Annotated in this window: 53 protein-coding genes (2 of these 53 running past the window's edge); 24 read left to right on the top strand and 29 right to left on the bottom strand. The window is 68.9% G+C overall.

Features of this window, described 5'->3' with window-relative positions; translation table 11 throughout:
- The 5 genes from ACWEVR_RS05475 to ACWEVR_RS05455 form a co-directional block, all read right to left on the bottom strand.
- A protein-coding gene (locus ACWEVR_RS05475) for a YbaB/EbfC family nucleoid-associated protein (protein ID WP_452465945.1) crosses the window boundary here: on the bottom strand, positions 1–349 show its 5' portion. The gene continues 188 nt to the left of window position 1, outside the view; 349 of the gene's 537 nt are visible here — the first part of the coding sequence; the start codon lies at positions 347–349; the stop codon falls past the left edge of the window.
- Positions 350–464: 115 nt separating this feature from the next.
- Entirely contained in the window at positions 465–2,186 is a 1,722-nt protein-coding gene (locus ACWEVR_RS05470; protein WP_452465944.1) for an urease subunit alpha, read from the bottom strand.
- 51 nt (positions 2,187–2,237) lie between these two features.
- Complete coding sequence (locus ACWEVR_RS05465; RefSeq protein ID WP_452465943.1) at positions 2,238–2,549, bottom strand: urease subunit beta; 312 nt, start codon at positions 2,547–2,549, stop codon at positions 2,238–2,240.
- 4 nt (positions 2,550–2,553) lie between these two features.
- Positions 2,554–2,856, bottom strand: a complete 303-nt coding sequence (locus tag ACWEVR_RS05460) for an urease subunit gamma (RefSeq protein WP_067491980.1) — start codon at positions 2,854–2,856, stop codon at positions 2,554–2,556.
- A gap of 191 nt (positions 2,857–3,047) precedes the next feature.
- Positions 3,048–3,431, bottom strand: coding sequence for a PaaI family thioesterase (locus ACWEVR_RS05455; protein WP_452466159.1), 384 nt, complete (start codon positions 3,429–3,431; stop codon positions 3,048–3,050).
- Positions 3,432–3,826: 395 nt separating this feature from the next.
- Between ACWEVR_RS05455 and ACWEVR_RS05450 the strand changes: the two genes are divergently transcribed.
- The gene (locus ACWEVR_RS05450) at positions 3,827–4,339 is read left to right on the top strand and encodes a L,D-transpeptidase (RefSeq protein ID WP_452465942.1); all 513 of its coding nucleotides are present in this window, start codon (positions 3,827–3,829) and stop codon (positions 4,337–4,339) included.
- A 60-nt stretch (positions 4,340–4,399) separates the two neighbouring features.
- Here the strand turns inward: ACWEVR_RS05450 and ACWEVR_RS05445 are convergent, their stop codons facing one another.
- Positions 4,400–5,296 (bottom strand): MerR family transcriptional regulator, encoded by an 897-nt coding sequence (locus tag ACWEVR_RS05445; protein ID WP_452465941.1) that lies wholly within the window; start codon positions 5,294–5,296, stop codon positions 4,400–4,402.
- Positions 5,297–5,362: 66 nt separating this feature from the next.
- On the opposite strand from ACWEVR_RS05445, the gene ACWEVR_RS05440 reads away from it, so the two are divergent.
- The 3 genes from ACWEVR_RS05440 to ACWEVR_RS05430 all read left to right on the top strand — a co-directional run bounded on the left by ACWEVR_RS05440 (position 5,363) and on the right by ACWEVR_RS05430 (position 9,880).
- Positions 5,363–6,016 (top strand): maleylpyruvate isomerase family mycothiol-dependent enzyme, encoded by a 654-nt coding sequence (locus ACWEVR_RS05440; protein WP_452465940.1) that lies wholly within the window; start codon positions 5,363–5,365, stop codon positions 6,014–6,016.
- A gap of 1,450 nt (positions 6,017–7,466) precedes the next feature.
- Entirely contained in the window at positions 7,467–8,504 is a 1,038-nt protein-coding gene (locus ACWEVR_RS05435) for an alpha/beta hydrolase (protein ID WP_452465939.1), read from the top strand.
- On the top strand, positions 8,501–9,880 hold the full coding sequence (locus ACWEVR_RS05430; RefSeq protein WP_452465938.1) for a wax ester/triacylglycerol synthase family O-acyltransferase: 1,380 nt from the start codon (positions 8,501–8,503) through the stop codon (positions 9,878–9,880). The genes ACWEVR_RS05435 and ACWEVR_RS05430 overlap by 4 nt, the downstream gene beginning before the upstream one ends.
- Here ACWEVR_RS05430 and ACWEVR_RS05425 read toward each other — a convergent pair.
- Positions 9,877–11,370: an APC family permease gene (locus tag ACWEVR_RS05425; protein ID WP_452465937.1), complete on the bottom strand. Its 1,494-nt coding sequence runs from the start codon at positions 11,368–11,370 to the stop codon at positions 9,877–9,879. The genes ACWEVR_RS05430 and ACWEVR_RS05425 overlap by 4 nt on opposite strands.
- Positions 11,371–11,415: 45 nt before the next feature.
- Positions 11,416–12,123 (bottom strand): hypothetical protein, encoded by a 708-nt coding sequence (locus tag ACWEVR_RS05420; protein WP_439262370.1) that lies wholly within the window; start codon positions 12,121–12,123, stop codon positions 11,416–11,418.
- Positions 12,124–12,234: 111 nt separating this feature from the next.
- On the opposite strand from ACWEVR_RS05420, the gene ACWEVR_RS05415 reads away from it, so the two are divergent.
- The 10 genes from ACWEVR_RS05415 (at position 12,235) to ACWEVR_RS05370 (ending at position 23,070) form a co-directional block, all read left to right on the top strand.
- Complete coding sequence (locus ACWEVR_RS05415; RefSeq protein ID WP_452465936.1) at positions 12,235–13,281, top strand: FecCD family ABC transporter permease; 1,047 nt, start codon at positions 12,235–12,237, stop codon at positions 13,279–13,281.
- 86 nt (positions 13,282–13,367) lie between these two features.
- Positions 13,368–14,381, top strand: coding sequence for a FecCD family ABC transporter permease (locus ACWEVR_RS05410; protein WP_245655234.1), 1,014 nt, complete (start codon positions 13,368–13,370; stop codon positions 14,379–14,381).
- The gene (locus ACWEVR_RS05405) at positions 14,378–15,202 is read left to right on the top strand and encodes an ATP-binding cassette domain-containing protein (protein ID WP_439262366.1); all 825 of its coding nucleotides are present in this window, start codon (positions 14,378–14,380) and stop codon (positions 15,200–15,202) included. Before ACWEVR_RS05410 ends, ACWEVR_RS05405 begins: the two co-directional genes overlap by 4 nt.
- A gap of 63 nt (positions 15,203–15,265) precedes the next feature.
- Entirely contained in the window at positions 15,266–15,655 is a 390-nt protein-coding gene (locus ACWEVR_RS05400) for a BlaI/MecI/CopY family transcriptional regulator (protein WP_279537543.1), read from the top strand.
- Positions 15,656–15,719: 64 nt separating this feature from the next.
- A complete protein-coding gene (locus tag ACWEVR_RS05395) occupies positions 15,720–16,658 on the top strand; it encodes a M56 family metallopeptidase (RefSeq protein ID WP_067491898.1) in 939 nt (312 codons plus the stop codon).
- A gap of 243 nt (positions 16,659–16,901) precedes the next feature.
- Positions 16,902–18,380 (top strand): DEAD/DEAH box helicase, encoded by a 1,479-nt coding sequence (locus ACWEVR_RS05390; RefSeq protein WP_452465935.1) that lies wholly within the window; start codon positions 16,902–16,904, stop codon positions 18,378–18,380.
- A 125-nt stretch (positions 18,381–18,505) separates the two neighbouring features.
- Complete coding sequence (locus ACWEVR_RS05385; RefSeq protein WP_452465934.1) at positions 18,506–19,942, top strand: GuaB1 family IMP dehydrogenase-related protein; 1,437 nt, start codon at positions 18,506–18,508, stop codon at positions 19,940–19,942.
- A 262-nt stretch (positions 19,943–20,204) separates the two neighbouring features.
- Positions 20,205–21,560: a hemolysin family protein gene (locus ACWEVR_RS05380; protein WP_452465933.1), complete on the top strand. Its 1,356-nt coding sequence runs from the start codon at positions 20,205–20,207 to the stop codon at positions 21,558–21,560.
- Positions 21,553–22,617 carry a hemolysin family protein gene (locus ACWEVR_RS05375; RefSeq protein ID WP_067493807.1) on the top strand — a complete coding sequence of 355 codons (1,065 nt, stop codon included), beginning with the start codon at positions 21,553–21,555 and terminating at the stop codon, positions 22,615–22,617. The genes ACWEVR_RS05380 and ACWEVR_RS05375 overlap by 8 nt, the downstream gene beginning before the upstream one ends.
- Before the next feature lie 138 nt (positions 22,618–22,755).
- Complete coding sequence (locus ACWEVR_RS05370) at positions 22,756–23,070, top strand: hypothetical protein (protein WP_452465932.1); 315 nt, start codon at positions 22,756–22,758, stop codon at positions 23,068–23,070.
- A gap of 108 nt (positions 23,071–23,178) precedes the next feature.
- On the opposite strand, the gene ACWEVR_RS05365 is transcribed toward ACWEVR_RS05370, so the two are convergent.
- Positions 23,179–24,360: an AI-2E family transporter gene (locus tag ACWEVR_RS05365; protein ID WP_452466158.1), complete on the bottom strand. Its 1,182-nt coding sequence runs from the start codon at positions 24,358–24,360 to the stop codon at positions 23,179–23,181.
- A gap of 194 nt (positions 24,361–24,554) precedes the next feature.
- Here ACWEVR_RS05365 and ACWEVR_RS05360 point away from each other — a divergent pair, with 194 nt between their 5' ends.
- Positions 24,555–25,286 (top strand): Crp/Fnr family transcriptional regulator, encoded by a 732-nt coding sequence (locus ACWEVR_RS05360; RefSeq protein ID WP_452465931.1) that lies wholly within the window; start codon positions 24,555–24,557, stop codon positions 25,284–25,286.
- 23 nt (positions 25,287–25,309) lie between these two features.
- On the opposite strand, the gene ACWEVR_RS05355 is transcribed toward ACWEVR_RS05360, so the two are convergent.
- Positions 25,310–27,775, bottom strand: coding sequence for an MFS transporter (locus ACWEVR_RS05355; protein ID WP_452465930.1), 2,466 nt, complete (start codon positions 27,773–27,775; stop codon positions 25,310–25,312).
- On the bottom strand, positions 27,768–28,259 hold the full coding sequence (locus tag ACWEVR_RS05350; protein WP_452465929.1) for a MarR family winged helix-turn-helix transcriptional regulator: 492 nt from the start codon (positions 28,257–28,259) through the stop codon (positions 27,768–27,770). Before ACWEVR_RS05350 ends, ACWEVR_RS05355 begins: the two co-directional genes overlap by 8 nt.
- Before the next feature lie 203 nt (positions 28,260–28,462).
- Between ACWEVR_RS05350 and ACWEVR_RS05345 the strand changes: the two genes are divergently transcribed.
- Positions 28,463–29,335 carry a 3-methyladenine DNA glycosylase gene (locus ACWEVR_RS05345; RefSeq protein ID WP_452466157.1) on the top strand — a complete coding sequence of 291 codons (873 nt, stop codon included), beginning with the start codon at positions 28,463–28,465 and terminating at the stop codon, positions 29,333–29,335.
- On the opposite strand, the gene ACWEVR_RS05340 is transcribed toward ACWEVR_RS05345, so the two are convergent.
- Genes ACWEVR_RS05340 through ACWEVR_RS05320 form a run of 5 tightly spaced genes read right to left on the bottom strand, consistent with a single transcriptional unit; the run spans position 29,332 to position 35,204 of the window.
- Positions 29,332–30,540, bottom strand: coding sequence for an MFS transporter (locus ACWEVR_RS05340; RefSeq protein ID WP_452465928.1), 1,209 nt, complete (start codon positions 30,538–30,540; stop codon positions 29,332–29,334). The genes ACWEVR_RS05345 and ACWEVR_RS05340 overlap by 4 nt on opposite strands.
- 6 nt (positions 30,541–30,546) lie before the next feature.
- Positions 30,547–31,332: an ABC transporter ATP-binding protein gene (locus ACWEVR_RS05335; protein ID WP_452465927.1), complete on the bottom strand. Its 786-nt coding sequence runs from the start codon at positions 31,330–31,332 to the stop codon at positions 30,547–30,549.
- The gene (locus tag ACWEVR_RS05330; RefSeq protein ID WP_452466156.1) at positions 31,329–32,336 is read right to left on the bottom strand and encodes a FecCD family ABC transporter permease; all 1,008 of its coding nucleotides are present in this window, start codon (positions 32,334–32,336) and stop codon (positions 31,329–31,331) included. Before ACWEVR_RS05330 ends, ACWEVR_RS05335 begins: the two co-directional genes overlap by 4 nt.
- Positions 32,337–32,392: 56 nt before the next feature.
- On the bottom strand, positions 32,393–33,442 hold the full coding sequence (locus ACWEVR_RS05325) for an ABC transporter substrate-binding protein (RefSeq protein WP_452465926.1): 1,050 nt from the start codon (positions 33,440–33,442) through the stop codon (positions 32,393–32,395).
- 28 nt (positions 33,443–33,470) lie between these two features.
- Positions 33,471–35,204 carry a BCCT family transporter gene (locus tag ACWEVR_RS05320; protein ID WP_452465925.1) on the bottom strand — a complete coding sequence of 578 codons (1,734 nt, stop codon included), beginning with the start codon at positions 35,202–35,204 and terminating at the stop codon, positions 33,471–33,473.
- A gap of 221 nt (positions 35,205–35,425) precedes the next feature.
- Between ACWEVR_RS05320 and ACWEVR_RS05315 the strand changes: the two genes are divergently transcribed.
- Both ACWEVR_RS05315 and ACWEVR_RS05310 read left to right on the top strand, forming a co-directional pair.
- A complete protein-coding gene (locus ACWEVR_RS05315) occupies positions 35,426–36,988 on the top strand; it encodes an LVIVD repeat-containing protein (protein WP_452465924.1) in 1,563 nt (520 codons plus the stop codon).
- On the top strand, positions 36,985–37,611 hold the full coding sequence (locus tag ACWEVR_RS05310) for a DUF305 domain-containing protein (RefSeq protein WP_452465923.1): 627 nt from the start codon (positions 36,985–36,987) through the stop codon (positions 37,609–37,611). Before ACWEVR_RS05315 ends, ACWEVR_RS05310 begins: the two co-directional genes overlap by 4 nt.
- A gap of 1 nt (position 37,612) precedes the next feature.
- Here the strand turns inward: ACWEVR_RS05310 and ACWEVR_RS05305 are convergent, their stop codons facing one another.
- The gene (locus tag ACWEVR_RS05305) at positions 37,613–38,473 is read right to left on the bottom strand and encodes an isocitrate lyase/PEP mutase family protein (protein WP_452465922.1); all 861 of its coding nucleotides are present in this window, start codon (positions 38,471–38,473) and stop codon (positions 37,613–37,615) included.
- Positions 38,474–38,615: 142 nt separating this feature from the next.
- Between ACWEVR_RS05305 and ACWEVR_RS05300 the strand changes: the two genes are divergently transcribed.
- Positions 38,616–39,860, top strand: coding sequence for a molybdopterin-binding protein (locus tag ACWEVR_RS05300; protein ID WP_452465921.1), 1,245 nt, complete (start codon positions 38,616–38,618; stop codon positions 39,858–39,860).
- A 76-nt stretch (positions 39,861–39,936) separates the two neighbouring features.
- Here ACWEVR_RS05300 and ACWEVR_RS05295 read toward each other — a convergent pair whose 3' ends face one another.
- Both ACWEVR_RS05295 and ACWEVR_RS05290 read right to left on the bottom strand, forming a co-directional pair.
- Positions 39,937–41,166, bottom strand: a complete 1,230-nt coding sequence (locus tag ACWEVR_RS05295; protein WP_452465920.1) for an SPFH domain-containing protein — start codon at positions 41,164–41,166, stop codon at positions 39,937–39,939.
- Positions 41,167–41,171: 5 nt separating this feature from the next.
- Positions 41,172–41,603, bottom strand: coding sequence for an NfeD family protein (locus ACWEVR_RS05290; protein ID WP_452465919.1), 432 nt, complete (start codon positions 41,601–41,603; stop codon positions 41,172–41,174).
- A 142-nt stretch (positions 41,604–41,745) separates the two neighbouring features.
- Between ACWEVR_RS05290 and ACWEVR_RS05285 the strand changes: the two genes are divergently transcribed.
- Both ACWEVR_RS05285 and ACWEVR_RS05280 read left to right on the top strand, forming a co-directional pair.
- Positions 41,746–42,558: a DUF3097 domain-containing protein gene (locus ACWEVR_RS05285; protein ID WP_452466155.1), complete on the top strand. Its 813-nt coding sequence runs from the start codon at positions 41,746–41,748 to the stop codon at positions 42,556–42,558.
- 58 nt (positions 42,559–42,616) lie between these two features.
- Positions 42,617–43,432 (top strand): hypothetical protein, encoded by an 816-nt coding sequence (locus tag ACWEVR_RS05280; RefSeq protein WP_452465918.1) that lies wholly within the window; start codon positions 42,617–42,619, stop codon positions 43,430–43,432.
- A gap of 109 nt (positions 43,433–43,541) precedes the next feature.
- Here ACWEVR_RS05280 and ACWEVR_RS05275 read toward each other — a convergent pair whose 3' ends face one another.
- The 8 genes from ACWEVR_RS05275 to moxR1 form a co-directional block, all read right to left on the bottom strand.
- The gene (locus ACWEVR_RS05275; RefSeq protein ID WP_452465917.1) at positions 43,542–43,943 is read right to left on the bottom strand and encodes a hypothetical protein; all 402 of its coding nucleotides are present in this window, start codon (positions 43,941–43,943) and stop codon (positions 43,542–43,544) included.
- A gap of 90 nt (positions 43,944–44,033) precedes the next feature.
- Positions 44,034–44,426: a hypothetical protein gene (locus ACWEVR_RS05270; protein WP_452465916.1), complete on the bottom strand. Its 393-nt coding sequence runs from the start codon at positions 44,424–44,426 to the stop codon at positions 44,034–44,036.
- An 85-nt stretch (positions 44,427–44,511) separates the two neighbouring features.
- Positions 44,512–45,561: a ferrochelatase gene (locus tag ACWEVR_RS05265; protein WP_452465915.1), complete on the bottom strand. Its 1,050-nt coding sequence runs from the start codon at positions 45,559–45,561 to the stop codon at positions 44,512–44,514.
- Positions 45,561–46,397, bottom strand: a complete 837-nt coding sequence (gene inhA / locus ACWEVR_RS05260) for an NADH-dependent enoyl-ACP reductase InhA (RefSeq protein WP_067635958.1) — start codon at positions 46,395–46,397, stop codon at positions 45,561–45,563. Before inhA ends, ACWEVR_RS05265 begins: the two co-directional genes overlap by 1 nt.
- A 71-nt stretch (positions 46,398–46,468) precedes the next feature.
- Positions 46,469–47,185, bottom strand: coding sequence for a 3-oxoacyl-ACP reductase FabG1 (gene fabG1 / locus ACWEVR_RS05255; RefSeq protein ID WP_067493761.1), 717 nt, complete (start codon positions 47,183–47,185; stop codon positions 46,469–46,471).
- A gap of 84 nt (positions 47,186–47,269) precedes the next feature.
- Positions 47,270–48,274, bottom strand: a complete 1,005-nt coding sequence (locus tag ACWEVR_RS05250) for a VWA domain-containing protein (protein ID WP_067493759.1) — start codon at positions 48,272–48,274, stop codon at positions 47,270–47,272.
- A complete protein-coding gene (locus tag ACWEVR_RS05245; protein WP_067493757.1) occupies positions 48,271–49,227 on the bottom strand; it encodes a DUF58 domain-containing protein in 957 nt (318 codons plus the stop codon). Before ACWEVR_RS05245 ends, ACWEVR_RS05250 begins: the two co-directional genes overlap by 4 nt.
- 23 nt (positions 49,228–49,250) lie before the next feature.
- On the bottom strand, positions 49,251–50,417 hold the full coding sequence (gene moxR1 / locus ACWEVR_RS05240) for a chaperone MoxR1 (RefSeq protein ID WP_452465914.1): 1,167 nt from the start codon (positions 50,415–50,417) through the stop codon (positions 49,251–49,253).
- 440 nt (positions 50,418–50,857) lie between these two features.
- On the opposite strand from moxR1, the gene ACWEVR_RS05235 reads away from it, so the two are divergent.
- Entirely contained in the window at positions 50,858–52,387 is a 1,530-nt protein-coding gene (locus tag ACWEVR_RS05235; protein WP_452465913.1) for a hypothetical protein, read from the top strand.
- Positions 52,384–53,049, top strand: coding sequence for a class F sortase (locus ACWEVR_RS05230; protein ID WP_452465912.1), 666 nt, complete (start codon positions 52,384–52,386; stop codon positions 53,047–53,049). Before ACWEVR_RS05235 ends, ACWEVR_RS05230 begins: the two co-directional genes overlap by 4 nt.
- Positions 53,050–53,095: 46 nt before the next feature.
- On the opposite strand, the gene ACWEVR_RS05225 is transcribed toward ACWEVR_RS05230, so the two are convergent.
- Both ACWEVR_RS05225 and ACWEVR_RS05220 read right to left on the bottom strand, forming a co-directional pair.
- Positions 53,096–54,520, bottom strand: a complete 1,425-nt coding sequence (locus tag ACWEVR_RS05225) for an NlpC/P60 family protein (RefSeq protein WP_452465911.1) — start codon at positions 54,518–54,520, stop codon at positions 53,096–53,098.
- 265 nt (positions 54,521–54,785) lie between these two features.
- Positions 54,786–55,337 (bottom strand): Rv1476 family membrane protein, encoded by a 552-nt coding sequence (locus ACWEVR_RS05220; protein ID WP_452465910.1) that lies wholly within the window; start codon positions 55,335–55,337, stop codon positions 54,786–54,788.
- 302 nt (positions 55,338–55,639) lie between these two features.
- Between ACWEVR_RS05220 and acnA the strand changes: the two genes are divergently transcribed.
- Positions 55,640–57,016 carry the beginning of an aconitate hydratase AcnA gene (gene acnA, locus ACWEVR_RS05215; protein ID WP_452465909.1) on the top strand. Its footprint extends 1,419 nt past the window's final position, so 1,377 of the gene's 2,796 nt are visible here — the first part of the coding sequence; it begins with the start codon at positions 55,640–55,642; its stop codon lies beyond the right edge, outside the window.

Raw genomic sequence — 57,016 nt, 5'->3', positions numbered from 1 at the left:
ACCGTTCGGTGTACTGGCCGACGATCGCTGCCCCGGCCTCGTCGGCGCCGACCACGTCGTGCACCAATCCGGAGACACGGTCACGCAGCCGGGCTTGGGCGCGCCGTGTGCAGGCCATCAGTTCGGCGGCGACGGCCGAGGGGTCCATGCCACGCACGCCGGCGGCCAGAGTGACGGCGGTGGTACACCCGTTCGCATCGACCGTCACGGCGATGCGCCCGTCGGCCGAGGTGTCGGTGACACTCACTTCGGCCATCTTGGTGTGCAGTTCCTGATACCGCTGCGACTTGCGCTCGAGATCCTGCGCCCAGCGCGCCAGATCGTCGGCGGCATTGGTCAGATCGTCCACGACAACAGCCCCCTCCCGCCGGTTCGCCCCGGCACGTGACACGAGGCGACCGATACCCGCCCCGCTCGGATCGCGCCGAGACTACCCCAGGCCACCGACACCCGGCGGCGGGTCCTCAGAACAGGAAGTAGCGCTGGGCCATGGGGAGTTCGGTTGCGGGGGCCTCGGTCCAGACCTCGCCGTCGACGCGGACGGTGAAGGTGTCGGGGTCTACTTCGATGCGTGGCATGGCGTCGTTGTGGGGCATGTCGGCCTTGGTGACGCGGCGGACGTTCTTGACAGGCACCAGTTTTCGGCGGATGTCGAGGCGGTCGGCGAGACGGTCGTCGATGGCCTGCTCGGAGACGAAGTGCAGGGAGGTGGCGGCCGCGGCGGGGGCGGCGGCACCGAACATCGGGCGCGGCAGGACCGGTTGGGGGGTGGGGATGGAGGCGTTGGCGTCGCCCATCGCGGCCCAGGCGATCATGCCGCCCTTGAGGACCGCGTGCGGTCGGACGCCGAAGAACGCCGGTTCCCACAGCACCAGATCGGCCAGTTTGCCGACTTTCACCGAACCGATCTCGTCGTCGAGTCCGTGCGAAACAGCGGGGCAGATGGTGTATTTCGCGATGTAGCGCTGGACGCGGGCATTGTCGGCGGCGCCGTCGCCCGGCAGCGCACCGCGACGGCCTTTCATCACGTGCGCCGTCTGCCAGGTGCGCAGCACCACCTCACCGATGCGGCCCATTGCCTGGGAATCCGAGCCGATCATGGAGATGGCGCCCAGGTCGTGCAGCAGGTCTTCGGCGGCGATCGTCGAGGGCCGGATGCGGGATTCGGCGAAGGCCAGGTCCTCGGGGATCGACGGGCTCAGGTGGTGGCACACCATCAGCATGTCGAGGTGTTCGTCGAGGGTGTTGACGGTGTGCGGGCGGGTGGGGTTGGTCGAACTGGGCAGCACGTTGAGATGCGAAGCGACCGTGATGATGTCGGGCGCGTGACCGCCGCCCGCACCTTCGGTGTGATAGGCGTGGATGCCACGACCCGCGATGGCGGCGAGGGTGTCCTCGACGAAGCCCGCCTCGTTCAGGGTGTCGGAGTGCAGCGCCACCTGCACGCCCGCCGCGTCGGCGACGGTGAGGCAGGCGTCGATGGCGGCCGGGGTGGAACCCCAGTCCTCGTGCAGCTTGAAACCCGATGCGCCGCCACGCAATTGCTCCCACATGGATTCCTGGCTCACCGTATTGCCCTTGCCGAGCAGCACGATGTTCATGGGCCAGTGGTCGAGCGATTCCAGCATCCGGGCCAGGTGCCAGGAGCCGGGGGTGACGGTGGTGGCCTTGGAGCCCTCGGCCGGGCCGGTGCCGCCGCCGATGAGGGTGGTGATGCCGCCGCCGAGGGCCTCCTCCATCAGCTGCGGGCAGATGAAGTGCACATGGCAGTCGATGGCGCCCGCGGTGAGGATGCGGCCGTTGCCCGCGATGATCTCCGTCGCCGGGCCGACGACGAGGTCGGGGTGCACGCCCGACATGGTGTCGGGGTTGCCCGCCTTGCCGATTCCGCAGATCCGGCCGTCGCGGATGCCGACGTCGGCCTTGATGATGCCCCAGTGGTCGATGATCACCACCCCGGTGATGACCGTGTCGGGTGCGCCGTCGGCGCGGGTGGCGCGCGACTGCCCCATCGACTCGCGCAGCACCTTGCCGCCGCCGAAGACCGCTTCCTCGCCCGCCAGTCCCGGTCCGCCGCAACGGTCTTCGGTGATCTCGACGATCAGGTCGGTGTCGGCCAGGCGGATCCGGTCGCCGGTGGTCGGGCCGAACAGTTCGGCGTAGCGGGCGCGGCTGAGTTCGGTCATCGGCTCTCTCCCGGAAGCTGCGGCGAAACGGCGTGCGGTGTTCGGTTGCGCTCAGCCATCGAGACGGCCGGGTGCGTCGGCGTTGATGCCGTAGACCTCGCGGGTACCACCGAGCGGAACGAGCGAAATCCGTTGCGGCAGGCCTGGTTCGAAGCGAACAGCCGTGCCCGCCGGAATATCGAGGCGGTGCCCGCGGGCGGCGGATCGGTCGAAGTCGAGCGCGGCGTTGGCTTGCGGGAAGTGGACGTGACTGCCTACCTGCACGGGACGGTCGCCGGTATTGACCACGTCCAGTTCCACGCGCGTCGCGCCCGCGTTCAGTTCGATCGTGCCCTCGGCACACAGGTATTCACCGGGAATCATGGTCTCATCCGATCGGGTGGTGCACGGTGACGAGTTTGGTCCCGTCCGGGAAGGTCGCCTCGACCTGAACGTCGTGGATCATCTCCGGCACGCCGACCATCACGTCGTCCCTGGTGAGCACCTGGCGCCCCGAGGACATCAGTTCCGCGACGGTCCGCCCGTCCCGCGCGCCCTCGAGCACGTGGTCGGTGATGAGCGCGACCGCCTCGGGATGGTTGAGCTTGAGCCCCCTGGCCTGCCTGCGCCGCGCCAGCTCGGCCGCGTAACTCAGCAGCAGCCGTTCCTGCTCGTGCGGCGACAGTCGCATCGGGGTTCTCCTCGGCGGATCGTGGTCGGTGAGCGACATTCTGGCACGTGCGTGCCTCCACGGGTCGCCCACCGACGCCGTGACCTGGGACGAACCCCGCTCGATTAACGAGAAGTTAACGAAGCGCCGGCATCGGCGCTCTCGCCGCCGACGCGCTCGACCCGGCAGCGGATCATCGCGGGGAATGGAGATCAGGCCACCAGGTTCTGCAGGCGCACCTGGCCGCGAGCGACCATGCGACCCTCGGCGTCGGTGATCACCACGACCCACAACTGCTGGCTGCGACCGCGGTGGATCGGGGTGGCCTCGGCGGTGAGGGTGCCCTCGCGCACGGCGCGCAGGAAGTCGGTGTTGTTGTTGACGCCGACCACCTGACCGCGCTCACCGAACCAGACACTGCCGCCGACGCTGGCGAGGGTTTCGATCACCGTGCAGTACACGCCGCCGTTCTGGATGCCCGCGGGCTGGTGCAACTGGGGACGCACCTCCCATTCGCCGCGCACGCGGTCGGCGGAGACCTCGGTGAAGCGCATGCCGATGAGGTCGGTGAAGGTGCCTTCGCTCATCTTGGTCATCAGCTCGGGCGTGATATCAGCCCATGACAGGGGATTTTCGCTCATACCGTCCGGTTTACACCATCAGAAATCCGGCGGCGCCACCGGGAAAACGAAGCGGCGGACCCCGTTACGAGAACGGAGCCCGCCGCGGCAGGAACGAGGGGGTCGACCGCAGCCCTCGGGACCACCGGCTCATCCATACGCCACGATGAGCATAGGTCAGGCTTACCTAAGTGGTCAAGTGGCTGCCGGAATGCGACGCGCCGGTAGCGATATCCAGGGCTTGCTCAACACAATCGCAATACTCCATGATCGTTCACACCTCTATGTTCCGAGGCTTGTGTCGATGGTGAAAGCTCATGTTCTGGGCGTACGACGACCAGGGGTGGGCGCGGCGAGAGAGGCAAGATTTCGTGAGTAGTAGTCGTATTCCCCGATGGGCCGCGGGCGCGGCGATGTGTGCGGCGGTGGTCGGTACCGCGCTCGCCGCACCCGTGCAGGCCGAACCACTGTGGCCGGGTGGGCCCGATATCCCCGGCGTGCCCGCCATCGTTCCCGCGCCCGAACCGGAACCGGTGGTGGCACCGTGCAGCGAGAAGGCCCGCGCGTGCCTGCAGCTGTCCACCAACAACGCGTGGCTGATGGACAACGGCAAGGTGACCTACGGTCCCACCCCGATGTCGCACGGCCGCCCCGGCTACGAAACCCCACCGGGCACGTTCAAAGTGGCGTTCAAGAAGCCGTTCCACTGGAGCACCCTGCACAACGCACCCATGGAATACGCGATCTTCTTCAACGGCGACATCGCCTACCACATCGGACCCACCGAGGAGCAGTCCCACGGCTGCATCCGCCTGACCCCCGACGGCGCCAAGGCGCACTACGAATGGCTCGAACCCGGCGACATCGTCGAAGTGGTTCCCTGATCGTCCCCCTAGGGGAGGCCACCCTGGTGGCCTCCCCTCGTTCGTTCCTGGCGGTTCAGCTCACGATTGCGTGACCGAGACGGTCAGCGCGTCATAGAGCCACAGGTGCGCGGCGCCGGAGGTGACCGGTTCCCCCGTCAGGGCGGTGGTGAGATGCCAGTAGCGGCGGACGCGCTGGTCGGCGGCGCCGAGGGCCAATCGCTGACGGAATTCCGGGGTGTCCCGCTCGGCGCGAGCGGTGGCATGGGCGTGGACGTAATGATCGAGTTCGGCACCGGGCCGAGGTCGTTCGCCGATCGCGACAAGCGGGGCCGCCGACAGACACGCCTGCGCGACGGACAGCAGCAGGACTTTTTCGTCACGCACTCCAGGAACGGCGCTGTGCCGGACGATGTCGAACATCGCCGCCTCGAGCCGTGGATCGCGCACCGCCGCCACGAGTTCGGCGTAGGTCAGCAGGAACTCCGGGTCGGCATCGACCGGCGGGCCCGGCAGATTCATATCGATGAAGTCGTGCAGCACGGGTGCGGGCAACGGGGCGAGCTGATGCCGCCAGAAACCGACGAGCACGTCGTGCGCGGTACCCGGATCAGCAACGGCAGCAACCAGATTCACCCCGCACCCGACCTCACCGGCGGTCACCGCGGTCAGCAACGCCTCGCGTCGCCGCAGTGCGGCGAGTTCGCCGGCAACAGCTTCGCGTTCGGCGGCGATCACCTCCGCCAGGGCGCGGGTACCCGCCAGGACGTCGGCGATGGCGGCCAAGCCGATTCCCAGCGCACGCAGGCGGCGCAGCAGGTTCAACCGGTCGACCGCGTCCGGGCCGAATGTCCGATGGCCGGTCGACGTGCGCTCGGCAGCCAGCAACCCTTCGTCGCAGTAGTAGCGGATGGTGCGCACTGCGACGCCGGTTCTCGCGGCGAGTTCACCGATCGTCAGACGTGTGTTATGGGTCACAGTCGCTGGCACCTCCACCTCGGTGGAGTTCCTACGGTACCGACGACATCGACCGAAGGAGACATGATGACAGTCGAACGACCGAGCGCGGACAGCGTCTGGCGGCGCGTGGCCGAGGAGCGCACCACACTGGTCGAGCTGCTGGCCGGGCTCGACGAATCCGAGTGGGACACAGCATCGTTGTGCGCGGGATGGCGCATTCGCGACGTGGTTGCCCATCTGGTGCTCGCGACCCGGTTCACGCTCGGGACGATCGTGGTGGAGCTGGTGCGGGCGCGGGGAAACATCGATCGGCTCATCCACGACAGTGCCGTTCGGTACGCCGACCGGACGACCACCACGGGACTGCTCGCACAGCTACGGGAAACGATCGGGTCGCGCGCGACGCCGATCGGCACGACGCCGCTCGACCGGCTGATGGACCTGCTCGTCCACGGGCAGGACATCGCCGTGCCGCTCGGCATCGAGCGGGTCGCGCCGACGGAGCCCGCACAGTGGTCGCTGGAGCGGGTATGGGCGATGGGTGCGCCGTTCCACGCGCCCGAGCGGCTCGCCGGATACCAGCTGCGCGCGACCGACACCGGGTGGACAGCGGGATCGGGGACGGCGGTCACGGGCACTGCTGTGGAGTTGCTGATGCTCGTCACCGGCCGCGCCGAATGCCCGGCCACCGGCGGACGGGTGCTGCTGCCCGCCCCCGGTGTCGGACAGGGGGATTGACGCGGCTCGCCGACGGAAGGGCGACGCGTGACAAGCCTTGTGCGTCGCCACAGGTCACGGCATCAGCGGTAGTGACGTTCGCCAATCCGGCGAGATACTTTCCGTCGGAAAGAATTCGGGACGAATTGTCCGGATCCGCCAAAAATCGGATGACGGGAAATGGGCAGCGGCTACGTTACCGGCATCACGACGGGTGACCGCCGCTGATGCAGATCCGAAAATGCCGCAAGGAGAACTGATATGGGTTCACTCACCGAATTGATGATGGCAGGAATTGCGGGACTGGGTTCCGCCGCCGAAGGAGACGGTTTGCTCGCCGTGTTCCTCGGCTCCGTCGAAGCCTTCTTCCCGTAATCGATCGCCTATTCCTGAAAGGAGAACACCATGGGATCTCTCTACGAACTGCTGCAGACCGGCGCGGCCAGCCTCAGCGAAGGCGCGCTGCCCTTCGTCCAGGCACTGATCACGGCCAGCGGCGGCACGCCGTCACCGGGCAAGTAGCGATCAGGCGAGCGGGTCGGGAGCGGGCCGACGAGCCCCCTCCTGCCCGTTCACAACACCAGCGCGAGTTACCTTGCAATAGCTGAAAGACATAACGACTCAACGGCCGGAGAACGCCGCCGGGAGCGATCGCGCCGAGGCATAACCCTGAAAGCAGGGGCTTGCGCGTCCACCTGGCAACATCCGTTCGACGCACCCGCACCGCACTTCACCCGGGCCCGACAGGACATCCAGCACCGCACACCCCGACCGGCAACGCCCACAGGCGCCACACCGAAGCTCAGCGAACCACCGCAGTTCACAGCAGAAAAAAGCCCCCTTGACGCCCTTTCCGCGTACATCAGTGTTCACCGCGAAACGGTCGATGACTGTGCCAGACAGTGGCAGTAACCACAGGTCACACCTAGTACCGGCGCACCCCGTCGGCAATCCACAAGTTGATTCCGCACGGAAGAAAAATATGAACAGTTCGAGCGGAGTGAAACATCGGGTTGCCACACCTGGAGTAGCGGGTTACGTTACCGGCGTCACATCGAAGCCTGGTGTGGCCACAACGCAAGGAGAGATACATGGGCTCGTTGAGTGAGCTTCTGACCGCGGCCATCGCGGGACTCGGTTCGGCTGCCGAAGGCGACGGTCTGCTGGCCGTCTTCCTCGGATCGGTGGAAGCCTTCTTCCCGTAATCCGGCCGTCCGGTCACCCGGCTCGCCCGTGACGCGAGCCTGATTCACCCATCATCACCAGGAGAAACACATGGGGTCCCTCTACGAACTGCTGGAGACCGGCGCCGGCAGCCTCAGCAATGCGGCGTTGCCCTTCGTGCAGGCGCTCATCTCGGCGAGCGGTGGCACGCCGACGCCCGGCAAGTAGCCCTCAGCTTTGTCACGGGGGCCGGCCCATCGGTCGGCCCCCGGTCGCTCTTCGAGAAGTCAGCAGGCTCGTACCACCGATGAACACACCCGCATTCCGCACCCTCCTCGCCGCGGCCTGTGCCGCCGCCCTGGCCACCGCGCCCGCGCTCGCCGACGGCCCGCGGGCGACCGCCGCGCCCGGCGCCCACCTGGTGAGCCGCGGTCAGTCCGGCCAGACCGCCGAGATCAGCGTCTATTCGCCGTCGATGGATCGCACCATCGCGCTGCGCGTGCTCCGCCCCGCCGACACCGCGACTCCCGCCCCGACGCTGTACCTGCTCAACGGTGCGGGCGGTGGCGAGGATTCGGCCAACTGGGCAGGTCAGACGAATGCGGCCGAGTTCTTCGCCGGTAAACACGTCAATGTCGTGATGCCGATGGAAGGCGCGTTCAGCTACTACACCGACTGGCACCAGCCCGATCCCGGACTGGCGAAGAACCTGAAGAACAACGGCGTCAACAAGTGGACGACCTTCCTCACCCAGGAGTTGCCGCCCGTGATCGACGCGGCCTTCGGTACCACGGGCGTGAACTCGCTGGCGGGCATCTCGATGGCAGGCAGTTCGGTGCTCGACCTGGCCATCCAGGCCCCGCAGCTCTACCGGAGCGTCGCCTCCTACAGCGGCTGCGCGATGACGAGCGACCCGGTCGGCCGTGAGTTCGTCTCGCTGGTGGTCCGCCTCGGCGGCGGCAAGGTGGAGAACATGTGGGGGCCGGCGGGCGATGCCGCCTGGCGCGAGCACGACCCGTATGTGCAAGCGCATCGGCTGCCCGATATCCCGATCTATATCGCCGCCGGAAGCGGATTGCCGGGCGTGCACGACACCCTCGCGAATCCGCGAGTACATGTCGAAGGAAAAAACCCCGCGTCCATTCTGCAGAATCAAATGCTCGTCGGCGGCGGAATCGAAGCGGCGACCATGTATTGCACCGCGCAAATGGCCCAGCGGACACGCGAACTCGGTCGTACGAATATCACCTACAATATGCGCGCGACCGGAACTCATTCATGGGGATATTGGGAAGACGATCTGCACGCTTCCTGGCCGATGATGGCGACGGCACTCGGCCTGTGAACACCCTGCGGGTACGCCCCGGGCGGTTGGCACCGCGCGACGCGGTCTTCGTCTACGACGAGACCGACCGGCACCTCTCCCACATCGTCGCGGTCTACTGCTTCGCCGACGACGGCACCGCGCCCCTGACCACGCGCGAGGTTCGCGAGTGGGCGCGGGCTCGCCTCGGCCACTCCCCCTTGTTCCACCGCCGCCTGCGCCGCACCCCTTTCGATCTCGATCTGCCGTACTGGGTGCCCGCTCCGGTGGCGAATACGGCCGATCACGTCTTCCTCGACGCGCCGGGTAACTGGTCTGCCGCCCAGCGGCGGATCGCCGAACTCGCCTCGGCGAGAATGGATCTCGTCAAGCCCCCGTGGGAGTTCCACGTCCTGGACCGGGTACGCGAGGTGCCGGGGCTCGGGACGGCGACGGTGGTGGTGCTCAAACTCCACCACAGCGTCTGCGACGGCGTCGCGACCCGCGAGCTCGAGGCGAAACTCTTCGGCGACGCGCCTGCCCCCGAGGTCGAACTCGGGGGCGACGACCTGATCGGCGCGGCCGTGCGGACCGCCGCCACTGTGCTCACCGCTCCCGCACGATTCGCCCTCGGCATGGTCCGGACGCGGGCACCCGGCGACGCCGGCGCGGTGACCCAGCAACCCGTGACCCGCTTCAACCGCGATATCCACGCACCGCTGACCATGCACGTCGTCACCCTGCCGATGGCCGAGGTCCGCGCCGTACAGGCCGCGTGCCCGGTCCGGGTCACCGTCAACGACCTGATGCTGACCACCGTGTCGGGCGCGCTCGCGGCGTATCTGGCCGAGCACGACGAGACACCCGAGGCCTCCCTCGCGGCCATGGTGCCGATGTCGATGCGCGGTGTGGCGCAGTGGGATTCGGTGAATCAGCTCACCCAGGTGTTCGTCGATCTGCACACCGACATCGACGACCCGGTGCGGCGACTGCTCGCGATCGGGGAATCGGCGAAGCGGGCCAAGGCCACCGCGGCCGACCCGGCCACCCTGCGCACCGAGTCGCGCGTGGAGACCGCGCCCGCACTGCTGCTGCGAGCCGCGGGCTGGGCACGCACCCTGCGCCGGTTCGACGAGGTGACCTCGGTGCCGTTGAGCAACACCACGATCAGCAATGTGCCACCGGTCCGCGACGACCTGCGGTTCGCCGGACGGCCGCTGGTGCGCGTGCTCGGTGCGCTGCCGATCCACGACGGCGACGGCCTGCGCCATCTCATCACCTCGCAGGGCGCGGAGCTCGCCATCACGGTCACCACCAACGCGGCGATGATGCCGGATCCCGACCACTACGGCGACCTGCTGCTGAACTCGTTCCGCGGGCTCGCCGACGCCGTGACCGCCCGGGGTGCCGTCGGCTAGTCCGGCGGTTCCTGCGCACCCTCGTCGGTCTCGGCGACATCGGGGGCGACTTCGCGGGTGGCCATGCCACCGTCCTTGCCCTCGTCCCTGGGGCCAGGTCGTCCACCTTTCGGTTCGGCGGTGTCGTCGTCGCGGTCGCGTGGTGTGGTCATGAGCTTCCTCCTCTGCGGGTCCTCGGCTGGCTCTACCCGTTTTTCCGCATCCACACCACCGCGGGCACGAACGGCGTTCACCACGGCCAGCACCGCGCCGAGACCGACGAGGATCAGCCCGCGCGCCCAGACCTCACCGTCGATGCGGGTGAACAGGAACAGACACGACGCCAGACCGAGCAGGGGCACGATCGTCGGAATCCGGAAGTGGCCCGGTTCACCCGGTTCGCGGCGCAACACCAGCACCGCCGCGTCGACGGAACCGAAGACGAACAGCAGCAACAGCACCAATGTCGCTGCCAGCGAATCGACTTCGCCGGTCAGTGCCAGCAGCAACGACACCGACGATGTCGCCAGGATCGCCACCCAGGGTGTGCGCCTGCCGGGCAGGATCCGGGCGAGCGTGGACGGCAGGAGACCGTCGCGGGCCATGCCGTACGCCAGCCGCGAGGACATGATGCCGGTGAGCAGGGCCCCGTTGGCGACCGCGACCAGCGCGATCACGCTGAACAACCAGTCGGGCACCTCCCCGGCCACCCGCACCACCTCCAGCAGCGGTCCGCTCGACTCCGCCAGCTTCTCGGTGGGCACCGCGGCACTGGCGACCACACCGATCAGCGCGTACACCACCCCTGCGGTGAGCAGCGCGCCGAACAGCGCCGTGGGGTAGGACCGGCGTGGATCCTTGACCTCTTCGGCCAGATTCACGGAGGTCTCGAAGCCCACGAACGAATAGAACGCCAGCACCGAGCCCGCGAGCACCGCCCCGACCGCACCCTGTTCGGCGGTGCCGACCTGGGTGAGGCGGCTCAGGTCGGCGTCGCCGCGCAGCATCACCCACAGGCCGAGTCCGATGATGAGCAGCAACCCGCCGACCTCGACCAGCGTGGCGGCCACGTTGGCGCCCAACGACTCCCGGATGCCGCGAATGTTGAGTGCCGCGAGCAGCGCGAGAAACACCACGACCACCACGACCACCGGCACCGAGACCAGCGCCTGCAGATAGTCCCCCGCGAACGCCCTGGCCAGCGCACCCACCGACACCACACCGGCGGCGAGCATGCAGAAACCGACGAACGACCCGGCCGCGGGCCCGAACGCCCGGGTGACATAGTGCGCCGACCCACCCGCCCTCGGGAACTTCGTCGCCAGTTCCGCATACGAACCCGCGGTGAGCGTGGCCAGCACCAGCGCGATGACGAGCGGCAACCACACGGCGCCACCGGACTCGCGGGCCACCGAACCGACCAGCACGTACACGCCGGCGCCCAGAATGTCGCCGAGGATGAAGAAGTACAGCAGCGGCGTGGTGACGGCCCGCTTCAGGACAACGGTCATGCGGAACCTATACCCGCGACCGCGCCGGTGAAGCGCGCGACGCGCTCAGCGTTGCAGCACGCTGCTGCGCCGCACGGGCAGACCACGCTCCTCGAAGGCGGTGAGCAGCAGCTGGCCACGACGCGCCGCGGCGGCGGGATCGGTGCGTGCCAGATCGGGCACGTAGGTGGCCGCACCGACGACGGATTCACCGACCAGCGGCCAGAACCGGCGCGCGGGCAGACCCGAGCAGCGGGTGAGCACCGACTGCAACGGGATCAGCGACGACGCGCTGCGCTGCACCAGCCACACCGCCATCGCCGCTTCGCAGGGCAGTGCGACGGTGCCGGGTTCGGCGGCCTGCGGGTCACCGTCGACGACGCGAATCGTGGTGTCGGACAAGCCCGCCCAGTCGATACCGCCGTCGTTGTCGTGGTGGATCCAGAGGTTGTCGCGCCCGGGATCCCAGGCCTGCGCCGACATCACGAACAGCGCGGTGACCCGGCCGACGACGGCGTGGATGAGCGCGGTCGCCACCACCTCGGCGGCGATCTCGTCGTTGATCATCTCCGCGGCGTGCCTGCGGTACATCAGTTCGACGCGGCCCTCGGACAACCCGTTCGGGACATGCCACCATCGCCGTTTCCCCTGTCCGGCCATCGCCGCCACGGCATAGACCCGCGGATGCTCCGGTTGCAGCGCTTGCAACCGCGCACAGGCGCGATCGAACGCGAGGGTGGTGCGGGTCGTGGTGGTGGTGACGGGCTCGGGCATCGAACCTCCTCGAACGGTTGGTTCCCGTGACGATGATGTCTCGGAACATAGGTTAGGCTTACCAGACTTCACAAGTCGTGTCCGGTTTCGAGGCAGGAGAAGTTCGTCGCCGTGATCCACCCTGGCACCGTCAGACGCCGTCGTCTGACCGGGCTTGCCCTGCTCGCTGTACTGCTCACCGTGGCAGTGATCGCCAGCATCGCCGTCGGCACCCGCTCGCTCGCACCGTCCACGGTGTTCGACGCCGTCACCCACGCTCTCGGCTGCGACGGCGGCCCGTTCCGATGCCCGGCCCGCTCCACCGCCGAGGAAATCGTGCGTGAGCTGCGTCTCCCGCGCACCGCGTTGGCCCTCATCGCCGGAATGGCGCTGGGGGTCGCGGGCGCGCTCATCCAGGGGTATACCCGGAATCCGCTAGCTGATGCCGGATTGTTAGGACTGAATGCGGGCGCCGGCTTCCTGGCGGCGCTCAGCATCTATCTGTTCGGCTTCACCGCGCCGGGTCAGTACATCTGGTTCGCCTTCGCCGGGTCGGCGATCGCGGGACTGATCGTGTTCGGCGTCTCCTCGATCGGCGGCGGCAAGGCCAGCCCGTTGAGCCTGGTGCTCGCCGGTGCGGCGGTCACCGCGTTCCTGCAGGCGATGACCAACGCCGTCGTCGTGCTCGACAACGCGGCGCTCGACACCTACCGGTTCTGGGTGGTCGGCACGGTCAACGGCCGCGAGGCCGACGTGTTCTGGCAGGTCCTGCCGTTCCTCGTGATCGGCCTCGGTATGGCCCTGGCCGCCGCGCCCGCCCTGAACTTGCTCGGTCTCGGCGACGAGGTGGCACGCGGCCTCGGTGTCGACATCGGCCGGGCGCGCGCCTTCGGACTGGTCGCGGTGGTGCTGCTCAGCGGTGCGGCCACCGCAGCGGTCGGGCCGATCGCGTTCCTCGGGCTGGTGGTCCCGCATATCGCTCGCATCGTCACCGGACCCGACAACCGGTGGCTGATCCCCTACTCGGCCCTGCTGGGCGGACTGTTGCTGCTCGCGGCCGATATCACCGGCCGCGTCGTCGCCCGGCCGGGTGAACTGCAGGTCGGCGTGATGCTGGCGGCGCTGGGCGCACCGTTCTTCATCGCCCTCGTGCGCCGCAAGAAGCTGGTGACGCTGTGAGCGCCGGCATCGATACGACCGCCGATCTGCGCAAGGTGCGTCCGGCCTTACGAGTGGGTCCGCTGTCGCTGGTGCTGCGCCCGGTGATGTTCGGATTCGTCGTCGCACTGGCCGTGACCGTGTTCGTGCTGTTCTGCGTCGATATCGCCGTCGGCGACACCTATGTCCCGCTGAGCCGGGTGCTCGATGTCCTCGGCGGGGGTGGATCCCGATCGCAGCGGTTCATCGTGCTCGAATCGCGACTGCCCCGGGCACTCACCGCCGTGGTGGTCGGTGCCGCCCTCGGTCTCGCGGGTGCGCTGATGCAGTCGATCCTGCACAACCCGCTGGCGGGGCCGGACGTGCTCGGTATCACCACCGGTGCGAGCGTGGGCGCGGTCGCCGTGCTGGTCGGAAGTGGCGGGGCGACAACGGGTCTCGTCGCGACGGTCGGTGCTCCCCTGGCGGCGCTGGCCGGCGGCCTGCTCACCGCCGTCGTCATCTATCTGCTCGCGTGGGGCCGCGGTGGTGGCGGGGAACGCGGTGTCACCGGTTTCCGGCTCGTGCTCATCGGTATCGGCGTGAACGCGGTACTCATGTCGGCGATCAGCTGGCTGCTCACCCGCGCCAGCCTCACCGACGCCGCCCGCGCCCAGGTCTGGCTCAACGGCTCGCTCGACGCGGCCGACATGTCAAGTGTCGTGCCCGCCGCGATCGCGCTCACCGTGGTCACCGTCGTCGCGCTCGTCTCGGCGCGCACGCTGGCCGCGCTGCGCCTCGGCGAGGAATCGACCCGGGTGCTCGGTGTGCGGATCCAGTCCCAGCAGGCGCTGCTGATCGGTGCGTCCGTGGTCGCCGCCTCGGTGGCGACCGCGGCGGTCGGGCCCGTCGGGTTCGTCGCGCTGGCCGCACCGCAGATCGCCCGCATGGCGTTGCGCACGCCCGGCGAACCGCTGATCGCCTCGGCGCTCACCGGCGCCGCGCTGGTGGCGGGGGCCGATATCATCTCGCGCGCACTGCTGCCCGTCGACCTGCCGGTCGGTATCGTCACCGCCGCGCTCGGCGGGCCGTTCCTGCTCTACCTGCTCGTCCGCATGAACCGGAAGGCCACGCTCTCATGACCAGCCCCGCCCATCGCCTCGCCGCCGACACCGTTTCCCTCGGCTACGGCGAGCGGGTGATCGTCGACGGGCTCAGTCTCGACATCGCCCCCGGCGTGGTCACCACGGTGATCGGGCCGAACGGGTGTGGCAAGTCGACGCTGCTCAAGTCGCTCGGCCGGTTGCTTCGTCCGCGCGAAGGTCAGGTGGTGCTCGACGGCAAGGCGATCTCGACGATGAAGACCAAGGACGTCGCGCGGGTGATCGGCATGCTGCCGCAGACCCCCGTCGCGCCGGAAGGGCTCACCGTCGCCGATCTCGTCGCGCGCGGCCGTCACCCGCATCAGTCCTGGCTGCGCCAGTGGTCGGCCGACGACGAGACCGAGGTCGCCGCCGCCCTGGCCCAGACCGGCATCGCCGACCTGGCCGACCGCACGCTCGACGAACTGTCGGGCGGCCAGCGGCAACGCGCCTGGATCTCGATGGCGCTGGCCCAGGGCACCGACATCCTGCTGCTCGACGAACCGACCACCTACCTCGACCTCGCGCACTCGCTGGAAGTCCTCGACCTGGTCGACCGCTTGCACGCCGAATTCGGGCGCACCGTGGTGATGGTGCTGCACGATCTCAACCTCGCCATCCGCTACAGCGACGAACTGGTGGTGATGGCGGCGGGCCGCATCGTCGCGCAGGGAAAACCGGCCGACATCATCACAGCGGAACTGCTCGCCGAGGTGTTCGGACTCGACGCGAAGGTGCTCACCGATCCGGTCTCGGGGCGCCCGATGGTCGTGCCGATCGGCACCCGTCACGTGCACGGCGCGGCCGGGTATGACGAATGACACACCAGCAAACACCCCGTTACGACAATCTGTAGTACGCATCTTTGTCGTTGAGTCCGTAAAATCGGAGGGATGGCAGGTCTCGGCGAACTCGAAAAAGCGGTGATGGACCAGTTGTGGTCCGCCGACGAACCGCTCACGGTGCGGCAGGTACACGAAGCACTGGCGGCTCGTCGCGAGCTCGCGTACACCACGGTCATGACCGTGCTGCAGCGGCTGGCGAAAAAGGATTTGGTTGTGCAGCGTCGCGACGATCGCGCGCATCGGTACGCCCCGGTACACAGCCGCGACGAACTGGTCGCGAGCCTGATGGTCGACGCGTTGCAGCAGGCCGACGCGGCGGGCAGCCGCGCCGCGGCGCTGGTGCACTTCGTGGAACAGGTCGGCAAGGACGAGGCCGACGCCCTGCGCGAGGCACTGGCCAAGCTCGAATCCGACGAAAACAGCGGCTAGACTCCCTGGCGGCTCTCACAACGACGTGAGCGCCCCTGGCCCCACAACGCAGTGAGCAGAGTCGATGAACGCAACCGCGGCAGTCTTCGCAGGTCTCGCCTTGCTACTCGCAGGGCCGGTTCCCGCGCTGCTCAGCCGTGCTACCTGGCCGCATCGCAGCCCGCGGGCAGCGGTCGTGTTGTGGCAGGCCATCGCGCTGGCCGCCGTGCTCAGCGCCTTCGGTTCCGGGCTGGCCATCGCCAGCATGCTGCTCGTTCCCGGCCCCGACGGTAGGCCGACCACCTCCCCCACCAAGGAGATCGACGCGCTCGGGCTGCCGCTGTGGCTCGTCTACGTCACCGTGTTCGCGCTGACACTGATGATCGGCGCGCGCCTGATGTTCTCCATCGTGCGCGTCGGCGTGCACACCCGGCGCCGCCGGTCCCGGCACCGCATGCTGGTCGATCTGCTCGATCAGAGCGGTCCCGTGCGCCGCGCCGCCGACATCCGGGTGCTCGCCGCGACCGAACCCATCGCCTACTGCCTGCCCGGGCTCCGCCAGCGCGTTGTACTCAGCGAAGGCACCCTGACCAGCCTCGACGACGCCGAGGTCACCGCAATCGTGAGCCATGAGCGCTCGCACCTGCGAGCCCGCCACGACCTGGTGCTCGAGGCGTTCACCGCCGTCCACGAGGCGTTCCCCCGGGTGGTCCGCAGCAAGGCCGCGCTCGGTTCGGTGAAACTGCTCATCGAACTGCTCGCCGACGACTCCGCGGTGAAGGTCACCGGCCCCAAACCGCTCGCCCGCGCCCTGGTGGCGTGCGCGAAATCGACCGCACCGCAAGGTGCGCTCGCCGCGGGCGGTCCGAGCACCCTCATCCGTATCCAGCGCCTCGCGGGCGCCAACGGCGACGTGAGAATCGCCACCGCCGCCTACCTCGGATCCGCCGCGATTCTGGTGGTTCCCACCCTCGCCGTGGCGGTGCCGTGGCTGCAGGAACTGAGCCGGTTGTTCCACGGCTGACCTGCCGATCACCCACCCCGAACCGGGCGCGACGCACGTACCCCGGCCCCTGCTGATCACTGCTGGCCGTACCGGCGCTCGCCGTTACCGCTGACCAGGTTGTTTACCCACGCGAACGCAATCACGCCTATCCTGGGAGATCGGTCCTTCCTGCTGGGCCGCACCCCGTACGCCGTTCGCGTGTTTCGGGTAATCGGCGCCGGTGATCTTCCAGCGCGATTCGCAGCCCAACGAAAGGCCATTTTGTCCACCTCTGCTGTCTCCGACGCGACCGAACCGACCTTCGCCGAACTAGGCCTGCCCGTAGCGCTGGTTCAGGCACTGCGCAACTCCGGCATCGACAAGCCCTTCCCCATCCAGGCCGCCACCATCGGCGACGCGCTCGCCGGGCGTGACGTGCTGGGTCGCGGCCCCACCGGCTCGGGCAAGACCCTCGCCTTCGGCCTGCCGATCCTCACCCGTCTGGCCGAGGGCCCGCCGTCCAAGCCGGGCCGCCCGCGCGGCCTGGTGCTCGTGCCGACCCGTGAGCTGGCCACCCAGATCGAGAAGGCGCTCGAAGAGGCCGCCCGCTCGCTGGGTCTGCGCGTCGCCTCCGTCGTCGGTGGTGCCCCGATCAAGCGTCAGGCCGACCGGCTCGCGCGCGGTGTCGACCTGCTGATCGCCACCCCCGGCCGTCTCGACGACCTCATCAAGCAGCGCAACGCCGACCTGTCCGACGTGGCGATCACCGCCCTCGACGAGGCCGACCACATGGCCGACATGGGCTTCCTGCCCCAGGTCACCCGCCTGCTCGACCGCACCCCGAAGCAGGGTCAGCGCCTGCTGTTCTCGGCCACCCTCGACGGTGACGTGGACAAGCTCGTGAAGCGCTACCTGAACAACCCGGTCACCCACTCCACCGCGCCCGCCGAGGCGTCGGTGAGCACCATGACCCACCACCTGCTCTTCGTGCGCGACAAGAACATCAAGCGCACCGTCGCCACCGAGATCGCCGCCCGCGACGGCCTCACCATCATGTTCGTGCGCACCAAGCACGGCGCCGACCGCCTGGCCAAGCAGCTGCGCGGCGCCGGTGTCGACGCCGGCTCGCTGCACGGTGGCAAGGCACAGAACAACCGTGTGCGCACGCTCGCGGCCTTCGCCGACGGGTCGGTGCCGGTGCTGGTCACCACCGACGTGGCCGCGCGCGGTATCCACATCGACGGTGTATCGCTGGTCGTGCACTTCGACCCGCCCGCCGAGCACAAGGCCTACCTGCACCGCGCCGGTCGCACCGCGCGCGCCGGGGAGGACGGCGTGGTCGTCACCCTCGTCACCGACGAGGAGCGCAAGGACGTGGCCGCGATGACCCGCAAGGCGGGCGTGCGGACCGACGGCATCGAGGTCCGCCCCGGCGACCGGAAGCTGGTGGACATCACCGGTGCCCGCAAGCCCAGCGGCATCGCGCTCGCCGCCCCCGCCGCACCGGCACAGCCGACGCGGACCTCGAACGGTGCGGGTCGTCCGCGTCGCGCAAGGCCCGGTGGCGCAACCGCTTCCGAGGGCGGGCACAGCCGGGGTTCGGGCGCGCCGCGCCGGGACCGTCCGACCGGCGAGTCCCGTTCCCGCAAGCCCGCGGGCGCCGGCGGACACGCCCGGAGCGGCGACACGCCGACGAATTCGCGGCGGCGCGCCGGTCGTCCGGCGGCTCCGGCGGGCAACCGCAACCGTTCCGCAAACTGATCGACCCTGAATCACCGCGTGGCCGAACCGATTACGGTTCGGCCACGCGCCGTTTCCGGCCCCACGTTCCCAGCGCGCAACGCGCATCCGCCCGCCGGACCGCTCACACGGCTATCATCGGCACAGTGCGATTTCTTCCTGGCCCACCGCCGCCGTACGACCTGACCTACGACGATCTGTTCCTCGTCCCGAACCGGACGGATGTCGCGTCCCGCTTCGATGTGGACCTGGCCAGCGTCGACGGCTCGGGTACCACCATCCCCCTCGTCGTCGCGAACATGACCGCGGTGGCCGGTAAGCGGATGGCCGAGACCGTCGCCCGGCGCGGCGGACTGGTCGTCCTGCCGCAGGATCTCCCGATCCCGGCGGCCGCCGACACCATCGCGTTCGTCAAGAGCCGCTCGCTCACCGCCGACACCCCGGTCACCCTCGACCCCGACGCGGCGGTGTCCGACGCGCTGGCGCTCATGCACAAGCGCGCGCACGGCGCGGTGGTCGTCGTCGAGGACGGCAAACCCGTCGGTGTGGTCACCGAGGCGGCCTGCGCCGACGTCGACCGGTTCGCGCGGCTGCGCGAGATCGCCCAGACCGATTTCGTGCAGGCCCCCGTCGACGCCTCGCCCCGCGACATCTTCGACCGGCTCGCCGGATCACACACCCAGCTCGCCGTGCTCACCCACCCCGACGGCACCCTGGCGGGCGTGATGACCCGCACCGGCGCCATCCGCGCGGGCATCTACACCCCGGCCGTCGACGCCGAGGGCAAACTGCGCGTCGCCGCCGCCGTCGGCATCAACGGTGACGTGGCCGCCAAGGCGAAGGCACTGGCCGACGCGGGCGCCGACGTCCTCGTCCTCGACACCGCCCACGGCCACCAGACCAAGATGCTCGAATCCCTGCGCACCGTCGCCGATCTCGGCCTCGGGCTGCCGCTGGTCGCGGGCAACGTGGTCTCCGCCGAGGGCACCCGCGACCTGGCCGAAGCCGGCGCGACCATCATCAAGGTCGGTGTCGGGCCCGGCGCCATGTGTACCACCCGCATGATGACCGGTGTCGGTCGCCCCCAGTTCTCCGCGGTGGCCGAATGTGCCGCCGCCGCACAGGAACTCGGCGTGCACGTGTGGGCCGACGGTGGTGTCCGGCACCCCCGCGACGTGGCACTCGCGCTGGCCGCGGGCGCGTCGAACGTGATGATCGGCTCCTGGTTCGCCGGCACCTACGAATCCCCCGGCGACCTGCGCGTCGACCGCGACGGCAACGCCTACAAGGAAAGCTTCGGCATGGCGTCCAAGCGTGCCGTCGCCGCCCGCACCGCCGCCGACAGCGGTTTCGACCGGGCCCGCAAGGCACTGTTCGAGGAGGGCATCTCCAGTTCGCGGATGCGCCTGGACCCCGAGCGGCCGGGCGTGGAGGATCTGATCGACCACATCTGCTCGGGTGTGCGCAGCTCCTGCACCTACGCGGGCGCCCGCACCCTGCCCGAGTTCCACGAGCGCGCGGTGCTCGGTGTGCAGTCCGCCGCCGGGTTCGCCGAGGGCAGGCCGCTGCCGAGCGGCTGGTGACCGACCGGCCGACCGGACGCCCCACGAGCGCCGGTCGGCCGCGCCGCTGACACATCAACCGAGGCGACGGATTACTATGGAGTTGCCGATCTCGGCACAGCTTCTTTTCCCACCTCGAAAGGATCCAGTTGTCACCCGCGTCCAAGGGCGCCACACAGGAGGGCTCCTCTACGGAGCCGGGTGACAAACCCGGCGTCCTCCCTTCCGCAGCGTCCGTCCGATCCACTGGTCTCGCCCCCGCACCGCATGGGTGGTGCTGAGGATGTCCACCGTGCTGACAGTGCTCAGCCTGCTCGGTTTCGCCGCATTGACCCTCGGTACCGCCCTGTTCGTGGCCGCCGAGTTCTCCCTCACCGCCCTGGAACGCAGCGCCGTCGAATCGGCCGCGCGCTCGGGTGACACCCGGTCACGGCTGGTCAAACAGGCGCACAACACCCTGTCGTTCCAGCTCTCGGGCGCCCAGCTCGGCATCACCATCACCACCCTGATCACCGGCTTCATCGCCGAGCCCGTGCTGGCACGGCTGCTGGCGCCGCTGCTCGACGGCATCGGCCTGAGCGAGGCCGCAGCGACCGGGGTCGCGCTCGCCCTGGCGCTGATCCTGGCGACCTCGCTGTCGATGATCTACGGCGAGCTGGTACCCAAGAACATCGCCATCGCCAAGCCGATGGCGACGGCCCGGCTCACCGCGGGCCCGATGGTCGGGTTCTCCGTGTTCTTCAAATGGCTGATCCGATTCCTGAACAACGCCGCCAACTGGCTGGTCCGCAGGCTCGGCATCGAACCGGCCGAGGAACTGCGGTCGGCCAGGTCGCCGCAGGAACTCGGGTCGCTGGTTCGCACCTCTGCCCAGCGCGGCGCGATGGATCAGCGCACCGCCCAGTTGATGGATCGCTCGCTGGAGTTCGGTGAACGCAGCGCCGAGGAGCTGATGACCCCCCGGGTGAAGGTGGAGTCGCTCGACCGCGACGACACCATCGCCGACCTCATCGCCGCCTCGGCACGCACCGGGTACTCCCGGTTCCCGGTGATCGACGGCGACCTCGACAACACCCTCGGCGTCGTCCACGTCAAACACGCCTTCACCCATCCGGCGCACCTGCGCAAGCAGATCCCGCTCGGCAAACTCGCCGTCGCGGTACCTATCGTGCCCGCCAGTCTCGACGGCGACGAGGTGCTCGAACGGGTCCGCGCCGACGGCATGCAGGTGGCGCTCGTCGTCGACGAGTACGGCGGCACCGCGGGCATGGTCACCATGGAAGACCTGATCGAGGAGATCCTCGGCGACGTGCGCGACGAGCACGACGAGGAGGAGCGCGACGTGCGCCGGGTGAGCGACGGCTGGGACTGCTCGGGTCTGCTGCGCATCGACGAGGTGTCGCGCGCGACCGGCTACGACGCACCCGAGGGCGAATACGAAACCCTCGGCGGACTCGTCCTCACCCAGCTGGGCCGCATTCCGATGGGCGGCGACGAGGTCGTCCTGCCCGAATCGCGTGGCGGTGCGGGTGGCTGGGTGGCCAGGGTGGAACGGATGGACGGACGACGGATCGACCGGGTGCGCCTGGTGCCCGTCGACGACGCGAACCTCGCGGCACGGGAGCACAACCATGGGTGATCTGTTCGGAATCGTCCTCACCGTGGTGCTGCTCGCGGGCAACGCCTTCTTCGTCGCGGCCGAGTTCGCGCTCATCTCGGCCCGTCGCGATCGCCTGGAAGCCCTTGTCGCACAGGGGAAGAAGAAGGCAGCGACGGTGATCGAGGCAGGCGAGAACCTGTCGATGATGCTGGCCGCCGCCCAGCTCGGCATCACCATCTGCTCGATCCTGCTCGGCCGGGTCGGCGAACCGGCCATCGCGCACCTGATCGAGCGCCCGTTCGAACTGCTCGGGTTGCCCGAACAGCTGCTGCACCCGGTCGGGTTCGCGCTCGCACTGACCCTGGTGGTGATCCTGCACATCCTGCTCGGCGAGATGGTCCCGAAGAACATCGCGCTGGCCGGTCCGGAACGCTCGGCGCTGCTGCTGGTACCGATCCACCTGATGTGGTTGCGGATCGCGCGCCCGCTCATCGCGCTCTACAACTACGCCGCGAACCTCACCCTGCGAATGCTGCGCATCGAACCCAAGGACGAACTCGACGCGACGGTGTCCACGGTGGAACTGGCCGAGATGATCGGCGAATCGCGGTCGGAGGGTCTGCTCGACGAGGAGGAACACCGCAGGCTCACCCAGGCCCTCGGCACCTCCGAGCGGATCGTCGGTGATGTGATGGTGCCGCTGGCCGACGCGCGTTCGGTGCCGTTGCGCGGCGACGGAACCACCCTCGGCGACGTGGAAGCCGCCGTGGCCGAGACCGGGTTCTCCCGGTACCCCGTCCGCGCGGCCGACGGTTCGCTCGTCGGCTACCTGCACATCAAGGACGTGCTCGACGAGGTCGCCGACGACAACGCGGGCCCCGACACCAAGATCCCCCGCACCGACATCCGCCCCCTGCCGACGGTCACCACGACCACCGCGCTCTACGAGGCGCTGGCCCGGTTGCGCCGCACCAGCAGTCACCTGGGCCGGGTGGTGGATGCCCGCGGAAACACCGTCGGCGTGGTCGCGCTCGAGGATCTCGTGGAGGAGTTCGTCGGTACCGTGCGCGACGGGACTCACCGCAAGCCTGAGTGAGCGCGGTCCCCGACCGGGCATGCGCGGGGTGGACGCGACCACCCCGCGCACATCCGCCGCGTGTGGCTTGCCGCATCCGTGCCCCGCGGATCGAACGACAACCACGAGCGCACGCCTGAGTCGCTAAGGTCGGGCGGTATGCCACCCGCCCGACCTCTCACTCATCTGACGCTCATCTTCGCTGGGGCCCTGCTGCTTTCGGTCCTCGCGGCCCTGGCCTTCGCCGCCGACGCGCACCCGGAATGCGCCGTCATCCCGGGCGACGTCGGCCCCTGCGACTATTGGGGCCGAGTCGCCGAATACGGGCCGTTCATCATCCTGTGGGGCACACTCATCCTCGCGGGACTCGGCACCGCGATATGGCTGGTGATCATGGCCGTTCTCGGCCTCGTCGCGCTGCTGCGTCCGAATCCGGTGACCGCTGAGCCGAGTACCGATCAGGCGAATCAGTGAGCGCCTTCGGTCAGAACGCCGCACCGCGCACCGCGGATATCCGGATCTCCGATCTGATCGTGTACGAGTTCGAGGCCGGTGAATTCCCCTGGCGGCGAGGTGGGCTGGTCAGGCGGGATCGCCGGGTGGTTGGGCCGGGGGTGGGACGGCAGCCTTCGCCGCGGTGTCACTTTCCGCCGAATCCGGTGTGGTCGTGGCGTCGATCTGTTCGCCGAGATAGCGCAGGACCACCGCGATCATCGCGACCACCGGGACCGCGAGGAAGGCGCCGGTGATGCCGTAGAGGGAGCCGCCCGCGGTCACCGCGAGCAGCACGATCACGGGGTGCAACTCCATGCTGCGGCTCTGCAGGACCGGTTGCAGCACATTGCCTTCCAGCTGCTGCACCGCGATCACCACACCGAGCACGATCAGCGCGGTGGTGAAACCGTTGCCGACCAACGCGACCAGGACGGCGAGCGCGCCCGCAACGAACGCGCCGACCATCGGGATGAAACCGCCGACGAAGGTGATCACCGACAGCACCAGCGCCAACGGCACGTCGAGGATGAACAGGGCCGCGCCGATGAGGACGGCATCGACGAAGCTGACGATCGCCTGCGTGCGGATGAACCCACCGAGGGTCCCCCAGACCCGTTCGAGCACGGCCTCGACGTGACGGCCGCTGCGATTGCCGCACACGACATGCATCCAGGGCAGCAGGCGCGGACCGTCCTTCAGGAAGAAGAACACCATAACCAGCACCAGGAATATCGTGATCAGCACCGATGTCGCGGTGGAGACGCCCGTGAAAACACCGTTGGCGATCTGGGTGCCGCTGGACTGCAGTCGCGAGACGATCGCGTCGACCGCGGAGTCGAGCTGTTCGTCGCGAATTTTCAAGGGCGGGCCTTGAATCCAGTCGCGAACCTGGTTCACACCGGCGGTCGACTTGTCAACCAACTCGGGTGCCTGGTCCGCGACCGACGGCACGATCAGGGCGATGATGCCCGCCACCAGCGCGAGGAAACTCAGCAGCGTGATCGTCGCGGCCAGTGCGGGCCGGAACTTGTGCGCGGTGAGCCATCTGGTCGCCGGCCACAAGATCGTCGTCACCACGACCGCCAGCGCGACCGGCAGCAGCACCACCCACAGCCGTCCCGCGATCGTGCCGAGCACCCACGCGCCCGCCGCGATCGCGACGATGCACAGCGCCCATTTGGCCAGCCACAGCAATCCGCCGCCGATCACCTCGCCTCGATCGCGGCCCTGCTGTGCGTCCGGTTTCGCCGTAGCGTTCTCGTTCCCCATCGCGCCCACGCCGCTAGTCTGGCATGCGTTCCGGCACCGCCGCAGGATGAGCAATCCCGAGTCGGCGCGCCCGCGGGCGGTCGGCCCGGCTGGTATGTCACGGAATGCAACGTCGCAGGCGTAGGAATTCGCACCGGTGCGCGAGGATAATCGTGGGTGGGACGGCAGCTGCGGCACCATCACAGGAGCGAGCAATGATCCACAGTCATCGGGCTTTTTCCCACCTTGTTCATGCGGTGGGCGAAGAAGGTTTCGGCGACGATCGGTTGCGGCAGGCGGCCTGGGTGGCGCGGTGCGTCGGCCGCGATCGCACCGGTCCGCTGCGCGCGCAGGATTTCGAACGGTTCGCTGATCGTTTCGAGGCAGAATCCGTGGCCGCGGGGTCGCTGCTGTTCCCCACCGGTGCGCCGTCGGAGGGTGTGTGGTTCGTCCGGGAGGGGCTGATCGAATTGTCGGTGGGCACGGAGCGTGAACACACCGTGGTCGACGTGCTCCGCCCCGGCGACCTCGCCGGCGACCTGGCGATCCTGCTCGAAACCCCACCGCCCTACACCGCGCGCGCCCGCACGGACGCCCACTGCCTGTTCCTGCCCGCACCCGAATTGGAAGCGCTCCTGGGCGATCCCACCATCTGCCGCCGCTGGCTCACCAGCGTGTCGAAGCGCCTCGCCGCAGGTCAGGGCCGCCTCATCAACATGTTGGGGCGTCCGCTACCCACCCAACTCGCCCAACTCCTCCTGGACGAGGCGGTCGACAACACCGTCGACCTCCCGCACCGCACCCTCGCCGCCATGCTCGGCACGTCGGTTCCCGCTCTGAACAAGACCCTGAAGGAGTTCGACCGGGACGGTTTGATCACTCTCGACGACCCGAGAATCATCCTCACCGACCCCGACCGCCTCCACCACCTCGAATCAGCTCACTGATCCAGCGCCTACTCCGAGAGAGCCTACGAACGGGATCGGACAGTCTCCGCTGCGGGCTCGTAGGCGAGCCGCACGTCATGGACGACCTCGGGCCCGGAGACCGTCACCTGATCCCGCACGGGCGGATAGCCGCGGGCGATCACGGTGTACTGCCCTTCGCGGAGATCGGCCACGACATAGCGGCCGTTCTCGTCGGTGCGCGCGGTCGCGGTGACTGCACCCGCGGCGTCGAGCACGCTGACCAGCGCATTCGGCACGGGGTTGCCGTCGTCGGCATGCGCAGATCCGGTGAGTACCGCCGTCGCGGACAGCTCGATGTCCTGGCGGAGCACGCCACCGGCGGGCACGCTCAGCGTGATCGCGCTGGGACGCATGTGTTCGGCAGCGGCGACCAAGGTATAGACACCCGACACGACGCCGTGGCACGCGTAGGTACCGTCACCGCCTGTGACGGCGGCCCCGATCACCTCACCACGCAGGTCGGTCACCGTGACGGTCGCACCCGGCAGCGGCGAACCGTGGTCGGTCCGGACGACACCCGACACCTCGCCGGAGCCGACGAGGGTCAGATCCACGCGCTGAGGGTGTCGGCCGACAGACACTTCGACCGCTGTCGGCTGATGCCCGGACGCCGACACGATCAGCACATAGCCACCGGCCGTCGGTGCGTTGATCGCATAACCGCCGTCGGCGTCACTGCTCGCCCGCGCGACCTGACGACCACCCCGATCGATCAAGGTCAGCACCGCACCCGCCAGCTCCCGACCGTCCTCGCGGCGGACGCTACCGTCCACCAGTCCGCCACTTTCCGCTTCGGACAGTACCGGTTCGGCGCCTTCCCCCATCCGCTCTCGGTCCCAGCCCGCATCCGCGAAGGCCGCTAGTTCGGCGTCCAGCGGATCGGTCGGATCACCCTGCGACGCGGAATCTTTCGTCTCGGGACCGGGGTCGAGGTCGATCGTGGTGCGCAGCGGACGGTTCGGCAGTACGGCGACTGCCAGCAGTGCGACGACCGCCGCACCCGCGGCAATGAGGAAGATCCGCCCGGTCGCGTCACCGTAGGCGGCGCGCACGACAGTGACGATCGGGGCGGGCAGCCCGTGAAGATTCAGGCTGCCACCACCGGAAGAACCGGCAGGCACGCCGAGCTCGGCGAAACCCTTCGCCGACAGCTCGCTCACCCGGGTGGCCAGCACCGAACCCAGCACCGAGACGCCGATCGCGCCGCCGAACGTGCGGAAGAACGCGACGCTGCTGGACGCGGCACCGATATTGTGCACGCTCACCGTGTTCTGGACGGCCAGCACCAGGTTCTGCATCATCATGCCGACGCCGAGCCCGACGATGGCGATGTAGGTGCCGACCAGCCACAGATCGGTGGCGTGATCGATCGTCGAGAGCAGCCCGAACCCGACCACCAGCAACCCGCCGCCGATGACGACGAACGACTTCCATTTCCCGAACCGGGTGATCAGCTGTCCCGAACCGGTCGAGGCGACGAGCATGCCGAGGACCAGCGGGATGGTCAGTACGCCTGCCATCGTCGGCGAGTAGCCGCGCGAGGTCTGGAAGTACTGCCCGAGGAAGGTGGTCGACCCGAACATGCCGACACCGACCGCGATCGAGGCGATGATGGCCAGACCGGTGGTGCGCTCGGTGACGATCGACAACGGAATGATCGGCGACTTCGCTCGCGATTCGACCAGGACGGTCGCGAGCAGCAACAGCACACCCGAACCGACATACCAGGCGGATTCGCGGGAGAACCACTCGTAGTAGTCCGCCTTTCCGGCGAACGACACCCAGATGAGCAGCACCGACACACCCGCGGTCAGCAGGGCGGCGCCCAACCAGTCGATCGAGACGCCCTCCTTGCGTTCGGTCGGCAGCCGCAGCGTCCGCTGCAACAGCACCAGCGCGATGACCGCCAGGGGCACGCAGACGAAGAAGCACCAGCGCCAGCCGAGCGGACTGTCGACGATGACGCCGCCGAGGATCGGGCCGCCCGACATCGACACCGCCATCACGGCGCCCATATAGCCGGAATACCGTCCGCGTTCGCGTGGCGAGACGATGGAACCGATGATCGCGACCACGAGCGCGGTCAATCCGCCCATACCGATGCCCTGGACGACGCGCGCCGCCAACAGGATCGGCACGTTGCTCGCGAAGCCCGCGATCACCGAACCGATGACGAAGATGACGATGGCCGACTGGACCAGCAGCTTCTTGTTGAACAGATCGGCGAACTTGCCCCAGATCGGGGTCGACGCGGCATTGGCCAGCAGCGCCGTGGTGATGACCCAGGCGTACGCGGTCTGCGACCCCTCGAGGTCCCCGATGATCGTCGGCAGCGCGGTCGACACGATCGTGGTGCTGAGCAGCGCCGTGAACAGCGCTGCCAGCAGGCCCGTCATGGCTTCCAGGACCTGACGATGCGTCATCGGGGCCGGCGCGGGCCCGGTCTGGGTCCCGACTGAATTAGACATCCACTTCCTGACTTTCTGACGAAACCGTTCGGCGTTCCCCGGTGTGGTGCGCGGCGGCCGCCAGGGAATCCCTGAGCTTGTGAACAACCGCGGTGGCCTGCTCGGCCTCGCCTTCGGTCCAATCGGCGAGTGCGTCACGCAACCCCCGTGCCCGTGACTCCCGAACACGCCACAGCAGATCGCGACCCTTGTCGGTGATGTGGACGAGCGTGGCCCGACCGTCGAGCGGGTCGGCGCGGCGAGCGATATTGCCGGAGTTCACCAGCTCGGTGACGTGCCTGCTCAGCGTCGATTGACTGATGCACAAGTCCGCGGCCAAATCGACCTGACGGCACGGCCCCCTGGCATCGAGCGAACCCAGCACGCCCACGCCGCCGGGAAGCAGGTCCCCTTCCTCGGGGTGCGACAACGCGGCGCGGATCGCCCGGCCCATCAAGAACAGCTCTCTGATCAGGCCCTGCGCCGCGTCCGGGGACACCGCCATAGTCACTCCCAGCATGAGAATAGTTACTTGCAGAACACAACTATATATTTACTTGTTTGTACTATGCAACTAAGTACCCGACAAAGCACCTGCACCACCGGATACTCGGAGGCCGACGGCCCGGAGTCTGGATTCGGGGCGCGGAATCGGTGCGAGAGAATGGTCGGGTGAGCGAGCACGTCGAGCTGGACTACGCGCTCGATCTGCGGGTATTGCCCGAGGTCGAGTGGCGGGCTGCTGCGTCCGCACACCGGGAGCGACTCGATCGGCTGGTCGGTCCGTATCTGGAGCGGCGGGCGGCGGGAACGACCCACCCGGTCGTGGATTTCTTGTTTACTTACTACGGGAACAAGCCCGCGCAGCTACGGCGGTGGCATCCGGGGTTCGGGATCGGTTTGCGGGGAGCGCGGGAGTACGTGGGGGCTCGCGGGTATCACCGGGTGGGCGACGACGTCTTCACGGCCGACCCGGCGTATCTGGTGAAGCGGCGGGAAACGGTGGAGTTCGTCGGGCGGTTGCTGACCGCTACGGCGACGCGTCCCGCGCAGCTGTCGTGCTTCGGATTGCACGAGTGGGCGATGGTGTACCGCACCGACGAGGTGCGGCATCAGCAGGTGCCGTTGCGGTTGGGACATGCCGGGACCGATGCGGTGGTGGAGTCGATGTCCTTGCGGTGCACGCACTTCGACGCGTTCCGGTTCTTCACCCCCGACGCGGTGGGTCGCAATGCCGAGCCGCTGACCCGCGCCGACCAGGTGCGGCGGGAACAACCCGGCTGCCTGCACGCGAATATGGACCTCTACAAATGGGGTTTCAAACTGGCCCCGCTGATCCCCTCGGACCTGCTGCTGGATTGTTTCGAACTCGCCTGCACCGCAAGGGAACTCGACATGCGCGCCAGCCCATACGATCTGCGCGAACTCGGCTACGAACCGGTGCGCGTCGAAACACCCAACGGCCGTGCGGAATACGTGCGCGCCCAAGCCGCCGTCGCCGAATCCGCCGACGCGCTCCGCACACGATTACGCGACGCCTGCACCGAATTGTCGGCCACCCTGGAGCAGCTCGCCGCCTAACCGCCGCGCCGCAGCACGACAGCACTCGCGCACAGCGCGACCGCCACCGCGACCCACGGCGCACTCCCCCCGGGCACCAGATCGATCAGCACACCGGTGACCACGGAGCCGATCAGCACACCCACCCCGCCGATGGACGCGAGCAACCCGTAGTACGACCCGAGCCGCCGCTCACCGGCGATGCGCCCCACCATGTCCCGCGACACCGGCAGCACGATCATCTGCCCGAGCGCCAGCAGCAGCACGAACACCGCCGCCGGAACCAGCCCCGCCACGCCGTGCCACCGGGCGGGCGCGCACACCGCCATCACCAGGAACGCGGTCGCCATCACCAGCAGCCCGACCGGCAGGGCAGCGGCCGAACGCGCCCGCCGGGTCACCGGTAGCTGCGCGACCACCACGAACAGCGACGAGAGCGCGAAGAACCAGCCGAGCGGCGCCTGCGAACCCCACGCCCGCTCCACCTCGAGCGGCAGCAGCAGATACAGCTGGTTGTAGGCGACCAACTGCGTGCTCATCGCCACCGCGAACACGAGGAACCGCTTGTTGGCGAGCACTTCCCGCCAGCCCTCGCGCCAGGTGCTGTGTGCACCGGGTGTGCGGGGCAACCACCGCAGATGCGCGAGCAGGATCACCGCGAAGACTCCGGCCGCGACCAGGCACGCCACCGCGAAGTCGGCGGCGAGCAGCAAGGCCCCGAGCAGCGGGCCGGTGAACGCCCCCACCTGCCCGAATGCCGAGAACAACGCGAACGCCTCGGTGCGTGCCCGCCCCGCGCTCCCGGCCGCGGTGGCGAGCGCGCTTTCGACGGCGGGCGAGAACAACGCGCCGGCGAACCCGATCAACACGGTCGCCACCACGATCCCCGGCACCGAGGTGACCGCCGCCAGGCCGACGAACCCTGTTATGCGACAAAGGCAGCCGGCGACGACCATGGGTCGCACACCCCACCGGTCGGCCAGCGAACCACCGACGAAGAACATCCCCTGCTGCGAGAAGGTGCGCAATCCGAGCACCGCCCCGACGAACGCCGCGCGCAGCCCGAGATCCTCGGTCAGGTACACCGACAGGTACGGCAGCACCATGAAGAAGCCGACGTTGAACGCCAGCTGGGTGAGCACGAGCAATCGCACCGCCGGAGTCGCGGCGACCAGATCACGCGACAGCGACCACCGGTCGAGCAGTGGCCGACCCGAACCCGGCACCGCGGATCAGGGTGCGGTGACCGGGACCGGCCCCGGTTCGAACAGGATGGACAGCCGGCCCTTCGCCGCGTCGGTGATCACCTCGGCGCGCACGTTGTAGACCTCGGCGATCAGATCGGCGGTCAGCACGTCGACCGGCGAACCACCCGCCACGACCCGGCCCTCCTTCAACACGACAACCGCATCGCAGAACATGGCGGCCAGATTCAGATCGTGCAGGGCGATCACGCTGGTCACCGGCAGCCGGGTGACCAGGGCGAGCAATTCGAGCTGATGGTGGATGTCGAGGTGATTGGTCGGCTCGTCGAGCAGGAGTTCACGCGGTTCCTGCGCCAGCGCCCGCGCGATCTGCACACGCTGCTTCTCACCACCGGAGAGCCGGTGCCACAGGCGGTCCGCCTTCGCCGTGAGCCCGGTGTGTTCGAGCGCGGCGGCCACCGCGGCTTCGTCGGCGGCGGTGTTGCCGCCGAAGGCGCCGCGATGCGGGATGCGGCCGAGGCGGACCACGTCGGCGACGGTGATGTCGACGTCGGTGTCGGCGTGCTGGCTCACCACGGCGACCGCCCGCGCGATCTGCCTGCGTTTGACGGTGGTGAGGTCGTCACCGTCGAGGGTCACCACGCCCGAGGTCGGCCGCACTACCCCGTTGAGAAGCCGCAACAACGAGGACTTCCCGGATCCGTTGGGCCCGAGCAGGCCGACGGTCTCCCCCGGCGACGGCGTGAGACTCACCCCGTCGACGACGAGCGACCCACCCCGGTCCCAGGTGACGTTCCGCGCGTGCAGCGTCATCGCACACTCCTTCGCCGCGACAGAATGACGATGAAGGCGGGCACACCGACCAGGGCCGTCCCCACCCCGACGGGCAGCGGGGTCGGCGCGAAGGCCACCCGTGAGAGCGCGTCCACCCACACCATGAACACCGCCCCGAGCAGCGCGGTCGCCGGAACCAGCCGGCTGTGGCGGGGACCGACGAGGAACCGCGCCGCGTGCGGAAGGACCAGCCCGACGAACCCGATCGCGCCCGCGACGCTGACCAGGGTCGCGGTGATGAGCGCGGTCACGATGAGCAACAGCATGCGGACCTCGGCGACGGCGATGCCGAGCGAGGCGGCCACATCGTCACCGAAGGAGAAGGCGTCGAGCACGTAGGCGAAGTACAGGCACACCGCCGCACCCGCCAGCACGACGATCGCGCACAGCGTCACATCGTCCCAGCGCACCCCTTCCAGCGAGCCGAGCAGCCAGAACATCACGCCGCGTGTCTCGTCGGAGTCGGCGAACGCGAAGATGACGAACGAGGTGAGCGCCGAGAACAATTGGGTGCTCGCGACGCCCGCCAGGATCACCCGATCGTTGCTGCCGCCGGACATGCGGGCCAGCAGCAGCACCAGCCCGAACGCGACGAGCGAACCGAGGAACGCCCCGCCCGACAACCCGAGCGCCGCCCCGCCCACCCCGAGCACACCGACGATCACCGCGCCGGTCGACGCACCGGAGGAGATACCGAGGACGAACGGGTCGGCCAGCGGGTTGCGCAGCAGCGACTGCATGATCACACCGCAGATGCCGAGCCCGGCACCGCACGCGGCGGCGACCAGGGCACGCGGCAGGCGTTCCTCCCAGACGATCGCGTTCTTCGACACCCGCACGGGGACATCGGTGAGCCCGAGGTGGTTCAGCAGCACGTCGCGCACGTTCACCGGCGAGATGTCGGCCGGGCCGAGGGTGACGGCGATCAGGATCGACACCGCGAGCGCGGCGAACCCACCGAAAACGATCAGCGTCCAGAGCACCAGGGGACGCTCCCGAACCGGACCGAGGGTGGTGCGTGCCTGCTCGCGCACGGTACTCAGTTGGGCACCTTCAGTTCGCGCAGGCCCGCGGCTACCTTCTCCAGGCCGTCGACGGCGCGGATGGAGGGATTCATCTCGGCGCCGTGCAGCGTGATGTAGCGCTTGGTGCGGACGGCCTCGAGGTCACGGGTGACGGGATCGGATTCGAGGAAGGCGGTCTTGTCGGCCAGCCGGTCGCCGGGGAAACGATTGCGGAGCAGGTCACCGAGGACGAGCACGTCGGGGTTGCGGTCGACCAGGGTCTCCCAGCCGACGGCGGGCCAGTCGTCGGTGAGGTCGGCGAACACATTGGTCGCGCCGACCGTGGTGGCGAGCAGGTTCGCCGAGCCGAGACCGCCCGCGACATAGGGGCTCTTGGTGTCGGCGAACCAGAACGCCATCGACACGTTCGTCTTCGTGATCCCCGATACGGCCGCGTCCGCCCGCGTGCGCAGCTCGGCGATGAGCCGGTCGCCGCGGTCGGTCACGTCGAAGACCGTCGCCAGCTCGCGGATCTCCTGGTACAGCGAGTCCATGGTCAGCGCGTTGGTTCGCTTGCCGCCGCCGTTGATGCTCACCCCGTTGTCGCAATCGGTGGGCGACAGGTAGGTGTCGATGCCGGTTTCGGCGAACCGGGCGCGATCGGCGACGCCGCCCTGCTTGAAGTGCCGACCGAACGACGCGGTGACGAAGTCCGGGTCGGTGTCGAGGACGACCTCGTAGGTGGGGGCGTTGTCGGCCAGGCGCGGCACCGACTTGTTCGCCTCGGCGAGGTTGTCGCGCACCGGATCGGTCCAGGACGCGGTGCCGACGACCCGGTCGCCGAGCCCGAGCGACAGCAGGATCTCGGTGGATCCCTGATCCAGCGACACCACCCGCTGCGGCGGCGCGTCGAGGGTGACGCTGGTACCGCAGTTGTCCAGCGTGAGCGGATAGCTGGTGCGGCCTTCGCCGCCTGCCGCCGCGCCGGGACCCGCGACCTGCTCGGATTCGCCGCAGGCGACGAGCACGCTCGCCACCGCGGCGGTGACACAAACCAGACCGATCCGACCCACAGACAATTTCACGAAAGGCAGCCTAACCTAAAGTAACTGGTCAGTCGCTGGCGTCCTTCTTTTTCAGATCGATGACGATCTCGTCGGTGGCGGGCTCGGTGACCAGAGCGAAGTCGCCCTCGTGCAACTCGGTGCCCTTCTCGACGGCGATCTCGATGAGTTCCGCGCCCCGGTCGGCCCGCACGATCAGCGGGTCGTCGCGCAGGTCCTTGTAGAGCGAGAAACACATCGCGATCATCACCACGAGGAACGGCAGCGAGACCACCGTCGTCAGCGCCTGCAGGCCGGTCAGCGCGCCACCGAGATTGTCGGAATCGGCGATGACCAGCATGATCGCCGCGACCGCACCCGTCGCCGCACCCCAGAAGATGACGATCCACCGCGACGGTTCGATGCTGCCGCGTTCGGACAGCGTGCCCATCACGATGGAGGCGGCGTCGGCACCGGAGACGAAGAAGATCGCCACCAGGATCATCACCACCACGGTGGTGATCGAGGTGAGCGGGTACTGGTCGAGCAGGTGGAACAGGGCGAAGTTCGAGTCCACCGAACCGTCGGATTCGGTGAGGGCGCGGTCCTTGGTCTGCTCGGCGATGCCGGCGCCACCGAAGACGGCGAACCACAGCAGGCTCACCACGCTCGGCACCAGCAACACACCGGTGACGAACTGGCGGATGGTCCGGCCGCGGCTGATGCGGGCGATGAACATGCCGACGAACGGGGTCCACGAGATCCACCACGCCCAGTAGAAGATCGTCCAGCTCGACAGCCAGGCCTTCATCGCCTCGTCACCGGCGCCGGTGCGTGAGGCCATGGTCGGCAGCATCTCGATGTAGTCGCCGAGGGCGATCGGCAGCAGGTTCAGCACGAACAGTGTCGGCCCGGCGATGAACACGAACGCCGCGATGGCAAGGGCCAGCACCATATTGATGTTGGACAGCCACTGGATACCGCGCTCGATACCCGAGACGGCCGAGAACACGAACGCCACGGTGAGGCCCGAGATGACGGCGACGAGACCGATCTTGCCGACACCGTCTACCCAGCCGTTGAACTCCATGCCCGCACCGATCTGCAGGGCACCGAGGCCGAGGGAGGCGGCCGAGCCGAACAGCGTCGCGAAGATCGCCATCATGTCGATCGCACGGCCGCCGAGACCGTCGGCGTGGCGGCCGAGCAGCGGCCGGAACACCGAGGAGATCAACTGCGAGCGGCCTTTCCGGAACGTGCCGTAGGCGATGGCGAGGCCGGCGACGGCATAGATCGCCCACGGGTGCAACGTCCAGTGGAACAGCGTGGTCGCCATCGCGACCTCGGCGGCGGCCGGTGAGCCCGGCTCGGCGGTGTGCGGCGGCGGATTCACGAAGTGCGACAACGGTTCGGCCACGCCCCAGAACATCAACCCGATGCCCATGCCCGCGCTGAACATCATGGCGATCCAGGAGACCGTGCGGAACTCGGGTTTCTCGTCGTCGGCGCCGAGCGGGATACGACCGTAGCGGCTCGCCGCCAGCCAGATCACGAACACCACGAACGCGGTGGCGACCAGCACGAACAACCAGCCGGTGTTGGTGATGACCCACTTCTGGGCGGAACTCGCCGCGGCGGCGAGGCTTTCGTCGTCGAGTACACCCCAGGCGACGAAGGCCAGCGCACCGATCGCGGTGGCGGCGAAGACGAATCGATCGAGTCCCGGTTTACGCGATGCTCCCGGGGGTACCGCTCCCGGTGTCGCGTCGGCGTCACGGGATCTGTCGACAGCGTTGTGAGACATGGAGTCCGTATTCCTTTCCGGCCGCACGCACCCCGGCCCGCCCAGACGAACCGGCCGGTTGCAGCAACCGTACAGCGCATCGATGCGGACCTCGGGTAAGGCACGACCCAGCCTTGACTTGGTTCCCCGAAACCACCTCCGGCAATCTTTCGGTTGCTTTACGATTCGCACAGACGACTGTCTGAGTCAGTAGTCGTCGGGGGCGGATCGAGGAGGCAACGATGCACCTGTGGACTCGGGTCGTGCGCGCGACGGCACCGGCGGCGGTGGCCGCGCTGATCGCGATCGGATTGCCGTCGGGCGCGGCCGCCGATCAGCCCTTCGATCAGCTGGTGCACGAATTCTTCGACATCGGGCGGACATCGGTGCCACGCGCGGAGTGCGGGCCGGGGTCCGCGCCGGAGACGGGACTGCAGGGGGACGTACCCGCCGCCGACCGGGACAGTGGTCGCAGCGCGCAGGGCTACCACTGCAATATGTCGATGGCAGGCGGATACACCGGGCGCGGAGCCGGAATCACCTCCACCAGTTTCGAACACTGCGTCTATGTCGGGTCGTTCTTTCCCGGCACCCTGCTCGGTGAACACCCGGGTGTGCAGGTGCTCGACGTGTCCGATCCGGCGAATCCACGGCACACCGCGACTCTGGCCGAGCCCGCGATGCTGGCCGGTACCTGGGAGACGTTGAAGGTCAACACGACGCGCAAACTGCTCGTCGGCACCGGGGTTCCGCTCGCCATCGGCGCGGGCTTCCTGTCGGTGTACGACGTCTCCGATTGCGCGCATCCCCGGCTGCTGAATCCGGGACCGGGCACGAATCCCGCGATGCCGCTGCCGATCACGACGCACGAGGGCGGCTTCTCCCCCGACGGACGCACCTACTGGGCCTCGGGTATCGCGCCCGGCCTGCTCAGCGCGATCGACCTGACCGATCCGGCGCATCCGCACGTGATCTGGCAGGGCCTCACCGGGATCGAGGCGCACGGCTTCGGGGTGAGCCCCGACGGGAACCGGCTCTACATCTCCGCGCTCGGCGGGTTCACCGTGCTCGACGTGAGCGCGGTGCAACGTCGCGATCCGAACCCGCAGGTCCCCCACCTCGGGCGCACCTTCTGGACCGACGGCTGGGCCACCCAGCACAGCGTGCCGGTGACCTATGACGGTGTGCCGCATCTGTTCACCGTCGACGAAGGCGGTTCCGGCGGGGTGAAACTCATCGATGTCTCCGACGACACCGCGCCGCGCATCGTGAACAAAATCAAACTCGAGATCAATCTCGGCGAGCACGTCGACGCCCAGATCGGTTCGGCCATGGGCAATTCGCTGTTCTCCTACGATCCGCACTACTGCACGGCGGATCGACCGGCGAACCCGACCGCGCTCGCCTGTGGCTGGACGTCCTCGGGCATCCGGGTGTTCGACGTGCGTGACCCCGCCGCGATCCGTGAGATCGCGTACTTCAACCCGCCCGCCCGCACCGGACGCAACCTCGAGATCTGGAACTCCCCGCACGCGCTGGCCTCGATCATCGGTATCCCCGCGATGAGTGCGCCCGCCGCGCTGCGGGCCATGGCGGACGGGTTGTTCGATCCGGCGCAGGTGTTGTCGGCGCGGGCGGGTCGGGTCGCGTTCGGTGATCTGTCGGCGGACTGGTGCATGTCACCGCCCGAGTGGCGGGGGAATCAGCTGTACGTCACCTGTTCCGACAACGGGTTCATGGTGCTGAATCTGGACGAGTCGGTGTATCGGGCACCCGCCGACCAGGTTTCGACGCTCGGGTCATGAGCATGCCCGCTGCCCGCCCGAGGGCTCTCGGGGTGGCGGCCGCACTGGCGGCGGCCGTGTTCTTCTTCGTCCTCGGTGCGGCGTCGCGCCCGCTGCTCGCGCCCGAAAGATCCACGCCCGCACCGGTGCTGAACACGACCGAGCTGGGTTTCGTGCAGGACATGACGGCTCATCACCAGCAGGCCGTGATCCTCGTGCAACGGCTCGACCCCGCCGCCGACGCGGGGGTTCGTGCGCTCGCCGAGCAGATCGCCGACACCCAGCGGGTCGAGATCGGCACCCTGCTCGGCTGGACACAGCTCGCCGGAGCCGCGCCGACCGCGACCACACCGATGAGCTGGCTGACGGCGCACCACCATTCGACCGGTCCCGCGACCATGCCGGGGCTGGCGACACAGGCCGACCTCGACGCCCTCACCACGGCACGGGGTGCCGAGGCCGAGATCATGTTCCTTCGGCTGATGTACCACCACCACGCGGGCGGAATCACGATGGCCCGCGCCGCCGATGCCCTGCTCACCGAGGGACCGGTCAAGCAGGCTGCCAGGTCCATGGCGCAATCGCAGAGCCGCGAAATGGGCTCGCTCGGTGTGCTTCTCGAGTTGCGCGGTGCGCGGCCCTGACCTACTCGCTCCGGAGGTCGCGGCGGGTGAACATGTCGTTCAGCGCGTCCTGACCGAGCTGGTTCTCGGCGTAGGTGAAGGTGCCGCGGTCGGCCAGTTCGCGGGCGGCGTCGAACAGGTGGCGGTAGAGCATGCGGGCGATGCTGCCGCCGACGGTGACCCGTCGGACACCGAGATCGGCGAGTTCGGCCATGGTGAGGCTGGCGGTGAGTCCCATGACGACATTGAGGGGGCCGTCGAGCTCACGGACGAGGGTGGCGATGGTTTCGGTGTCGGCGGCACCGGGAACGAAGACGCAGTCGGCGCCCGCCGCGAGATAGGCGTTGCCCCGGCGGATCGCCTCGTCCAGCCCGCCGCCGACGAGCAACACGTCGGTGCGGCCGACGAGGACGAACGGCGCACCGCTGGCCGCGACCGCCGCGCGGGCGGCACGCACCCGGTCGACGGCGTGCACCTCCTCGAACAGCGGGGCCGCGCGCTCACCGGTGAAATCCTCGATGTTCCCGCCCGCCGCTCCGGCCGCGATGGCCTCCGCGATGGTGGTGGCCACGGCCTGCGCGTCCGGCCCGTACCCCTCCTCGAGATCGGCGCTCACGGGTATTCCCACCGCACCGGTGATCTCCCCGATCCGGCGCATCATCGTGCCCTTGTCGACCCGCCCGTCCTCTTCGGATGCGTGGAAGTCGTGGTCGGGCCTGCCGTAGGAGAACGCGATCCCCGCACTCGTCGTGGCGATCGCCGGAAACCCGGCGGCTTCCAGTACTCGCGCACTCCCCGCATCCCACGCGTTGGGCAACAGAAAACACCCCGACCGATGCAGCTCGACAAACGCCTGTGCCCGCTTCCGCTGTCCCGTATCCACCCCTCCATTCAGCCACGCGAATCCGGTCCGCGCACCACGACCACGCCGGACGGCATCGCACCGGCGGTGACCGGCGGGGGTGAGGACAACGTTATCGGGCGGCAACTGGGGAGAAAATCGCAGGCAATGGGGGGTGCGGACGATGGGCGGAGTATCGGCGGGCGGAAGGTTGGACGTGGTGGTGAGCGCGCGGGCGGAGATCGTCGCGGTGACGCGGTGCGGGCTGGAACAGGTGCGTGCGCGGATCGCGGCGGGTCTGGAGCCGGTGGGGGTGCGTGAGCTACCGGTGACCGAGGCGCTCGGCGGAACGCTGGCGGTGCCGTTGCGTGCGGCCACGCCGCTGCCGCGGGTGGATACGGCGGCGATGGACGGTTACGCGGTCGCGGGGCCGGGTCCGTGGTGGCGGGTGCACGAGCAGGTCGGGTACGCGGGGCGTCCCTGTTCGGTGGTGCTCGCTCCGGGTGAGGCGGTGCGGATCGCGACCGGAGCCGCCACCCCGTTGGGCACCACGGCCACTCTGCGCGATGAACACATCGTCACCACCGTGGTGTCGGGCAAACCGGTGGTATTGCGCGCGCCCGATGCCCCGGTACGCGACGACACCCGGCGGCAAGGCGAGAACTGGTCCACCGGAACCCAATTGGCGCCCGCAGGCACACGGGTGTCGGCCGCGCTGGTCTCGGCCGCGCTCAGTGCCGAGGCCGAAACCGTCACGGTGCGTGGGCCGTTGCGCGCGGATGTGGTGATGACCGGTGACGAGATCCGAGCGGTCGGCCCGCTCGGCCCTGGCGAGACCCGCGATTCGCTCGGTCCGGTGCTGCCGGAGTTCCTGCGCTGCTGCGATATCGAGAGCACCGGGCTGTGGCATCTGGCCGACGAACGCGACCTGCTGCGTTCCTGGCTCGCCCTGAAATCGCATGCCGACCTGGTGGTGATGGTCGGCGCGACCGGCCGGGGCGCCGCCGACCACCTGCGCACCCTGCTCGCCGACCTCGGTGCCCGCATCGTCGTGGACCGGGTCGCGATCCGCCCCGGCGGCTCGACCCTCGTCGCCCAACTCCCCGACGGCCGTGTCCTGCTCGGCCTGCCCGGCAATCCGCTCGCCGCCGTCGCCGCCCTGCTGGCCGTCGGCCCCGCCGTCATCGACGCGCTCACCCTGCGCACCCCCGGCCCCACCATGTGGGGCAGGCTCTCCGACGCGGGCGTGATGGCGGGCGACGCCACCCGCATCGTCCCCGTCCAGCAACAGACCGGCGGCGTCTGGCGCAGCACCGGCCCCGCCCACACTCCCCACCTGGCCGGCCTCATCGGCTGCCAGGCCCTGGCAGTCCTCCCGCCCGGCACCGGCCGAGGCACCCTCGTCGAACTCCTCCCGCTCCCCCGCTGACCACGAAGGCCCGGACCGGTGTCGAATGCCGACTACCGGTCCGGGCCTTCGATGAAACCCGCACGGAGAGTGCTGGTTACGACTGCTGCGGCGGCTGCCAGGGGCGGCCGTACGGGTCACCCGGCTGGGACTGGGCCGGGCCAACCGGCGGCGGTTCGGGAAGGTTGCGTTCCGGTTTGGGCGCAAGGTTTTTCGGCAGCGTCGGTTCGAAACCCTCGACCGGCTGACGGGCGGTGGCCTCGGCGGCGCGGACCGCTTGCTCGATCTTCGGGTCCGAGGCGGTCTCGAACCAGTCGGCCACGTCGGAGTCGTCCTCGATCTTCACCGGCGGTGTGTCCTCGGTGTTCGGTTCGTACCGGAACACCCCGTCGTCGCCCTTGGTGGCGAAGTTCTGGGCGAATCCCTCGAGTGCCTTGCCGAAATCGCTGGGGACCAGCCACACCTTGTTGGCGTCGCCGCGCGCGACCATCGGCAACGTCTGCATGTACTGGTAGGCAAGCAGTTCCGGTGTCGGCTTGCCGTTCTTGATGGCGGCGAACACCTTCTCGATGGCCTTGGCCTGACCCTGGGCCTGCAGGTAGGACGCGGCCCGCTCACCCTGTGCCCGCAGGATGCGGCTCTGCCGCTCACCCTCGGCCGACAGGATCGCCGACTGCTTGGCGCCCTCGGCCGACAGGATCTGGGCCTGCTTGGCGCCCTCGGCGGTCTTGATCTGCGACTCGCGGGTGCCCTCGGCGGTGAGGATCATGGCGCGCTTCTCGCGGTCGGCCTTCATCTGCTTTTCCATCGACTCCTGGATCGACGGCGGCGGGTCGATGGACTTGAGTTCCACCCGGGCCACCCGAAGACCCCAGCGGCCGGTGGCTTCGTCGAGCACACCGCGCAGCTGGTTGTTGATCTGGTCGCGCGAGGTCAGCGTCTCCTCGAGCGTCATGCCACCGACCACGTTGCGCAAGGTGGTGACGGTGAGCTGCTCGACGGCGGCGATGTAGTTGCTGATCTCGTACACCGCGGCCTGCGGGCTGGTGACCTGGAAATACACCACCGAGTCGATCTGCAGGGTGAGGTTGTCCTGGGTGATCACCGGCTGCGGCGGGAACGACACGACCCGTTCACGCAGGTCGACTTTGGCGCGCACCCGGTCGGCGAACGGGACGAGGAACGTGAGCTGACCCGACACCGTGCGCGAGTACCGGCCGAGCCGTTCGATCACCGCCGCCTCGGCCTGCGGTACGAGCGCAATAGATTTGAAAACCACCACCACGACCAGCAGGACGAGGACAGCGGCCACGATCAAGGCAACCATGGACTCTAAGGACCCTTCCAGACGACGGCAGTGGCGCCGTCGATCTTCATCACATAGACGGTCACACCGGCTTCGTAGACTTCGCTCGGATCGAGCGGACGCGCCGTCCACACTTCGCCACCGAGTTTGACCCGACCCGAATACTCGGCGACGTCCTCGAGAACGAGCGCCGACTTCCCGGTCAGCGCATCGACATTCGTCGGTGTGGGCGGTGGGGTACCGAACCTGCGACGCAGCACCGGGCGAACCCCGAGGAACAACACCCCGGCCATCACGCCGAAGACGAGTGCGTCGCCCCACAGCGGCAGTCCCGCGGCGGCACTGACGCCCGCGGTGGCCAACGCCGCCACTCCGAGCATGAGCAGCGTGAGATCCCCGGTGAGCATTTCGGCCGCCGCCAGCACTAGGCCCGCGATCAGCCAGATTATTGCGGCCACCACCCAAGCCTAGCCCCGATCGGGCCGGCGCGGGCGGCGTCGCCCGCCCCGGAGCCGATCTTGTGGTCCAACGGTTTTCGCGCGCCGCTCCCGCTGCCCCGGTGCCGACGGCTCTAAGCTCGGGCGGGTGAGTGCGCGTGACATGTACGGCGGCGATATCTACGCAGGCCACAACCGGACGAAGAAGACGCCGGTACCGCAGGTGGCGGCCGAACGGGACCTGGTGGTCGAGGACGCGGCGAGCGGATTCTGCGGTGCCGTAGTCGGTTTCGACCGCAGCTACGACGGCGAGTTCGTGAAACTCGAGGACGGGCGCGGGGCGGTCCGCCTGTTCGCGCTGCGCGAGGCGGCGTTCCTCATCGACGGCAAACCGGTGACGCTCGTCCGCCCGAAGGTCACCACACCCAAGCAGCCGACCCGCTCCGCGTCCGGCTCGACGCGGGTAGAGGGGTTGCGCGCGCGGGTGGCCCGCGGCAGCCGCATCTGGGTGGAGGGCGTGCACGACGCCGCACTCGTCGAGCGGGTGTGGGGCCACGACCTGCGGGTCGAGGGCGTGGTCGTGGAACATCTCGAGGGTCTCGACAATCTCGGCGCCCGGCTCACCGAGTTCGGGCCCGGGCCGGGGGCGCGAGTGGGGGTGCTCGTCGACCACCTGGTGACCGGTTCCAAGGAGTCCCAGCTCACCACCGGGCTCGGCCCGCACGTCCTGGTCACCGGGCACCCCTTCATCGATGTGTGGCAGGCGGTGCGCCCGGCCGCCGTCGGGATCGAGGCCTGGCCGACGGTGCCGCGCGGTGAGGACTGGAAGACCGGCATCTGCCGCAGGCTCGGCTGGGGCACCCCGCAGGAGGGGTGGCGGCGGGTGTACAACGCGGTCGACTCGTTCCGCGATCTCGAGGCACCGCTGATCGGCGCGGTGGAACGGCTCATCGACTTCGTCACCGAACCCGAGTAGCTCGACCGCAGGTCAGACCCGGCACACGGATCCGGGCGAACCTTTATGCTCGATGATTATGTGCTCTCCCAGTGCCACGCTGACGGTCTGGGCCGGTTCCTGGCTGGCCGGTACCAGCGCGCCCGACGACGTGCTGGAGTCGCTGCACGCCTGGGCGCCGCGCCACACCATCGCCGCAGGCGACCCGGCCACCGGCGGCCGCACCGACCTACCGTGGACCTCCCGCGGTGACCTTCCCGGCACCGGCGCCATGCCGCTGCTCAAGGTGATCCGTGAGGCGATGGCCCCTGCGGGCGCACACCTGCGCCTGGTCCTGCCCGCACCCGGCGACGTGCGCGGCCTACCGGTGGGCACCGCCTTCGCCGCGGACGCGATCGACGCGGAGGAAGGCATCCTGATCGGTGTCCCCGGCCATGAGGGCACCGGCCTGATCCCGCACTGGGACGACGACGACACCCTGCAGTGGACTGTCTACAGCGTGATCGTCCCGCCCGTCGGCGACCCGGACATGACGCTCGGTGCCGCCGAATACACGATGCGTGAAGCCGTGCGCGACGCCGCCGACGCGCTCATGCAGTTGCACACCACCTCGATCGGCCCGTCCGACGCCGACCCGCGCGAGCAGATCGAAGCCCAGCTCGCCGACTACGCCAAGCACGCCTATCCGGACTCGATCCCGTTGCGCGCCAAGCGGATTCTCGACACCGCCGATCACGTCGCGGCGATTCTCACTGTCGCCGAACACGAACCGGCGTCGTCACCGACCTCGGCCACCGCCATCGGCGCCCACGAGTCGCTGCTGCGTCCGCTGTGGAACACGATTCGCCAGGCGCGATTGGTCGCCATCCACGCCGCAGCTCGCCCACCGGCCTGATGCGGTGGGCGGTACCCGATGCGTGCCCGATCACGGGGTCGTCGACGAGCAGCATTCGGTTGTCGGTGCCGAAAGCCCTGTGCTGTAGGCGATTCCCGGCGGTGTCAGGTCAGCGATACGGCTGCTGATACTGGGGCTGATTCGGGTACGGAGCCTGCTGGGGCGGGTAGGGCATCGGCTGCTGGGGCGGGTACTGACCCTGCGGATACTGCGGCGGGTACGGCGCCTGCGGTGGCGCGTATCCGCCCTGCGGATGACCGTAGTTCGGCGTCTGCTGCGGGTAGGGCTGCTGGTGCCCGGGTGGGAGCTGTTGCGGCGGGAAGAATGGCGCGGTGCGGTTCTGGCTACTCCGGTAGGCACGGAATATCAGGAGCGCCACGATGAGCACGATCACGAGTAGGACCAGCCACAACCAGCCGGGAATGAGCGCGCCGCCGCCCCTGCTGCCGCCACCACGACCACCCCGGCCCGGCTTGGCAAGGATTATCTCGGCGATATCGGCACTGATCATCGGACCTCCCCGTCACGAATGTTCGACCCTCCCGGCCGATGAACACCGGCGATGCTAACGCACCCGCCGCGCGAACGGGGAACCGCCGCTTCAGAATCCGTTCAGCGCGGTCTTCATGTCCGGATAGTCGAGGACGGTGAGGGTGTCGGCGCGGACCTCGGGGCAGCTGCGGTCGGTGACCTCGTCGACCACGTAGCGGTCGTAGGAGACAGCGGCATTGGCGGTGGTGTCGCGCAGCGCCCACAGGCGCATGGCTCCGTTGAACGCCACCCGGCCGACCTCCGGGCCGAGCGCCTTCCAGGTGCCCTGCTGGGAGTCGAGGATGCTGCACAGGCTGTCGACGGTCGGTTGGGACATGGTCGGCTCGGTCGGTTCGGGGCCGGTCTCGTACCCGGAATCACCGCCGCAGCCGGCCAGGGCGAACGTTCCGGCGACGGGCAGCAGGAGCAGCGCGGCCGCGTGACGGCGTCTTGTCGAGCGCATCGGATGCCTCCGATCTGTCGATCACAACAACCGCCCAGCCTACCCGCGTTCGACGGGCAGACGGTGAATGGTTATGCGGTTGTGCTCACGGCCGCGCGGGCCGCTTCGGCATCTCGCAGCAGCCGACCGCGCACAGCGCACCGTTGACGGTGCAGCCGTAACCGGGGACTTCGCCCAGCTCACGGACGTCGCCCGCGCTCAGCCGTTCCTGAATCAGCTCGACGATCATCCGGGCGAAACGCGGGTCGGTGCCCGGCGTGGCCGCCCTGGCGAAAGCCATCCCGAGTTCGCCGGCGCGGGTCGCAGCCTCGTTGTCGAGGTCCCAGATCACCTCGAGATGATCGGAGACGAAACCGACCGGGCACACGACGGCGGCGTCGATTCCCTTGCCGTGCAACACATCCAGGTGATCGACGATGTCGGGTTCGAGCCACGGCACCTGCGGCGGGCCGGACCGCGACTGCCACACCACGTCGTACTCGGCGAAACCGGCTGCGGCGGCACACAATCGGGCGGCTTCGGCCACCTGCCTGCTGTAGAGGCGGCCACCGTCGGCGGGCGGTCCCGCGACATTGTCGGCGGCGACGGGAATGGAGTGCGCGGTGAACACCAGGCGCGCGCCCTCACGATGGTCGGCCGGAAGCTGTTGCACCGCGGCGGTGATCGCGTCGGCGAACGAGGCGATCAGCAGCGGATGATCGAAATACTGGCGCAGCTTCACCAGTTCCGGCGCGCCGTCACCCACGGCGGCGCGAGCACGGGCGATGTCCTCGTCGTACTGGCGACAGCCGGAATACCCACCCCACGCGGACGTGGGGAACACCAGGGCCGAGCGCACACCGTCGGCCGTCATCGTGGCGACGGTGTCCTCGACCATCGGATGCCAGTTCCGGTTGCCGAAATACACCGGCAGGTCGAGTCCGGCGTCGGCCAGATCGCCTTCCAACGCGGTGATGATCTGCCGGTTGAGGGCGTTGATCGGCGAGACCCCGCCGAAATGCAGGTAGTGCTCGGCGACCTCGGCCAGCCGTTCCGGCGGCACCCCGCGGCCCCGGGTGACGTTCTCCAGGAACGGGAGCACGTCCTCGGGACCCTCGGGGCCGCCGAACGACAGCAGCAGCAGCGCGTCGGCCATCAGTTGGCGGTGAAGTTCTCCGGGAACCACATGTTGTGGCTCGCGCCGCCGTCGACGTAGATGATCGAGCCCGTGGTGGCGGGCAGCCAATCCGAGAGCAGCGCCACGATCGACTTGCCCACGGCGCGCGCGTCGGCGCCGTCCCAGCCGATCGGCGACGCGCCGTCCCAGTACTCGTCGAGCTGGCGCAGCTGCTTGGCGTCGTCGGTGGCGGTACCGGCGATGGCCTTGGCGGCCAGGGTCTTCACGGGGCCGGCGGCGATCAGGTTGGAGCGGATCTTCTTGGCGTAGCCCACTTCCCGGGCCACGTACCGGTTCACCGACTCGAGCGCGGCCTTGGACACGCCCATCCAGTTGTAGTACGGCATCGCCACGCGCGGATCGAAGTCCATGCCGACGATCGAGCCGCCCTCGTTCATCACCGGCAGCACGGCGCGGGCCAGCGAGGCGTAGCTCCAGGCGGAGATCTCGAAGGACTTGGCCACATCCGGGCCGGGGCCCTCGAGGAACGGCACCGCGTCGGGACCCATCAGGGTCTTGGGCGCGAACGCGATCGAATGCAGCACACCGTCGACGCCCTCGGGCGCCAGTTCACGGATGGCATCGGCCAGCGCGCCGAGGTTCTCCTCGTTGGTGACGTCCAGCGGAATGGCCGGGGGCACCTCCTGCGGGAGCCGCTTGGCGATGCGGTCGATCAGCCGCAGCCGCTCCGGGATGCCGGTGATGATCACCTTCGCGCCCTGCTCCTGCGCGACCGCCGCCGCGCTGAACGCGATCGAGGAATCGGTGATGATGCCGGTGATCAGGATGGTCTTGCCTTCGAGCAGTCCGCCCATGGGTTTTCGGTTCTCCTGCGATTCGGGGATGCGGCGGGCTGATCGCCCGCCACGGGGAGTCGGTCAGCGGGTCAGTGGCCCATGCCCATGCCGCCGTCGACCGGGATGACGGCGCCGGAGACGTAGCGGGAGTCCTCGGAGGCGAGGAAGCTGACGACAGCGGCGATGTCTTCGGGCTGACCGAGGCGCTGCAGCGGGATGAACTTCTTCGCCATCTCCTTCATGTCCTCGGGAAGATCCGCGGTCATGTCGGTCTCGATGAAACCGGGGGCGACGACGTTGGCGGTGATGGACCGCGAACCCAGTTCGCGGGTCACCGAACGCGCGAGGCCGATGACGCCGGCCTTCGAGGACGCGTAGTTGATCTGACCGGCCTGACCGCTCATACCCACCACCGAACCGAGGAAGATCATCCGGCCCCAGCGGCCACGCAGCATGGCGCGGTTGGCGCGCTTCGCACAGCGGAACGCACCGGTGAGGTTCGCGTCGATGACCTTGGTGAACTGCTCCTCGGTCATGCGCATGAGCAGCGTGTCGTCGGTGATGCCCGCATTGGCGACCAGCACCTCCACCGGACCCTGGTGCTCCTCGACCTCGGTGAACGCCCGATCGACCGACTCGCTGTCGGTGACATCGCATTTCACCCCGAACAGTCCCTCGGGCACGCCCGACCCGCGATGGGTGACGGCGACCTTGTGCCCGTCGGCGAGCAGGCGCTGGGCCACCGCGAGACCGATTCCGCGATTACCGCCGGTGACCAGCACCGACCGGGATGTGACGTTCGACATAGGGTCCAACCTATCTGTTCTGGTTCGTGGGCCCGGCGTCAGGGTCGCACCGTTGCGACTGCTCACAACGCCGAGTACGGCAAGCTAGGGCAGGCGTTGACGATAGAGCAAGCTGACGAGCACGCCCGCCGCGACGAACAACATGCCGCCGAGCAGCCACGGCCTGCTGGCATCGCCCCGCGTGGTCTCGTAGCCGATCTGCTCTTCGAGCGTGTCGTAGACGGCGGTGAGTTCGGCGAGTGAGGAGGCGGTGTAGAAATCGCCGCCGGACAGCTCGGCGATCTCGCGCAGCGAGTCGTTGTCCACGGGGACCTTCACCCGCTGCGAGCCGCCGCCGTCGGAATCGGGGATCTCGACGGTGCCCCATTCGGTGCCGAAGGAGATGGTCGACACCGGGATGCCCTTGTTCTTGGCGAGGCGGGCGGCGGTGAAACCGTGGCGTGGGTTGTCGATGTCCTTGTCGTCGGGCACCGTCTGCTTGCCGTCCGACATGAGCACCACGCGCGCGGGCGGCGGCGTTTCCGCACCACCGAGCACCGCGGCGAGGGTGTCGATGGACTGCAGGGCCGTCAGGATGCCCTCACCGGTGGCGGTGCGTTCGGCCAGCTTGATGTTGTCGATCGAGTGCTTGACCGCCTCACGATTGGTCGTGGGCGACACCATCACCGACGCGGTTCCGGCGAACGTGACGAAACCGAGGTTGATACCCGGGGTCAGCCCCTCGACGAAGTCCTTGCCCGCTTCCTGCGCGACCTGCAGCCGGTTGGGCGGCACATCGGTGGCCTCCATCGACAGCGACACGTCCATCACCAGCACCACCGTCGCGCGGTTGCGCGGCACCTTCTGCACGGCGGTCGGCCCGGCGGCGGCGATGGTGAGCAGGATCAGCCCCACCAGGATCAGCGCGATCGGCACGTGCCGCACCGGGCTCGGCCGCGACGGCGCGACCCGCTCGAGCACGGTCATATTGCCGAACTGCAGCATCCGCTTGTGGCGGGCGCGCTGCACGAGCACGTAACCGAGGACGAGCAGCGCGACGACGAGGAGGAAACCGAGCCAGGCGGCGGCGGTGAAATGCGAAATACTCACTGGCGAGGCACCCGCCCGCTCGGGGCGCCGAGATTGTGGCGCCGGGTGGACACGAACCGGACCACGTCGGCGATCCAGTCCCGATCGGTCTGCAGGGTCAGCACCGGCGCGCCGCAACTGCGCAGCGCCTGATGCACCTGTTCGCGCTGCGCGTTGGCCGCGGCGGCGAAATCGGCGCGCAGCGTGGGGGTGACGCTGAATTCGCGGGTGTGCCCGGTCTCGGGATCGTGCAGCACGACATCACCGCCGTCGGGCAGGGCGATGTCGAGCGGGTCGAGCACCTCCACCGCGAGCAGGTCGTGGCGGGCCGAGATCGCGCGCAGCGAACGCTGCCAGTCCACGTCGCCGAGGAAGTCGCTGATCACCACGGCGAGACCACGTTTGCGCTGCGGGCGGCGCAACGATTCGATGCCCGCCTTCAGGTCACCGCGCACACCGTCGCGGGCGTGCGGGGTGGTCGCGATGCCGCGCAGCATGGTCTGGGCGTGCAGGCGCCCGGCGCGCGCGGGAATCCGGACCAGATCCTGACCGGTCGCGACGACGGCGCCGATGCGGTTGCCGCCGCCGGAGGTGAGGTGGGTGATGGCCGCGGCCGCGGCGATCGCCAGGTCGCGTTTCTGCACGCGCCCGGTGCCGAAGTCCAGACTCGACGACAGGTCGACCACGAGCCAGGTCTCGAGCTCGCGGTCGGCGATCATCTGGCGCACGTGCGGATGGGTGGTGCGGGCGGTGACCGACCAATCCATCTGGCGCACATCGTCGCCCGGCTGGTACAGCCGCGCCTCCCCCGGCTCCGAACCCGGGCCGGGGATGAGGCCCTGGTGGTCGCCGTGCAGCACACCGTCGAGACGGCGGCGCACCGTCAGCTCGAGCGTTTTCAGCGCGGCCGACAGTTTCGGATCGGTCAGCTCACCCGCCCGGAACGACGGCGGTACGTGAGACGGCTCGGGCACGCGGGCAACGGGTTCCGGCGCACTCACTGGGGTGCGACGTGGCCGGCGGGCTGGGACTGCTGCCCGTTCACCGGCTGCGGCGCAGGCTGGGACTGGGGAGCGGGCGGCTGGGGCACCGGCGGCTGCGAGTTCTGCGGGCCGCCGACGGCCTGCGGCGCGACCTGCGGCAGACCGACGGTCTGCAGCACCCGCTTGATGACGTCCTCGGGCGAAACCTCGTCGGCCAGTGCGTCGTAGGACAGCACCAGGCGGTGGCGCAGCACGTCCGGGATCACCTCGACCACGTCCTGGGGCACCACGTAGTCGCGGCCACGGATCAGCGCGACCGAGCGGGCGGCGGCGATGATGCCCAGGCTGGCACGCGGGGAGGCGCCGTAGGAGATCCAGCTCGCCACGTCGGGCATACCGAACTCGGCCGGGGTGCGGGTGGCGCTGATGACGCGGACCACGTAGTCGACGAGCGCGTGGTGCACGAAGACGTTGGCGGCCACCTTCTGCAGGCGGATGATGTCCTCGGGGTCGAGGATCTGCTTGGGTTCCGGCGCGCTCACACCCATCCGGTAGATGATCTCGCGCTCCTCCTCCACGGAGGGGTAGTCCACCACGACCTTGAACAGGAAGCGGTCGCGCTGCGCCTCGGGCAGCGGGTACACGCCTTCGCTCTCGATCGGGTTCTGGGTCGCCATGACCAGGAACGGATCGGGCATCGGGTAGGTCTTGCCGCCGATCGACAGCTTGCGCTCGGCCATCACCTCGAGCAGGGCCGACTGCACTTTGGCGGGCGCGCGGTTGATCTCGTCGGCGAGCACGAAGTTGGCGACCACCGGGCCGAGCTCGGTGTCGAACTCCTCGCGGCCCTGCCGGTAGATGCGGGTACCGATGAGGTCGGTCGGCACGAGGTCGGGGGTGAACTGCACCCGCGAGAACGAACCACCGACGACCTTGGCGAACGTTTCCACGGCAAGAGTCTTCGCGACGCCGGGCACACCCTCGAGCAGGACGTGGCCACGGGCGAGCACACCGACGAGCAACCGCTCGACGAGCCGATCCTGGCCGACGATAACCCGCTTGACCTCGTAGATCGCCTTCTCGAGAGTCTGGACGTCACGCTCCAGGGTGCTCGGCGTTGCCGTACCGGCGTCCTTCGCCAGCTTCGGCCCGCTCACACCTTCCGTCGAAGTCACCAACATCCCCGCTTTCGCTTTGGTCCTGTGCGTGCGGCCCCAACTATTCCATTGAATCGCCCGGTGCGCCGCAACCGGCCAGGAGTGAACGCGAATTCGTCGTACTACCCGGCCCGGCTCGATATGCCCGCCACCCTACGCACAGGGGTCACCGCTCGCCCGTCCGACGCGAGGGGACCGGCTGTGAGGAAGAGCGACGGATCACGGCCGCAAATAGTCGGCAACATGATTCGGCTCGCATTCGTTAACCCAGGTAACGGTTTGTGTTCGGTTGCCATGGAAACCGCAGGTCGCGCCGCCGTCCCGGTAGGCAGTGTTCTCAAACACACCTTTACCTGGCATTTCACCGCGTTCGTGGCGAGTTTTATGGCGTGTATCCGGAGCTGGTTTCGGATATCGGGCCAGTTTCGGTCTGGCGGATTGTTCTTTTCCAAGAAGGTGACCTCATGCAGATGCACTCCCGCTTCAAGTTCCCCAGAAGTTTGCTGTCGTTGGCGGTTCTGGCCACCGCCACTACCGTCGCGCTCGCCGCGGCACCTCCCGCAGGCGCCGACCCCCTGAACTTGCCCGGCATCATCGGGCTCGACACCGGCTCGGCTGGTCTCGGCTCCGCGCTCGGCGGCGTAAACCCGGGCGCGGGCGCCCAACTCGGCTCGGCCACTGGCAGTTCCGAACCTCTCGGTCTCGGTGTGGGCAGCGCCGGAGGAGCAGCTGACGCACCTACCACCGGCAGCACTCTCGGAGCGGGCAGCTCCGGTCTGGATGCCGGTGGCGCCTTGGCTACCGGCAGCGCCGAAGCCCTCGGCACCGGCAGCGCGATCGGTGCGGGCAGCGCCGAAGTCCTCGGCACCGGCAGCGCACTCGGGGCCGGTAGTGCACTAGGCACCGGCAGCGCGGAATTGCTCGGCACCGGTAGCGCAGTCGGTGCGGGCAGCGCCGCAGCGTTGGGCACCGGTAGCGCACTCGGCGCAGGCAGCGCCGAAACACTCGGGGTCGGTAGTGGTCTGGCCGCGGGCAGCGCTGAAGCGCTGGGTGCGGGAAGCGCGCTCGGCGCGGGATCCGCGGCGAGCCTGCTCGCCTCGGGCAGTGCCGCCACCGGCAGTAGCGCGGCATCCGGACTCGGGGTCCTGCTTGCTCTGCTCGACGGCGGCAGCGCGGCGGCGACCGGCAGCGGTGGGGTCGCCCTCGGCACCCTGTTGGGCACGGGAAGCGCGGTCGGTGCTCTCGGACTCGGCAGCAGCTCGGAAACGCTCGCACTGATCCTCGGAATCGGCAGCGCAGGCGTCGGCAGCGCGGCCGCCGGTAGCGCGGGAGTCGGCAGCGCGGCCGCCGGTAGCGCGGGAGTCGGCAGCGCGGCCACCGGTAGCGCGGGAGTCGGCAGCGAAGCGCTCGGCACCGGCAGCGCAGCACTCGGGGCAGGCAGCGCGGCGACCGGCAGCGCAGCACTCGGGGCAGGCAGCGCGGCCACCGGCAGCGCAGCACTCGGCACAGGCAGCGCACTCGGAGCAGGCAGCGCGGGGACAGGGAGCGCGCTGGCGGCGGGCAGCGCGGCAGTCGGCAGCGCCGCAGTCGGCAGCGCGGCGCTCGGGAGCCTGGGGGCCGGGGGTGCGCTACTTGGGGCGGGCTCCGGTGGTGCGACGCAGACGGCGCCGGAAGCGGCTGAGCCCGCGGTTCCGGGTGGCCCCGGAACCGCAGCCGTGCCCGCGCTGCCTGGGCACGCGTCGGGCGACGGTGGCGCGGGAGCCCAGGCGAGCAGCGGTGCGGACGGATCGCCGCGAAACCTGCCGACCGCGGCCGGCGACTCGCAGGCGCGGAACGGGTACGCGTCGGCATCGGGCGCTCCGGAGACCGGCTCGGGTGGACGGCTGCTCGACGAGCGGTTGCCGCTGGCGGGACTCGGGCTGCTCGCACTGCTCGGCGCGGCCCTGGCGGCTGTGTGGAGCCGACGTTCCGGACAACGAAACAGCTTGGTATGACGGCCCATCCACCGACCTCGACGTGGTCCAGATCCTCGGTGGCCGCGCTGGTCGGGGCCACCCTGGTCGCGGTGGCAGCGGGGCTGTTCGTCCTCGCCGCGACCAGCGAGCCGCGACAGGAAGCATCGCCTCCGGCGGGCATAGCGACGACGGCCGCCGTCGCCGTGCCCGCCGCGCAGCCACTGGGAAGATCGGCACCGGTGCGACTGCGCATCCCCGAGCTCGGATTGGACACGACACTGGGCACCAGCGGCACCACGGCGACAGGAGCTCTCGCGGCACCGGCATATTTCGACCACGCGTCGTGGTTCTCGCCCGGTGCCAGTCCCGGTGAGGCCGGTGCCGCGGTGATCCTCGGCCACGTCGACTCGGCGGACGGTCCCGCGGTCTTCTTCCACCTCGGTGAGCTGACCGCAGGTGCCGAAATCCTGGTGACCAGACAGGACGGCAGCGTCACCCGTTTCGTCGTCGACCGCACGGAAGTCGTGGCGAAGGACCGATTCCCCACCGATCGTGTGTTCGCCGCCGACGATGCCGCACACCTGCGACTCATCACCTGTGGCGGGTCGTTCGACCGAGACGAACGGCGGTACCTGTCGAACGTGATCGTCTCCGCGACGATGACCGAAGTCGTCCGCCCTCCCGCCGCGATCGGTCACTGAATACGGAGGGCTCGGCCGCGACCACGCGCGCCGAGCCCTCCGCCGCTCACTCGGTGACGATGCGCACCGCGTACGGCATGATGCCGCCTTCGCGCACGGGCGAGATCTTCACCACGTCACCGGATTCGGGGGCTTCGATCATCGTCCCGTCGCCGAGGTAGAGCGCGACGTGCTGGCTGCCGCCGGGGCCCCAGAACAGCATGTCGCCGCGTTCGCGTTCCTCGACGGGGATGCGGGTGCCCGCGTTGTACTGGTAGCCGCTGTAGTGCGGCAGTGAGACACCGATGCCCGCGAAGGCGTAGAGCATCAGGCCCGAGCAGTCGAAGCCGACCTTGTTGTAGTCGCCGTGCGAGTCGCCGACGCCGCCGTCGCGGATGCCGAGGGTTGGTCCTTCCTCGTCGCCACCGCCCCAGGCATAGCTGACGCCGAGCTGGGACATGGCGCGGTCGATCACGGTCTCGATCGCGGCCGAGCCGGTGACCTGCGGTGTCGTCGATCGGGGTTTGGATTTTCGCGGTGCGGTCGGTGTCGATTCCAGGTCGGTGTGCGCGCGCTGGTCCTCGCCGAGGCGGGCGGCGCGGTCGCGGGCGGCCTGGTCGGCGGCGGCGCGGGCGGCGGCCGCGTTGGCGGCGGCGAGCAGAGCGGAGAGCTGGGCCTTCTGCTGATCGTTCCAGTCGAGGAAGATCTCGCGCTGACTCTGCAGGCCCGCCACCGTCGAGCGAGCGGTGTCGAGGGCGATCTGGGCGGCGGCGCGGTCGCGCTGGAGGGTGTCGCGGGCGGCGGCCTGGTTGTCGAATTCGGCCTTGGCGACGTCGACGGCGGCCTGGGCGGCGTGCTTCTTCTGCTCGGCCGCACTCGCGGCGGCGTCGGCGTCGGCCTTGGCCTGGCGGGCGGCGGCGTTCTGGTTGGCCTGGGCGATCTGGGCGCGGCGCAGGTCGTCGAGCACCTGGCGCTGATTCTTCGACACCATGCTCAGCACCTGCGCGCGATCCATCGCCGCGTCCGGCGTGGAGGACGCGAAATAGGTGACCACCGAACTGGACGACGGACGCACATAGGCCTGGGTCGCGAGCTGATCGAAATCGCCGCGCGCGGCGACGACTTTCGCGCCGACGTCGGCGAGCTGGGTCTGGCTGTCGGCCACGGCGGCAGCGGCCGAGTCGGCGGCGTCACGCGCGGTCTGCAGATCGACGAGCGCCTGGTTCACGGCCTCGCGCTTCCCTGCGAGGGCGTCGTCGAGAGCACGCAATTGCTGATCGGCGGCGGCGACCCTGTTGATGAGGGCGCCGATCTCGCCGACGCGCGCGTCCACCTCCGCGCCCGCGCCCGCGATCTCGCTGTCGGACGGGTTCGGCGGTGGCGGCGGCACGGCCGTCGTCGGACCCGCGGTCACGACGACAGCGAGCACCGCCAGCAACCCGATCGCTACCCGTAACCGCCCTGGTTGATCCTGCCCGCTCGCACCGCGCACGGCACCTCCGAGTGACTCGACTCGACATACGCCACTGGCGCATCAGCCGACTCAGTGACCCCAAGGGTCGACCAATGCCCCCTGTACCACTGCTTTCCCGATCGCGATCATCGCTACCGTACGACACATATTTCACAAAGGAAACAACTGCCACGGCATGACGGGACATCAATTCGGCGATTGCCCGGCGTTAGCCTGAGGTGCGCCATGTTTCGGCACGCAGAAACAGACCGAAGGTCTGGAAATGTGACTGGAGAGAAACCAGTTAACGGAGAGAACCCGCATCGTCGCCCGCGACGACGACGGCGTCGTCATCCGGGCCACGCCGGGCCTTCACGAAGTAGAGCCCCGCAATCACCAGGACGGTCAGCGCGAGCATCACGCCGGTGATGGCGCCCCACGACACGCCCTCGGGCTGCTCGAGGCGGCCGACGAACGCCGACACGGCCTCCTCGGGGTGGTTGCCCCGGTACTTGGCCACGTCCTCGGCCCACTCGAGCCGCACACGGCTGATGTCGTCGCTGTAGGTGCCGATCCAGTCGTCACTGAGCACCGCGACCGTGCCCTCGGTGTTCTTGCCCAGCTCGGTGGCCAGGTCACGTAGGCTCGAATCGTGGCCGGGATTACCGGGAACGACGACAACACTGAGCGGAATGCCGTCCGCGCGCGCCTCGGCGACGATCGCGGCCAGTTCCTGCTGATCCTTGCCCTTGGGCGCGGCCACGTGGTTGTCGGCGAGGTCGGCGCGGAGACCGCCCAGATCCGTGTTCGGCGGCAGTTCGACGGCCATCGGCGCAAAGGTGTGCAAGACGGTCATTTTCCATCCGGTCTGTCGAGCCCCGGTCGCGATGCGACGGGCATCCAACACTGCCAAGGTGAGCGTCACTGCGTCAGTCCCCGACTCGCTCGACAGGCACAGTACGCGACGGCGCGCGGGAACCGGTCGCCACGGCACGCCGTGTGCTGACGCGGCGCCCCGATTATTTCATAGGACAAGCGTACTGTTAGGCTCGTACGGCGAGGAAACCGGCATCTCACGGCGCCGGATCCCCCTCCGAAGACGCGAGCCGCCGGCACAGCCCCGCCGGCGGCACACCCTCACCAATGAGTGGAGCTGACGTGACGAAGAGTATCGATACCTTCGGCGCCAAAGGCACGCTCGAGGTCGGAAGCAACTCCTACGAGATCTTCCGACTCTCGGCTGTTCCCGGCACCGAGAAGCTGCCCTACGCCCTGAAGGTGCTGGCGGAGAACCTGCTGCGCACCGAAGACGGCGCCAACATCACCGCCGATCACATCCGCGCGATCGCGAACTGGGACCCCTCGGCGCAGCCGAGCGTGGAGATCCAGTTCACCCCCGCGCGCGTGATCATGCAGGACTTCACCGGCGTGCCCTGCATCGTCGACCTGGCCACCATGCGTGAGGCCGTCACCACCCTCGGTGGCGACCCGAGCAAGGTCAACCCGCTCTCCCCCGCCGACATGGTCATCGACCACTCGGTGATCCTCGACGTCTTCGGCCGCGCCGACGCCCTCGAGCGCAACGTGGAACTCGAGTACGAGCGCAACGGCGAGCGCTACCAGTTCCTGCGCTGGGGACAGGGCGCCTTCGACGACTTCAAGGTCGTCCCCCCGGGCATGGGCATCGTGCACCAGGTCAACATCGAGTACCTGGCGCCCACCGTCATGGTCCGCAACGGCCAGGCCTACCCCGACACCTGTGTCGGCACCGACTCGCACACCACCATGGTCAACGGCCTGGGTGTGCTGGGCTGGGGCGTCGGTGGCATCGAGGCCGAGGCCGCGATGCTCGGCCAGCCGGTCTCCATGCTCATCCCGCGCGTCGTCGGCTTCAAGCTCAGCGGTGAGATCAAGCCGGGCGTCACCGCCACCGACGTGGTGCTCACCGTCACCGACATGCTGCGCAAGCACGGTGTGGTCGGCAAGTTCGTCGAGTTCTACGGTGCGGGCGTGTCCGAGGTGCCCCTCGCGAACCGCGCCACCCTCGGCAACATGAGCCCCGAGTTCGGTTCCACCGCGGCGATCTTCCCGATCGACGAGGAGACCATCAACTACCTGCGCCTGACCGGCCGCACCGACGAGCAGCTCGCGCTCGTCGAGGCCTACGCCAAGGAACAGGGCATGTGGCACGACGCCGACAAGGAGCCGGCGTACTCGGAGTACCTGGAGCTGGACCTGAGCACCGTCGTGCCGTCCATCGCCGGTCCGAAGCGTCCGCAGGACCGCATCCTGCTCAGCGAGTCGAAGTCGGCGTTCCGCTCCGACATCGTCGACTACGTGGGCGACTACACCGCGCTCGACGAGGGTGTCGACGAGACCTTCCCGGCCTCGGACCCCGTCTCGGTGTCGGCCGATCACGCCGGTGACTCCTACACCCCCGCGCACTCGGCCGCCAACGGCGCCAAGGGCCGCCCGTCCAAGCCGGTCACCGTGCGTTCGGCCGAGCGTGGCGACTTCGTCCTCGACCACGGCGCC

It is taken from the genome of Nocardia sp. NPDC003979, assembly GCF_053605015.1.
This window is presented reverse-complemented; position numbering and strand designations above follow the sequence as displayed.

Bases quoted from the DNA above. Each gene is read 5' to 3' on its own strand.
- ACWEVR_RS05470 (WP_452465944.1), bottom strand. From the start codon at position 2,186: ATGACCGAACTCAGCCGCGCCCGCTACGCCGAACTGTTCGGCCCGACC.
- ACWEVR_RS05465 (WP_452465943.1), bottom strand. From the start codon at position 2,549: ATGATTCCCGGTGAATACCTGTGTGCCGAGGGCACGATCGAACTGAAC.
- ACWEVR_RS05460 (WP_067491980.1), bottom strand. From the start codon at position 2,856: ATGCGACTGTCGCCGCACGAGCAGGAACGGCTGCTGCTGAGTTACGCG.
- ACWEVR_RS05455 (WP_452466159.1), bottom strand. From the start codon at position 3,431: ATGACCAAGATGAGCGAAGGCACCTTCACCGACCTCATCGGCATGCGC.
- ACWEVR_RS05440 (WP_452465940.1), top strand. From the start codon at position 5,363: ATGACAGTCGAACGACCGAGCGCGGACAGCGTCTGGCGGCGCGTGGCC.
- ACWEVR_RS05435 (WP_452465939.1), top strand. From the start codon at position 7,467: ATGAACACACCCGCATTCCGCACCCTCCTCGCCGCGGCCTGTGCCGCC.
- ACWEVR_RS05425 (WP_452465937.1), bottom strand. From the start codon at position 11,370: ATGACCGTTGTCCTGAAGCGGGCCGTCACCACGCCGCTGCTGTACTTC.
- ACWEVR_RS05420 (WP_439262370.1), bottom strand. From the start codon at position 12,123: ATGCCCGAGCCCGTCACCACCACCACGACCCGCACCACCCTCGCGTTC.
- ACWEVR_RS05410 (WP_245655234.1), top strand. From the start codon at position 13,368: ATGTTCGGATTCGTCGTCGCACTGGCCGTGACCGTGTTCGTGCTGTTC.
- ACWEVR_RS05405 (WP_439262366.1), top strand. From the start codon at position 14,378: ATGACCAGCCCCGCCCATCGCCTCGCCGCCGACACCGTTTCCCTCGGC.
- ACWEVR_RS05395 (WP_067491898.1), top strand. From the start codon at position 15,720: ATGAACGCAACCGCGGCAGTCTTCGCAGGTCTCGCCTTGCTACTCGCA.
- ACWEVR_RS05380 (WP_452465933.1), top strand. From the start codon at position 20,205: ATGTCCACCGTGCTGACAGTGCTCAGCCTGCTCGGTTTCGCCGCATTG.
- ACWEVR_RS05375 (WP_067493807.1), top strand. From the start codon at position 21,553: ATGGGTGATCTGTTCGGAATCGTCCTCACCGTGGTGCTGCTCGCGGGC.
- ACWEVR_RS05370 (WP_452465932.1), top strand. From the start codon at position 22,756: ATGCCACCCGCCCGACCTCTCACTCATCTGACGCTCATCTTCGCTGGG.
- ACWEVR_RS05365 (WP_452466158.1), bottom strand. From the start codon at position 24,360: ATGGGGAACGAGAACGCTACGGCGAAACCGGACGCACAGCAGGGCCGC.
- ACWEVR_RS05360 (WP_452465931.1), top strand. From the start codon at position 24,555: ATGATCCACAGTCATCGGGCTTTTTCCCACCTTGTTCATGCGGTGGGC.
- ACWEVR_RS05355 (WP_452465930.1), bottom strand. From the start codon at position 27,775: ATGTCTAATTCAGTCGGGACCCAGACCGGGCCCGCGCCGGCCCCGATG.
- ACWEVR_RS05350 (WP_452465929.1), bottom strand. From the start codon at position 28,259: ATGGCGGTGTCCCCGGACGCGGCGCAGGGCCTGATCAGAGAGCTGTTC.
- ACWEVR_RS05335 (WP_452465927.1), bottom strand. From the start codon at position 31,332: ATGACGCTGCACGCGCGGAACGTCACCTGGGACCGGGGTGGGTCGCTC.
- ACWEVR_RS05320 (WP_452465925.1), bottom strand. From the start codon at position 35,204: ATGTCTCACAACGCTGTCGACAGATCCCGTGACGCCGACGCGACACCG.
- ACWEVR_RS05315 (WP_452465924.1), top strand. From the start codon at position 35,426: ATGCACCTGTGGACTCGGGTCGTGCGCGCGACGGCACCGGCGGCGGTG.
- ACWEVR_RS05310 (WP_452465923.1), top strand. From the start codon at position 36,985: ATGAGCATGCCCGCTGCCCGCCCGAGGGCTCTCGGGGTGGCGGCCGCA.
- ACWEVR_RS05300 (WP_452465921.1), top strand. From the start codon at position 38,616: ATGGGCGGAGTATCGGCGGGCGGAAGGTTGGACGTGGTGGTGAGCGCG.
- ACWEVR_RS05295 (WP_452465920.1), bottom strand. From the start codon at position 41,166: ATGGTTGCCTTGATCGTGGCCGCTGTCCTCGTCCTGCTGGTCGTGGTG.
- ACWEVR_RS05285 (WP_452466155.1), top strand. From the start codon at position 41,746: ATGTACGGCGGCGATATCTACGCAGGCCACAACCGGACGAAGAAGACG.
- ACWEVR_RS05280 (WP_452465918.1), top strand. From the start codon at position 42,617: ATGTGCTCTCCCAGTGCCACGCTGACGGTCTGGGCCGGTTCCTGGCTG.
- ACWEVR_RS05275 (WP_452465917.1), bottom strand. From the start codon at position 43,943: ATGATCAGTGCCGATATCGCCGAGATAATCCTTGCCAAGCCGGGCCGG.
- ACWEVR_RS05270 (WP_452465916.1), bottom strand. From the start codon at position 44,426: ATGCGCTCGACAAGACGCCGTCACGCGGCCGCGCTGCTCCTGCTGCCC.
- ACWEVR_RS05265 (WP_452465915.1), bottom strand. From the start codon at position 45,561: ATGGCCGACGCGCTGCTGCTGCTGTCGTTCGGCGGCCCCGAGGGTCCC.
- inhA (WP_067635958.1), bottom strand. From the start codon at position 46,397: ATGGGCGGACTGCTCGAAGGCAAGACCATCCTGATCACCGGCATCATC.
- fabG1 (WP_067493761.1), bottom strand. From the start codon at position 47,185: ATGTCGAACGTCACATCCCGGTCGGTGCTGGTCACCGGCGGTAATCGC.
- moxR1 (WP_452465914.1), bottom strand. From the start codon at position 50,417: ATGTTGGTGACTTCGACGGAAGGTGTGAGCGGGCCGAAGCTGGCGAAG.
- ACWEVR_RS05235 (WP_452465913.1), top strand. From the start codon at position 50,858: ATGCAGATGCACTCCCGCTTCAAGTTCCCCAGAAGTTTGCTGTCGTTG.
- ACWEVR_RS05230 (WP_452465912.1), top strand. From the start codon at position 52,384: ATGACGGCCCATCCACCGACCTCGACGTGGTCCAGATCCTCGGTGGCC.
- ACWEVR_RS05220 (WP_452465910.1), bottom strand. From the start codon at position 55,337: ATGACCGTCTTGCACACCTTTGCGCCGATGGCCGTCGAACTGCCGCCG.